A 57,671-nucleotide genomic window follows, 5' to 3' on the forward strand; every position below is an offset into this window, starting at 1 on the left:
GTCGTCATCTTCCCACCAATGAGCAAGTGTCGGCGCAGCTGCATCCTTACCAAGATAGAGAAGTACATTCGATCCTTCCTCGACTTGGGTATCTCCATGAGGAATCTGATCAAGAACCATCTCACCCTGGCCATCTGTTTGGACTTTAAAGCCAGCTCCATTTAACGCTTTTTCAGCCTCAGCTACGGTCATTCCCAAAACAGAAGGAACCGTCGCGGCTTTCTTCAGCGGCGGAAACTCCAAACCGGGCATCGGTTTTCCTGGTGTCAAAGGCGCTTGGGGATCCGGCTTCACTCCTAAATATTTCAAAGAATCAAGCATAACACTTTGAACGACCGGCGCAGCAACAGCCCCTCCAAAAAAGGGCACTCCGTCAATTACTGCCAGGATAGCCAAGCGTGGCTTATCTGCCGGAGCAAAAGCCACAAACGACGCAATGTATTCTCCTTGGATATAGGATCCATTGACGACTTTTTGAGCCGTTCCTGTCTTTCCCGCCACTCTGTATCCGGGAAGAAACGACCGGCGCCCCGTCCCATTCGTAACAACAGACTCTAGAATTTCCCTTTCTAATTTTGAGGTGTCTTCACTGATAACACGGCGGACCTCCTCCTTCTTGAAAGGAGTAACGACTCGTCCACTTGGACCAACAATCTCTTTTACCAGCTGTGGTTTCAAGAGCGTACCGCCGTTGGCCACAGCGGAAACTCCCGTCAAAAGCTGGATAGGCGTGACATTGTTTGTCTGCCCGATAGACATGGTTGCCAAATCTAAAGCTGTCGCTTTTTTCTTATTTGCTAAAATGCCCCGAGCCTCTCCGGACATCTCAATTCCTGTCTTTTGTCCAAATCCAAATTCGCGCAAGTATTTATAAAACGTGTCCATGCCCAAACGCTGTCCCATTTCAATAAAACCGGGATTGCAGGAATTCTCAGCGACCTGCACAAACGTTTGATCCCCATGCCCTCCGGCTTTCCAGCAGCGCACGTTCTTACCCAAAACGGTATATGCACCCTTGTCAAAAAAATGTTCCGTTGGTTTAATTTTCTTTTCCTGCAAGGCTGCAGCCAAGGTAATAATCTTAAAGGTTGATCCCGGTTCATAACCATTTTGAACGGCAATATTTCTCCTCGCGCTGGGATCGGCAGCCTGATAATGATTGGGGTCAAACCCAGGAGTGGAAGCTAAAGCAAGCATTTCTCCGGTATTAGGATCCATAACTAAAATCGAGGCACTTTTCGGTGATTGGCCGTTCATATTAGTACCTTGCCCGGCCATTAATTTTTTCAGTTCTCGTTCGGCAAAGGCCTGGATGTTGGCATCAATGGTTAAACGCACTGTATTCCCCTGCTTGGGCGCCAAATACTGATGCTCGGCTTGGGGCAGGGGGATGCCATTGGCTCCGAATTCCTGGAGTATACTCCCTGGAACTCCTTTCAGCTCCGAATCCCTGGTTAACTCTATTCCTTCAAGCCCCTGATTGTCAATCCCGGCAAATCCGATAATATGACAAGCTAAGGTTCCTTGGGGATAATACCGTTGACTGTCCTCTGTAGTCCCTATTCCGGGGAGCGCTAGCGCTCTGATTTGGGCCGCAACTTCAGGTTTAACCTGCTTTTGGATATATTCTAAAGCTGAACGCTTAGTTATTCGCGCCCCTATATCTGCTTCAGATTTTCCCAAGAGTTTAGACAAGGTTAGGGCTGTTTGCTTTGCTTTGCCTGACTGTCTTACCTCAGCAGGAATTGCATAAACTGTCTCAGTGCTGATGCTCATAGCTAAAACATTTCCATTTCGGTCCTCAATATTTCCTCGTTTAGGAGCTACCGGAACCCCCCGATAATGTGAATCATCCGCTTTCTTACGCAAATCAGCCCCTTGACTTAGCTGTACAAAACCCAAACGAATGATAAGGACAACTAAAAAGGCACAGACACAGAAAAAAAGAAAAGCGATTCGTTTACGCATGACAACTAAAGGACTCACGTGTCCTCACCCCTACCTTTCCAGGGATTCCTGCGTACCCAAAGCGCCCTTCTTCTTAACGTTGTGTGGAAGCAAAGAAACTCGTAAATAGCTTTGAAAATTGATGCAGTGGTGTAGGTTTAGCCTCGGCAGTTTGTGGGTTGGTAACTTTGGGCGGCGTAGTCCCCGTTTGATTTTTGACCGCAGAAATAGTACCCGCCATATACACTGTTCCCGCTGGCTTTTCCATGCCCATAGACAGCGCAACGCTCTCGATCCGACTCACTGACCGCAATTTATCAGCCTCTAACTGAAGAAGATCTTTCTGCTCCTTAAGCGAAGAAATATCCGTTTGTAAGGCTCTGATTTGTGCGCCTTTAACAACCGTCAGTTGAATCGTTTCCACTCCGACAGCTCCAGTCAATCCAACTACGAAGGCCAACATCAAAATACTTCTTCCATGATGAGACGACCTTTTTCTCTTTTTTATGATTCGTTGGCTTTGTCCGTCAGATCTTAAGTCTATCGGCTCTTGATACATCATCTTTTCCTGCGCCACTACCAAGGGTATTCCTCCTCCTTTTGCTTTAGACCCTTATATTTTTTCAGCAATCCGCAATTTTGCACTTCTGGCCCGCGGATTTGTTTCAATCTCTTCTTCAGTAGGAAAAATGGGTTTGCGCGTTAATACTCTGGCCACTGCCTTAGCCCCGCACCGGCAAAGCGGTAATTCCGGAGGACATGTGCAGCGCCCCAGCCAAGATTTCATTCGTTCTTTAACCATTCGGTCCTCAAGGGAGTGAAACGTAATTACGCCCAAACGGCCTCCTTGGTCCAAACACCTTAGGGCCTGATCCAAAACACGATCGAGAACTCCCAGCTCATCATTTACAGTGATGCGAATAGCCTGAAATGTTCGTTTTGCTGGATGGGGACCCTCTCGTCGAGCAGCCGCAGGAACAGCGGCTTTAATGACGTTTACTAAATCTCCCGTCGTCTCCAGCGGGCTCTCTTGGCGTTTCTGGACAATAAATTGGGCAATTCGCTTAGCCCATTTTTCCTCCCCATAATCCCATATGATCTTAGCCAAATCTTCTTCGCGCCAAGTGTTCACGATCTTTTTCGCTGTGAGTGGATTTTCCGAATCCATACGCATATCGAGAGGTGCGTCCTGCATATAACTGAACCCCCTCTCAGCTTCATCCAGCTGAGGAGAGGAGACTCCCAGATCAAAAATTATACCTTTGACAGGTCGGAGATCCAATTCCACCAGGGTCTTCTCCAAATTTTCGAAATTCTCTTTCACTAGCAAAACACGTTTATCTCCGCTAAAAAGTTTTTGAGCGTGATAAATCGCCTGCTCATCCTGGTCAAAACAAATTAATTTCCCCTTGGAGTCAAGTTTCTCTAGAACTCTCCGACTATGCCCAGCTCCGCCAAGGGTGCAGTCAACATAAATTCCTGACGGATCTGTAACCACTCTGTCGACGGTCTCTTGCAACAAAACCGTTACATGCTGAAAATCCAAATTAACCCGTTCCTTTCTATATACCAAGCTCTACCAAGGATTCAGCAGCACTAGCATAATCAGCTTCTGCCTGCCGACTATAGTCTGTCCAGAGTGCCTGGCTCCAAATTTCTACCCTGCTGGACACCCCGACAAGAATTAAATCCTTTTCCAATTGCGCATATTCGCGTAAATTAGCCGGCAATAGAATTCTGCCCTGCTTGTCCAATTCACATTCCGTTGCTCCCGAAAAAAAGAAACGGACAAAGGCGCGAACATTAGGTTGAGTAAACGGTAAAGCGCGAAGTTTCTCTTCCAACACATTCCACTCGGCGATGGGATAGACAAACAAACAATGATCCAAGCCTTTAGTGACAATAAACCGTTCTCCTAAGGCTTCGCGGAACTTTGCCGGTATAATCAGCCGGCCTTTCCCGTCAATTGTATGAATGTACTCCCCCATAAACATGTTGTTCGCCCCACTTTACCCCACTTCATCCCACTATTCTCCATTCAACAAGATTTTCCTGCTCTAAAATAAAAGTTTTCCAAAGAAAATTGAAAAATAGGAATAAAGTCCTTAGCTTCGGGGACACTTGGCCAACCCACACCGCTGAGGTATGCGTAAACTCGTTCAGCTACCACTCCCACATGTAAAAACAGGAGTCTTACGACTGATAAACAGACACGAAAATATTGTGAAAAAATGGCTGCAGCCATAAATAGCAGCAACCATTGTGTTAGTAAATAATTCTCTTAAATTATTGATTTTAGAGACAACGAGATAAAACTATAATCCCTTAAGTTTATCCCCAGATACAAAACAGCTATCTAAACCATATGCAATGGTTTTCCCATGATCCCATGAGCAGCCTCCATGATAGTTTCGGGAAGTGTCGGGTGGGCGTGAATTGTTCGGGCAATGTCTTCGGCCTGAAGTCCTTTTTCCACTGCGACCCCTAATTCCGCAATTAAGCTGCTGGCCTGTGGTCCCATAATACTTGCTCCTAAAACAACCCCTTTCTCATCCGCTAAAATCTTAACCATCCCAACGCTTTCGCCTAAGGCTAGGGCCTTGCCATTAGCCGAAAAGGGGAATTTACTGACCCGATAGTCAATACCGGAAGTCTTAAGCTCCTGTTCAGAGTATCCGACTGAAGCAATTTCCGGATGAGTAAAGATGGCACTGGGGATAGCCTTGTAACTCATAGAAACAGAACGCCCTGCTATGTGTTCTGCGGCAACAATTCCTTCAGCCGAAGCAACATGGGCTAACATAATTCCCCCGATCGCATCTCCGATCGCGTAAACATGGGAAAGATTTGTCTGCATTTGCGCATTGACTTTCAAGGCGCCTCTTTCTAATTCCAAACCAAGGTTAGCCGTGTCAATGCCTTGCAAATTAGGCTTGCGTCCCGTCGCCAAGAGGACGCGGTCGGCCGGAATCGCCTTAATTCCTTTAGCATCTTCGACCCGCACAATGAGGTTGTCACCCTCTTGACAGATCTCTTTGACAGCCGTCTTGGTAAAGATCTCCATTCCGCTGCGTTTAAGCAACGGATTCAAGCGCTTAGGAATTTCCTCATCAATTGTCGGCAAGAGAGTTGGGAGCATCTCCACAACCGTTACTTTTACACCGAAGGCCTGAAAAACTGAAGCAAATTCTAAACCAATGACTCCCCCGCCTATAACAACCAGACGCTTCGGCAACTCCGTTTCATTTAAAAGTTCATCACTTGTTCCCACACCGGGAAGAGCTGCACCTGGTATTGGAATACGAACCGGTACTGACCCCGTAGCCAGTATAATATTGTCTGCATCGATTGTTTCAAAGCCTGCGTCCGTCGTTACTTCGAGCTTTCCCGGTTCTTTAAACTCGCCCCAGCCTTTGATAACCCGAACATTGGCCGACTTGAGTAATTTCTCTATTCCTCCGACAAGGGTATTAACCACCTGATCCTTACGAGCCATTACTTTAGCATAATCTACTCCTTTTTCTCCTATGGACAGCCCAAATTCTTCAGCATGCTGGATTTCACGCCAGAGATCTGCACTTTTAACAAGAGCTTTGGTCGGAATACATCCTTTGTTTAAACAGGTTCCTCCCAAGCGCTCCCCTTCAATCAGCACAACAGATAAGCCTAGTTGAGCAGCCCTTAAAGCACTGACATATCCACCCGGCCCACCGCCAAGAATCCCAACCTGATAAGACACAGCTTCCACTCCTTCCACCATCTTTCTATAATATTTCGACTTTCTCCAACATTTTCCCTGCTAGTACTTCTATACTATTCGCTGTATGTATCTTATGTATACGATTAAGACTATTGCAAAATGATTTTACACTATCAATTTAACCAAACATTCTAATTTTTAGAATAACAAAAAAGGCCCCTAAAATGTAAAAAATAAAAATGCTCCTCCCTGTAATAAACAGTTTACCATGTTGACTGTCACACAGGGGGAGCATATAGAAATCAAAACGCACTCTATAGGGCTAATTTATTTGTTTATAGTTTATCGAAAGCTATTGCTGCGTCTCTTTGGGATTTATAACGATATTTTCTTTCAGGTGGCAAAAGAACTCTAGTAAGCAGAAGCTCCAGGGATAAATAAGATTTGACCGGGATAAATCAGGTCTGGGTTACGCAAATCATTGGCCAGTATAATCGCCTGCATCGTTGTTCCATAACGTTTAGCAATTTTGTATACAGTGTCACCTTTTTTAACAACATAAACTTCATGAGCTGGAGTTGGTTCCGGCATAGTGCTGTGCACCATTGGTTCCGGAGGACACGACATCGGGGGGCAAGGCATCGGACAACAAGGATCTGCATACATTCCTTGATGCATTCCTGCTTCCGGCATCCCCATCATTCCGGGCATAGCTTGAGCACCCATCATTCCAGGCATTGCCTGAGCGCCCATCATTCCAGGCATTGCTTGAGCACCCTGCATCCCTGCCATTCCTTGAGCATCCGGAGCCATACCTGACATTCCTGACATTCCACCCATACCAAGTGCAGGATTATAAGCAACGGAACGTAATTCCATATTAATTTCCTCCTTCAGTGTTCAGATCATTTAACCTTAAGCGGCTGTTTTTCCTTTTGGTTAATAACAATATATGGTTTAACAGTTATATTGTGTATGTACCATAAATTTCTTAATATTTTTCAGTTTTTAAGACCACCACTTCGATAAGTGGGGGTGGAGTTCACTTGCATATCTATTTTTCTCATTGATGAATGTCCCATTTTACGGACTGTATGTACCGTTTCCACAACATATAGCGAAAAAAGCTAACAGTAATTTATAATATTCACCTAGAATTCATTGCTTTCCAATTGACGATTTAAAGTTAGTCCAAGTTTTTAGCTATTTCTTTAAAGAAATCTTGTTTTAGCTAGTCTTAACACAAATGAAGCCAGCGACTGCACCATTACGTGGGGGAGAAAGCAAAAAAAGAGCCGACGAAAGTCAGCTCCCCCATGTTCCTATAGCGCTAAAAAACAGCGTATGTTCTCCCTCTGTTTTCTCGTTTTTCTTCACCTAAAAGCACTTTAACCTTTTCCCGTAATTGCCTCATTAAGCTGAGCAACTAATTTATTAGGATCCCGCCCATGAGTCAAGGCGGCTCCTTCCAGGCTTTCCGTAGCCGATGAAGGGCAGCCGAGGCAATGCATACCCAACTCTAAAAAAATCTGAACCGTTTGAGGATATAATTTCAATACTTGACCAACTGTCATCTCTTTTGTCAGCATTTCCCTGCTCTCCTTCCTACACTGTTTATCCAATCGCATTCTACAAATGGGAGTGGTTCCTCTTTACTGCTATCCTGAGCCTTTAATAACTTCCGATATCCACTAACAATTTATAAATATGTTCAGCTAACTCTTTACTTAATGTTCCTGTTCCGCAGCTGGGGGTAAGCATACTTTGCTGCCGCAGCAGAGACTCATCCACACCCCGTTTAACAAGTTCCCGAATATTGTCTTCCAGGCGTCTTCTAATAGTGTCACCATTTTCCTCCCAGGCATTATTATTTGTAGGCACAATCCCCCAGGACAGAATTCCCCCACGCTGCAAAAATTCATTGAGAGGCTCCCCTAAGACCATCATACTAGGCATATAGCTATAAGCATCAAAATTAAGAACTTTGATCGCGGAGTCAAAAATTAGTGTCCAATCCATTCCCGCACAAACATGAACCCCTGGAATTCCCCCCTGCCTGACAATTCCTCCGGCAATGATATTTAACTCCTCAATAAGCTGGGTTCTGTCGAGAGTCACGTGTGTCGAGGCACCAAAAGCATAGAGACCAGGATCATCAATAGTCATCAGCACCGGTAAGCCAAAGGATTGGAGTCGTTTCGTCTGCCACTCCGCATGCATCGCCAAGTTCTTGACCAGCATATCCTTTAAAGTTTCGTTATAATAACTGGCTTTTCTCTGATTATCCGTTATCTGCATTCCCAAAGTCAATGAACCGCTAAGCTGTCCCTTTAAGAGGACCGCATTGCGAGTTCCGTTTAATTCCAAGTCGCGGCAGAACAATTCAAAGCCTTTCCCGCCTGCGTCACTAAAACCGAATTTTTGCAAAGCCTCTTCATCACCGTCCAAGGCCTTCAAATATAGTTCGAAGAAAGCAGTCATCCGCTCAGTCCAGTCTTTCGCTTCAATCTGGAACTTTGGGGCATTAACATCCTCGATAACGCCTGTTTCCAACAATGCCTTAAGGTATTGGGCTACAAAGGAACTTTCAGCCCCCAGTCCAGGAAGCTGGGGCCAATGAGGCGCTCGCGGGATACTCGACCAGATTAACTCCAAAGCCTCTTCGCCCCTAGTGTGAGGGACACTGCCAACCCCCGAAGTCAAGAAATTCGGTTTAAACTGAACGTTATACATTGGCCTAACCCCTTTCCGGCTAATACTTAAAGAGAAAACTTAAAGGACAAGGATCTAAAATCCCAATTTTTCAGCAGATGCCACAAATAAATTCCATCTGCATAGTGAAAAGCTCCCCAGACCAGGATAAAGCCAACAAAAATCCCCGGTACCAGCAAAAATGGCAAGTAACGCCCCCCTATGCGATGGATATCATGGACACGAAGAGGAAACAGCAAACAACTAAACAGCAAGTAGCCGAGCAAAGGAACGTATACTGGAATTCCCCAGGACAACGCGGCCCAGCCAAGGGCAACTAAAACTGCAAAGTAATAACGTCGTTCAAGCCAATAAAGAACGCCTAAGACATGAGGAGCATTAGGCAAATGAGGAGCGGCAACACCAACCTGCAATAGCCTCATAAGAATGCCTAACATGCTTACCAATCCCCAGATCAGCCAAGGAGATTGCTCCTGCAATGACTCGATGCCCGGCCATAAATGGACAAACCAAGGACTGAAATTCGTCGGAATACGATATAAAGCTGAGGTGATCAGCCCGCCAATTAAGCCTTCCCGTACCAGAACAAGCAATCCGTTCCAGAGCCACGCATTGCGCAAACGCCTTCTCGGTTTAGCCGCTCCTAATTCTTTATAACGCCAAGTAACAGAACGGATATTCATCCAAGTTATAAAAATCATCAAGAACGCCCAGAATCCCGAAACTATCGGTTCTTTTGCCCAGACAGGACTGGGCAGAGATAATGATTCTGCCTTGACCTCTCCCCAAGATCCTTGAATCGTATTACCTTGCACCAGCAAAGATTGAGCATCAGGCAGCCCGGTTACCGAACCCGGCATGGTTCTAATGGCAAAAGCCAAATCAGGCTGAACCTTAGCTGCTGCTTGCTGCAAATAGGTCTGAGCTGCTGAATCAAAATCCAACCCCTTACCCACTGTCCAGGCCCAGAGCGAGGGGTGAATCATTTTTTCCGCAGAAATCTTAACCGCACCTTCAGTCTTAGCAAGCCGGCTGGAAGGAACCCCGGCAACGGGTAATTCTGCCCATATGCCCATCCCCGCCTGATCAGCCGTTTTCAGCCAGAGCTCATCAGGGTACTGACCTATGAAGTAGATAAGATTGATCCCTTTATTCTGTTCACCCTTAAGCCAAGACGCCAATTGTCCGGTATGACGGATCTTGTATTCCTCATCAGGGGTTAAGGCTTCGCCTTTAATGGCAAGCGCTTGATCATTCAAAAGCCATTTCCCGGACGAAAAAGCAATCGTCCTTAGTCCAAGAGGAATTGCTAAATCATCAATATCTCCGCGGTTGTTCGTTACTGTCAGATGCAGCTGATAGAGAAAAGGAGATTGGGGGGTCCAGCGCCGGGCATTCGGAACTGTAAACAGGAGATTAACCGCTTGATGATCAGCATTATTCTGGGGCTGAACCGTGATAGTCTGTTCGGCAACACCGGCTGATCCGTCAGAAATAACCCCATAAACCGTCCAAGGACCTTCAGGGGTAAAGTCATGGTGCCAAAGCTCTGTAGTAACTGCAACCTGGGCAGTCGTATTATTCCAGGTAACCTTAAGCTGCGGCTCTGTCAACGTCGTTTCAACAACGGCCTCTAAATTAACATCCCCGGTAATTCGTCCTAATTCCGGCCAGGATGACCCTAAAAACATGGTTCGCTGCTGAATACTTGAGGAAAGTGCAACGATTAAAATATTATCTTCTCCATAGCGAAATGCCTTGGGAGGTATCTCTACAACGTCTGCCCCGCCGCTTCCCTCAAAGTCTCCGATTTTATCAGGGCTTGTTGTCCCATTTAAGTAAACTGACACATGCCCCTGCACCCCGTTTAAGGTAAGGAGCATGGTTCTGGAGCTCCATTCTGCCGGCACACGAAACCGCTTCGCCCCTATGGAAAACATTTCACTTGAAGGTAATGTCATAGGACGTCCGGCAGTTAAAATAGATTGGTTAGTTTTCCCTTGAGAACGTTCTGATTCCGTTGTCCAGGCCTGTCGTAACGAAGAAAAGCGATCCCACGTCCCATCCAAAGCCTGCGTATAACGGCTTGAACTTATTACATTTTGGCCCACTTGGAGAGCCAGTCCTGCAGGATTGTGCCAGTTCCACCATAATGATCCGATTAATAAAACAAATGCTGCTAAAAAAACAATGATGCGTCGATTGAACATAATAGCTCCTTCAATATCCAGAAGATTTATACGCATTATATTCGTGCAAAACCTTAAAAACCCTTGCCTTTAAAAAAATAAACCCACTTGGCAGAGAGTGACTTTGTCACTGCTGCACAAGAGGGTTCATTGGTCATTCATAACAATCCTGATCAGTTTAGCACCTCATCCTGGCGGCATTCCGGACAGATACCATAGAATTCCAGACGATGGCCAAGAATTACAAAACCGGATTTTTCCTGCGCTTCCTGAGAAAGATCAATGAGGGGGCGATGAAAATCTACGACCTTACCACATTTTGAACAGACAATGTGATAATGATTATGAGGATTGCCGTCAAAACGGCTTGACATATCCCCGTAAGACAATTCTAAAAGATGTCCATGAACTTTAAGCATGTTCAATGTATTATAAATGGTCCCTAAACTCACGCCTGGAAACTTCGCTTTGACATGATGATAAATCTCATCGGCAGTGGGATGAGTCGTAGTACCAAGGAGAAATTCCAAAATTGCCTGTCTCTGAGGCGTAAAGCGGACACCTTTATCCTTTAATTGCTTAAGAATTTCTATCGCATCCAAAGAGAAAACCCCCTTTCCTTATAATTAAAATAATTTTTAATTAAATTTTAAACTAATGTAAGTTGTTTGTCAATGAAAAAGGAGAGTCATAACTCTCCTTTTTGTGATCCTTCAATCATGCCGTCAATTAAGCTGGATTTGGTGCTTCAACAGGACAAACACTAGCACAGGAACCGCAATCAATGCAGAGATCTGCATTAATGACGTATCGATCTTCGCCTTCGCTAATAGCGGAAACTGGGCATTCCCCTTCACAAGCACCACAACTGATACAATCGGTACTAATAACATATGCCATGATTAAACATCCCCTTTTTCTCCAACTTCAAAGTCAATATACCAAAGCTTAAGAAAAAAGGCAAGCATAAAAACGATGTTTCAGGGCATGATGTATAATTTAGTACCAGATTATAGATCGCGTTCCGGCCTATACGGCACCTGGTATAATCGGCGCATACAATATGAGCAATAAGGCAAGACACGATTACTCACATGATTTCTTCGAAAGAGTACGTGTTCTAAATCTTCATGTTCAAAACCGCAGGCTCTACATTTTTCCAACATTTTTCTTCCCTCACTTTGTGTAATTGAGAACAAATAGCTCATATATAGTATGCTCTGTTTGCTCTCAGAATAAACACTGCCAGCTTAGAATTGTTGCTTCAAAATTTGAGTCAAATGGCCCAAAGTGTAGCATTCATACATTTGACAGCTGGGAAGAAATGCTTGAACAAAAGGAGTCTCCTGCCAACGGCGTTTAGGAAGAGTATTCAGCCATAGAACTTCATGAACATGGCGCCGAATCTGTTCCAATAAAACCGCTGCCTTTTCTCCTTCTAAGGTTTGACCGTCACTGACTACGATTAAGAGTGTTTGTTTCGCAAGAGCTGCTGGAAAGGCTTGCTGCAAAGTCACCAGAGCATTGGCAAAATTTGTTCCTCCGCCCCATTCTTTTCCCGAAATTTTCAGGGCTTCCTTAACCATTTCCTCAAACGTTTGCTCTCTTTTTAATTGTCCCGACAAAGGAATGAGAGCTTCGCCAAAAGCAAAGGTTTTAATCCCTTTGACAGCTGCAGAAAGTCCATAAACAAATTGCCAAATAAACTCGGTATATTTGAGCATCGAACCCGAAATATCACAAAGCAAAACAATTTTAAGTCGTGCCCTGCGCCGAGAGCGGTAACTCCGTTCCATGAGCACTCCGCCATAACGCAGATTCTTACGCAGCGTTGCCCGCATTTCCACCCCACCGCGCCTGTGATCAGCACGATAACGTCGTGTAACCTGGGTGGCAAGACGCTGACTTAGACGACGGATTAGGCGTGTCACTTCCGGCCATTCTTCTGCGGATATTTTTTTTAAGTCCCGGCTTAAAACGTCTGCTTCACGTTCCCGTAAGGCCCGTTCAACTTCTGACAATACACCATCCGTTGAGCTCGGCGAAAGAATCGGATCGTCCTCATTCAACCGTTTGCGCCAATATTCCAAAGAACCGCGCAGAACCCGTTCAACCATAGGCTGATATGTATGATCAACGGGGATCCCGCTTTTTGTCCCTTGCGCTGACTTATCCAGGAAATCTTTTAAGCGCTGTTTATCGTTCTCAGGCAGACTTGCATAAACAGCCCTCTGTTCTTCCGTGATCTCCAACTCATTTCCCTGAAAACGCAAATCCTGTCTTGCCTGCTCCAACTGTTCCTGCCATTGGCTGGCTTTTTCCGCCGTTTCCTTCTGCCACACTTCTTTTTGCTTCATACTGGCAAAATAGGCCCGAAAGGCTTCTTGGAACGAGGGGATATAACGGACATCTTTAACAAGGGTTGCCTGCAACACTGCTTCAACCTTGCTCTTATCTGCCATCCCCAGTATCGTTAATCCTTGTGCAGCATCATAGATCTCCGAAGGACTGATCTTTAAGCCAACAGAACGTAATAATTGGGCAAATTCAACTAAATGGCGGTCTAATTCACTCACTCTCTCAGGTTTATTTTCCATGAGCACGCCTTTCCTCTTGTCCCAGTTTGCTCGCTTCAAAGAGAAGTTGCTCCGCCCCCATTTCCCGATAAAACAAGTCTACATCATCTTGACTTTTTAATAACAAAGTCAATGTCGCCTCTACCCAAGCAGGATCCAAGCCGCTTTTCCCCATAACCAGCAGGGCCTTGGCCCAATCCATCGTTTCCGAAACTGAAGGCACCTTATTTAACGAGAGCCTGCCCCGCAAAATATGAACTGCACGAGCCACCTCTAAAGCTAAACGTTCCGGCAAATCAGCAACCTTTTTACGCAAAATTCGGACTTCTTTGTTCACAGATGGAGGCTCAACATTAAGAAAAATACATCGCCGCTTTAGCCCATCGGAAAGATCCCTTTCCCCATTGGAAGTCAAAACGACTATCGGAGGTTCTTGGGCCCTGATTGTCCCCATTTCAGGGATGGTCACCTGAAATTCTCCTAATAATTCAAAGAGAAACGCCTCGAATTCGGTATCGGTCTTATCAATTTCATCCACTAACAAGACACTCTTTTCGGGATTGACAAGGGCTTGCAGTAATGGCCGCGGAAGCAGATAATCCGAAGAAAAAAGGTCTTCTTCCTTTAACTTTTCCTGACTCATTTGAATTTTCAAAAGCTGCCTTTGATAATTCCATTCATAAAGTGCCTTCGTTTCATCTAACCCCTCATAACACTGCAAACGAATCAAGGGCGCCCCAAAAACCTGGCTGAGAACTTTAGCAATCTCCGTCTTGCCAACTCCCGCTGGTCCGGAAATCAAAAGAGGCTTGCCTAACTCCGTCGCTAAAAAGGCCGTGAGAGCAATCCGATCATCCCTCTCTGTAATATAGCCAATTTCCTCCAAAGCATCTTCAAACTGATCAAGGGTCATCCGGTTCATAGTCCTCCCCCTTTCACATTTCCTAGAATTGTTCACAATTCAAATTATTATTTCAGTTCCCGCTCAATGTCCTGGAACAATTTTCTTCAAGCCACTGAACCTGGGACTTTGCACCACACTCTCATACACCTTCTCATACTCCGAAACTGCCCGCTCCACCGGAAATGTCTCTCTGGCCCAGCGGACTGCCTGTTCAGAAAATGTTTTGTAACGTGCTTCATCAGAGAGCAGCTCCACAACTGCTTCACTCATTCCTTCAAGGTCTCCGACCTCCTTCAGGAAGCCCGTTTTCCCATGCTGGACAACTTCCGGTAATCCACCGACTCTGCTGGCAACGACAGGAACTCCACAAGCCATTGCTTCCAGTGCTGTTAACCCGAAGCTTTCTTGTTCTGAAGGAAGCAGAAAGACATCAACCATCTGGAGAATCTCATGAACGCTTTCTTGCTTGCCTAAAAATTGGGCCTTGCCTTCTAAACCCAGTCTCACTACCTCCCGTTCAACCCGGCTCATCTCAGGCCCATCTCCTATCAGTAATAAACGACAATCTAGTCTCTTCTCAACCCGAGCGAAAATATCGACTACATCAACCACGCGTTTTACCTCTCGGAAGTTAGAAATATGGGCTAAAATCTTCTCACCTTGAGGAGCAAAATACCGTCTGCATCGTCGCGTTGAACTGCTTAAAGGACAATAAACTTTATGATCAATGAAATTGGGAATCACTTGAATTCCTTGATCTGTTTTCCCAAACGTCCTTTCTGTTTCCAGAGCAAGGGCTTGAGAAACAGATGTCAGACGGTCACTCACCTTTAAGGCTAAGCGTGTCAATTGAAAAAACTCTTCATAGGCTCCGACCAAAGTAACATCCGTTCCATGCAGGGTAGTTACTAAAGGCAGCGGTTTCGCCATCATCTGCACAGCTAAATAGGCACTGATGCTGTGAGGAATTGCATAATGAGCGTGGATAATATCCAGCCCCGCAAAATTGGCGACATCAACAATTTTATTAGCCAGCAGCAGGGTATAAGGTGCGGTTTTAAACAAAGGATAACTCACCTCGGTTACCTCATGAAAAAATAGCTGCTCATGATAGCGATGTAAGCGAAAAGGGCGAGACGAAGAGATAAAGTGGACTTCATGACCTCGCTCACCCAATGCATAGCCGAGCTCAGCAGCGACAACACCGCTTCCTCCATAACTCGGGTAACAAACCATTCCGATTTTCATTCTCAAGCACCCACTTCAAATCCGGCATAGCCTCTGTCAAGCCAGCCAAGAGGCCATTCAGGGATTCATATCCTCAAAGCCGATAGGCATAGCATCCTGAATGGCCTCTCCAATGATCTTCTGGATATCATTAACCATTCGTGACACTTCAAATTCAGCCTCCAAATACTCCCTCGCTGCTGGATTAATGCTCACTAGACTATATAAACGTTCAAGCTCTTGCTGTTTTTCCTCGCTGACTTCTTGTTCCAACATTTGCGCCTCACGTATCTCCCATTGTTTTAATTGAAATTCACGAACCATCTTATGATTATTAGCATCACTCATGACCTTTGCTTTTGATTTGTAAAACTGCTTGAATTCAGCGGATTCTTTAAGTGTACGGGCCAATTCGTGAGCCAAATCATGTGCCGCCATTTCTTACCCCCTCTTTCCCTCTTCATCTAATGATTGTCAATATTATATAAAAATTTGCGGTATGAAACAAATAGTAAGTTATTTAAAATGGCGAGCTATGAAAGACGAGTTTTGCCAGAAGCTCAAAAGCCTGCAAACGACTGTACGCCAAAAATTCCTGCCATTGTTCCCGGCTAATTACCCAAGGACAATGAACCGCTTTCCAGCTTGCAAACCCTAAGGGATTTCCGCCATACATTTTCTCCAAGCGACGCTGCGCAAGACTAATAATTCCCGGCGCATGACAATTAACTGTAATGGGTTCAAGGCAGAGAACAGGCTCTTCTTCATAGGTAACAAGCAAGGAAAACTTAGTAAGTTGTTGAATGCCCACGTTTTCTCGTTGAATCTCCTCTTCCAGCGGAAGGGGATCCGGCCGCAGAACTCCTCCGATTTTCTCCCAAAACACTCGTTCATCCAGGCTTTGGATAGAGGCACAAACTCCAACGGCGCCCATCTGACCAGCAAAGCGAACGACAAAACGCGCAAAATCGTAATCAACCGAATCTTTCAGCTCTAACCCATCTAAAAGCACCAAGCGTTCTGCCCTCCGCAAGGTCAGGGCTCCGACCCCTTCCTCTCCCATATGAACCACATTATATCCCAACGACCTGCTAATCTCCGGCTTCAACCCTGTTCCCTTTTCCGTCAGAAACGCCCCCAGAGCTAAGGCCCAATCTTCCAGGCCCTCTTCATTCCAATCCAACGAAGAATCAATTTCTATTTCCATCCAAGGCATGGACAAAACACCTCTCCTTTACAAAAACACTAACACTTGGATAGTGTTACACCGTTAGGGAGAGTCTATGCCACCCCAAAAGGGCAATTAGCGCAACCTTTCAAGCAGTGTCCAAGCACGAGCTTGAAAATCATAAAACAACAACCAAATTATCGCAAAATCTGAAGGAGGAACTTGGATTTTAGAAGCATATACTTCAAAATCGACCATGTGAAAAACCGGAGAAACTACTCGAATCAACAGTGCAAGAGGATCTTGATGGCTATACCCTTTTGCTTTCTCGCTCTTTTGCTGAAGAAGAACATTCAGACGCCGAATATATTCTTCAATATATTCGGGAGGGTGACATTGCGCATGGGATCTGCCAAAGACGGCTCTCGCCTCTTCAGAATCGTAAAAAAGGTGTGTTACTTCTACTCCCAAACGACGTCCATTCTGTTGATTTTCGATGACGATATCCGGTCTGTCGGCATGCTTAGTAATCTTATAGTCTTTTCCTTGCTGACTGTTTAAGATAGCTACCAAGGCCTGAGCAGCGCCTTCTTCCATTAACCATTTTTCGTTGAGTGGATAAGACAAGGCTCCTCCCCCCTATGCTAAGGTGTATCTAAGTTTTTCAAAGCCTCTGAACCCCACAACCTCTTGCACTCCAATCTGCCTTAGCAACATAATCGCTTCATCAATGTCTCGCCCGACAACCTCCGCGCTATGTGCATCCGAACCTAAGGTAACACTGATTCCCCGCCGTTTGATTTCTTCCAGAAGCCGCTTCTCCGGATAAAATTCTCGGACAGGTTTATATCTGCCATTGGTATTAATCTCCAAAACCATCCCCTTTTCGGCAACTGCCGTTAAAGCCTCATCGGCAAGGGTTAAAATATCCGTAGTAGGCCGGACTCCAAAAATTTTGATCAAATCAAAATGGCCGATTGTTGTGAATAACCCGCTTTGAGCTGCCTTGGTCACGAGGTTAAAATACTCACGATAAAGTTTATCTGCTTCTTGCTGATGATGCCTCGGCTCTTCTTCCGGAAAATCGAAAGCCCAACCCGCAATTTCATGCACAGACCCAATCACAAAATCGAAGGGATACTGATTCAAGAGGTTTTGAATTCTCTCTTCTTCCATCAGCCGATAGTCCGCTTCCAAACCAATTCTAACCTTTAGATTTGGATACTCCTCGGCTGCCTCTTGGATCAGGGGAAAATTCATTTGCTCCCAATAATAATCATGATCGGCAAATCCGATTTCCTTTAGCCCTTTGCGGGACGCCTCTTCTAAAAAGGCCCGAATGTTTTGCCGATTGGCCTCACGGTCTTCGTGCCCCAGAAGATGGACATGCAAATCCAACATCTCATTTTAACCCCTCTCGCTATAATTTCTGCACCCCGGTCCTTACCAAAAGATATGGATGCAGGCTCAAATCAGACCGCCCTAGCTTAGTTGTGGCTGCGGCCAAATCCTTAAAGAAATTTCCTGTTAATTTCACATCAACGCGTCCAACGATCTCTCCCTTAATAATTCGCAGACTATGGGGAGCGCTGAGAGAATACGATCCCGCCACAGCATCTTGAGTATGTAAGCCAAGAACCGATAAAATCAAAACTCCGTCCTCAATAGTACCCAGAATCTTATCCCAGGTTTCCTCAACAGTATGCTGTAAATATAGCCCTGCAGCCCCCTGGGGCAGTCCTGTCGGTTTCGAACCCCAACGAAGGGCATCTTTTACCCGCAGAAATGGCGTTTGCAGCTTTCCTTCATGAACCAAAGACGTTTGAAGAGCCGGCACTCCCTCAGAAGTAACCATGTAGGAGCCTAATTCAAGCGGCCGAAGAGGATCAATCGTCAGAGAGAACTGAGGATGAAAAACTTCTTTGTGCGTTTGGAAATTTTCCTTGGAAAAGGCTCCCTGCCCTTCAATGACTCGCTCCCCGGAGAAATTAGGGACGATAAACTGTCCCAAAAGTTCTTCAGTCATGGCAGGAGAAAAAATCACCTGAGTCTCAGGATTAACAGCAGGCGCCTCTCCGGCCAGGGCTTCATAGCGTTTCACCGTCTGAGTCCATAGCTTTTTTTGTTCTTCCGGACGAATAAGCCTCCGTTTGGCAAAACCGCCTCCCACTAAACTGTCAAAGGTAAACCAAGACACAAATTGAGATTGTTGATACGTCACCGCCAGCCCTGTAGACGTTCGCACATTGCGATATCCCCATGCGGCTTGGATGCTGCCTTGAACTTTGGTCTGATCCGGTTTTTCCTCGAGCCACTGCTTGGCTAGGTCAAATAAAACGTTATCGTCGCCCTCGATAATTTCTCGGACAGTTCTGTCTTCAACAGCCACGAGAGGCAACGCTTCGGGAGCAGGAATATAAGAAGCCTCAGGGTCAGTGTAGGCAGCTTGCTTCCACTGCTGCATTTTCTGCTCCCAAAACTCTGCCATACTCTGAGGCTGCAGTTGAACTATAGCCTCGCTGCAAGTTCCATCTGCCCAGACTAAGAAAACCTCTCCGCTTTCCTTCTGCCGATAGCTTGGAGGAGTATATACTCCTCCGGGAGAATTATCTTTTATCCCCAGAGAGACAACTTGTGATTCATTGACTAACAGGCGCCAAGCAGATAAGCGCAAAGTCTCGTCCTTCGGTGCCTGTTGATAACGATAAAAAAGCTCCTCTAATTGCGCAACGAGTTTCATCCCTGTGTTCCTCCCAAACTGACTTGTTGATCAGGGTCCATAAGCAAGTAGCGGTGACTTCCACCGCTTGAAGGAACCGCTTGACCGCCCTTACCGCATGTTCCAATCGCATCAAAACAGCCTTCACCCAAACCGCCCCGAATTGCTTCCAAAGCCGAAAGGATCTTGCCGCTGAAAATCGAAGGTTGGTAAATCGGCAAATCTGGATCAGCAACATCAATGATTCCATCGCATTGAAAGACAAAATCTCCTGTTTTAGGATTAACTTGCCCGCCCCGATATCCTAAGAGGAGAAGATTTTTCTGTCCCTCCAGAATCTCTCCATTGTTTACGAGGATTTCGCGAATTGACTTCACCTCATCCATTAAGGACAGAGATGGAGGCAAAGGAAGCGAGCGATCAACCAACAGTCGAATATTGCTCATGCGCGGCAAAGGAACATGGGTATAACTTTCTGCCCTCCCGGCTCCGGTAACCGGCATCCCGGCTTCAGATGCCGAAAAAACATCTCCAAGTCCGGCTTCCAAGACTCCATCTTTAACAATCGTCACCGTTTCCCGCAGAAGCCCGTTGGCTGAATAGGGCTGATAGGCCCAATCTCCCATAAGAGGTCCATCAATGATATGTACGCCGGGTCTTGCGACTCGCAAACCAATCCGCAGTTTTCCTTTTTCTCCAAGTACAGACTCGTTCATATGATCGGATTCCACCGCATGACCAAAAGCTTCGTGGGCCAAACCTTTAGCCAATCCATAGTCAATGATGAGGGGATAATGACCACTTGGCAGCTGAGGAGCGGTACATACGGCTTGAGCAAACTTAGCCCTATTTACCGCTTTCTCTTCCAGGCTGTGATCCTCTAATTCTGCATCGAGAATTGAAGCATCTATCCCGCTGCGATGAATAAGTGTGCTTTGTGCCTTTTCTTTGGCCCGAACAGTCCCTTGATGCATCAGTACCGCTCGGGGAACTGCAAACGATACCAGGGTGCCATCCGTTCTCCCAATGCACCAGATCTCTTCAGCTTGACGGTAACTGGTCTGCCAGACCGCTTGGGAAAAGGCTGTTTTCATCCTTGAGTGCAAGGTCATAACCATCCCCTCTAAATCAGCCAAAGGGACTTCTGCGAAAGTCTTTTGTGCCGGATTCACCTCTTCTGCTCTGACCTTTGACATATCCCAAATTTGACGGTTGAGCTTCGTCCCAAGTGCTTCATTTCTGCAGGCAAGCTGAATAGCCTTGGCCACCAGTTTACGCCCGATCTCTTTCTCTAAAACATCAGAACTGGCAAACCCTGTCGCCCCGCTCTCGGTAAAAGCCTGAACTCCAAAACCATGGTCTTCACCCGTTGAAACACGCTCAAAACGACCGTTGCTAAGACGCATGCTCCATTCCCGACGAGACTGAGCACGTACTATCACATACCCCTCAAAGGTTGAGGCTTCAGTCAAAACTGTCTGAACGAATGTTTTAAGCTCCTTTTGTTCCACAATTGCCCTCCTGTTTCCCTAGACTTATAGTGTTGACCTATTATTTCCCTTATTGATAGGGTTATTATACCATAGAGACAGCTAAAACTCGTCTTGTACCCTACCTGCAAGGCGCCTTCTCTATCACTAAAGATCATAAGAAAAATATCCCGGGGTCTGTATAAATAAGGACTCCTCGGGATACACTTTAATTAGTCTCACGTTTTTCTTTTTTAATCCCCACTCCTCTCTTTTACTTCACTTGCGACGAAGATCGTCGCAAGCTTTTTTTTATAAACATTTGACCATGATTTTACGTTCCTCGACGAAACCGGACTTTTCATACAAGTGCAGGGCCGGAATATTATGACTGCTGCAGGCCAGCCCCAGATAAGCGATATCATGCTGCCGACAATAGTCTTCTGCCGCCTTAAGCAACTTTTCGCCGATCTTTTGGCCACGCCATTCCGGAAGTACACCAAAATCCATGATCCATCCCTGATAAACACCTGTCAACTCTTCGCGGGAAGAAGGATGGAGCACCAAATACCCCAGCGACTGATTCCCGTCCGGCTCCGTCATTGGAGTATTGTCACTAAACTCCTCTGCCGTAGCTTCCGCTATAAAGACAATTGACCCTGTCTGTTGAATCCAGGTCCAAAAACCTTTAAGAACAGCTTCCCGATATTTGAGAGTTTCCTCCAGCGGCTGCTTGCGCCATGGTGAAGCACTATCCGGTATATTGATTTTCCCCAAAGAATAGATAAATGGCCAATCCCGAATACTCCCTTGACGAACTCGCATATCATCACCTCTTATGGTAAGGTATGCACGCGTCAAGGGAGTGTCACTTCAAGGCAAAAGTCACTCATTCCAAAGTAAAGCTGAATCAACATTATGTATATTAAACGGCGTCCAAAATCAAAGGCCAGACACCAAATTATTGAAGAACGTTCTTGCCGCAGTTCCTTTTCATATACTTTAATTAGCGGTAAACCATGGCAAACGGAAGATATTCATATCGTTCCGAAAGAAGGTGATTCCTTGTTCATACTTACTTTGATCATAGGACTGGGTCTCCTGCTCTGGGGAATGAAGGTCTTGAGACAGGGTCTGCAATCCTTTGCGGGACATCACCTGCGCAAATTTCTCCTTTGGATGACGATAACCCCCAGCCGTGGATTTTGCACCGGCGCGATCTCCACTGCCTTGCTTCAATCCAGCACTGCCTTAACGGTCATGGCCGTCTCTTTCGTCGATGCGGAACTGCTTCCCTTCGAAAATGCTCTGGCCTTAATTTTAGGCAGCAATATCGGGACAACGCTAACCACACAACTGCTCGCTTTCTCTGTAGAATCGTTTATTCCTTACCTTTTGATTCTTGGTGCTCTTGGTTATCTATTTATCTCTGGTCAAATTCGCTACCTTTTTTTATCTTTTTTCGGACTGAGTCTTCTCTTTTTTGCCTTGAACATGCTTCAGGCGGGCATGGCCCCTCTCGCCGACAAACCCTCTATTCAGCAATTTCTTCAGCAATTGGGAGATAACCATCTCAAAGGCGTTCTCGCCGGTACAATCCTTTCGGCCCTGCTTCATTCCTCCAGCGCCACAACAGGCATCGTCATGGTCTTGACGGAAGATGGCCGAATAACCCTCCCAACTGCCCTCGCCTTCATTTTCGGGGCCAATATAGGAACTTGTTTCACTGCTGTTTTAGCAGCCTTAGCCAGTTCAAGATCTGCTCAAAGAGTTGCTCTCTTTCACGTGCTGCTCAACATTTTTGGCGTTCTGCTCTTCTTGCCTTTTGTCAGTACCATAGCCAATGGCCTTGACCTTATGGGCGGAAGTCTCTCTCGCCAAGTTGCCAACGCTCATACTCTCTTCAATGTTCTTTCCTCTCTCCTAGCCTTACCGCTCTTGCCCAAAACCGCACAATTCCTGGCAAGGATTCTTCCGTAAAGTCATACGATAACCTATAATGTGCCCAGTGAACTCGTTCAGCTAAAGCTGAACATCGGGGATTCAGTGACGAAAGTGCCCCATGGACACTTTCGTCGAAAGCGCCCAGCCCCTAACAAATGTTGTGGAATCTGCCCCCAACCGAAAGTATGGGTGACCACCCCCACCTAAAGAAGTAAAAGTCCTACGACTGTAGAAGTAGGTGTCTTACGATCGGATAAATATCGATACTATTACTACAAAGCTCAACATTAAAAGGAACAAATACGATATGCATTACAATGAAAAACTCTGAGTATTCCCTGGGCTTTCCTTAGCGAAAGACTAATCCTCCCCCTCAGATGACTTTTCTCTCGCCCGAATTCCAAATAACGATTCGATTAAATCGCAAATCCCTGAGGCATCATCTAAACCAAAGGTAGGAATGCCGAGATCAAAGGTTAGATCACTGACAATGGCTATAAGCTCTTCCGGCCGGCAAAATAGTTTTTGGTGCACACCTGAGCGAAAAACTTCAATTTTCGGCTTGTTTCCCGATTTATAGCCTTCTGTAAAAATAACATCAACACCCTGGATTCTGGCAATTACCTCATCTAAGGGTTGATCTTCTGTCACCTTTTCTATGACAGCAATCTTTTGGGGTGAACTAATAGCCACAACATCCGCTCCGGCTTGGGCATGCCGCCAGGAGTCCTTACCCGGTTGATCAAGATCAAAGCCATGGACATCATGTTTCAGGGTTCCAACTCTCCAACCGCGCTGCTTTGCCTCACGAATAATTTTTTCCAGCAGCGTTGTCTTGCCGGAATTTGAGCCACTGCCGACAATTGATATAACAGGAATCCGAGTTTTCCCTTTTGTTCCGATCATATTAATTCTCCCAAGGTTCTATCCAATTTGCCCATAATAACTCTCCCGGACTCACCGGGCCATGATCTGCCGGCACATCGACCAACAGTTGACTGCCAACCATGGAACGCAGAACTCCTGAACCTTGGGCAGGCGCTAAATCCGCCCAAAGTTCCCCATCCTTGAATAGCGCTCGAGCCCGCAAAAAACGCCGTTGCTTTCCCCCCTTGGCAAAGCCATTAGCCATTTTAACGAAGCTTCTTTCCCCTTCGATTACTGAATAACCCGCAAGTTTGCGCAAAGCAGGACGAACCAAAAGTTCAAAGGTCACTACAGCGGCAGCAGGATTCCCGGAAAGTGAAAAAAATAGCTGCTGCCCCTTTCGGCCCGCCGCTAAAGGGGTCCCCGGCTTTAGGCGGAGCTTCCAGAAAAGCATTTCACAGCCAAATTGCTCAAGGGCATGGCGCATAATGTCATAATCCCCTACTGATGCGCCTCCCGTTGAAATAACGATGTCGGCATCAGCTACTTTTTCTAAGGCTGCCAATGTGTCTTCAATTTTGTCGGAAACAATCGGAACCGCTATAATCTCACAGCCGATATTTTGAATCATGCCGCGAAGCGTATAGCTGTTACTGTTATAGATTTTAGCAGGAAGTAGCGGCTGTCCGATAGCCATCAGCTCTGATCCTGTAGCAAGCAAACCAACACGCGGCCTACGGTATACCTTAACCTGATCCCAACCCATTGCAGCCAAAAGGCCCACGGCAGGCGGCGTCAAAAAGCAACCACGTTTGAGAAGCAAATCCCCATTTTTGATTTCTTCTCCTTGATAGACTATATTTTGGTTGGGCATGATCGGACGCAGAATGGTTACCTGATCCCCATCACGTTCCGTGTCTTCTTGACGCACTACACAATTTGCTCCGGGCGGGATCGGAGCGCCCGTATAAATCTTTGCCGCTTCGCCGGCCATAATTTCCCGCTCGGAAAAAGTTCCGGCAGGAATTTCACTCACGATCGCAAGATGCAGGGGATTATCTTCCAGCCCTGTTGAACGATAAGCATAACCATCCAGCGGAGAACGGTCAAAAGGAGGCATATCAATCTTCGCAGTCACATCCTGAGCCAATACTCTCTGAAACGCATTGGCAAGGGAAACGTTTTCCTCCCCGACAGGCCTTATCTCCTTAAGAACCAGTTCCTTAGCTTCTTCTAACTCAATCATAATTTTCATCTACTATTCATCTCGATTTTCCTCTCAAAACTCTATTTCATCATTTATCTTAGTGTATCGGCAATTCCAATCATTGTCAAAGAGACTAGATCAAGAGGGACGGTCCTTTTAACACAGCGTGTTAAAAGGACCGTCCCTCTTGCACATTTTTTGCGTTCTCCCCGTTTTGCGTTTTGCTCTAAAAAGGATTCGCCTTGAGTTTATCAACGTGTACGCGTCCATCCTCCCGATAAATCTCCAATTGTTTGCAGTCTTCTTCTATCTGAATAACTTCTCTTCCCGCTGTTATGATAACATTTTGATGACAATACGTCACAGAAAGTCTACTGTCAGATCCTATCTGAACATAGGTGGCACTAACTCCTGAACCCCCCAATTCATTAATCTTAACATCGCCTCCGGCAAAGATTTTCCCACCCCGGCATACACCTTCAATGGCGACATCTTCTTCAATATGAATTTCTGAGTTGTAGATTCCCTTTGAACACTTAAACGATCCGCCGCATTCAACGTTTGCCCCTTGTAGATAGCCTACTTCCAGGCTAAGTTTTTCCGGGATTTCGACGGACATATTTTCAACATATTGCGTCAAAGCTTCATCAACTCGTTGTAAGGCCTGCACTGATTGAACTTCAAGGGGCCCTAAACCAACCAAAAAGCGTTTTGCTGTTTGGATCGAAATAACTAAACCCTCGGATACCATTTCATCGTCTTTATGTTCCTGGATATATTTCTCGATTCGAGCACATAGTTTGGGAAGATTGGAATATTGCCTCTCCAGGATAAGTTTCAAACATTGTCCCGGTTTCAGGTTGTTGTTCCCTGAAGCTTTTAGCAAAACGGCTGTGTTAGCTAAACAGCTGTTCAGCTGATCCTGCAGATCAGACAACGATCGAAGCAGTTGCGAGCGAGCAACATATTTTTCCCCGATTAGGGTCTTGCCGCCCATAATGTTCCCATAAATCTTAGCGCCTTTTTCGGCCCTGATCTCGGCTCGGGAAACTGAACCTTTAATTTCTATTTTTCCCCCGGCCAAAATATGAAGCCCATCGTGAACATTTCCATTGACATAAACATCCCCGGGAAAATCAATACTTCCGCTTGCTAAATCAACATCCTGATTTTGCACATAGACGTTTTCTACCATGTACGTCTTTTCATCAACTCGTACCGGCTGCCCGGAACATGAGGCAATAACTTCAAGTCCATCCTCAGAAAGATGGACATTCTTTTTTAAGCGGAATTGAAAATCCTTGACCACGGCTGTTCCAATCTCTTTGCCAAACACATCTTTTCCTGGAGTTCCCGGCTTTCCCGGTATTTTACGGGCTAAAACGGTTCCCTCTTCAACTAACTTCACTTTGGAGGCGTAAAAATCAACCTTATTCTCGTCCGAAGCAATACTTTTCTGAGGCTCCCCTACAAAGTCCTCTAATCGAGCATGTTGAGGCGGAACCACTGGAGTAGCTTCAGCAACAATAACTTCACCAAAACCTTTCACGGACAATATTTCCGACCAACACTGAGGCCGACGTCCGTGAACAATCTGTAACTGTTCCAGATCTCGATTCAGCTTCGCCTCATCCCAAGCCTCGCTGCTCATAGGCAGGGCTTCCCAGTAGGCAAATTGGGCCAGATCTATAGTTTCAGAGGCTGGAAATTCCTCCGGAATAAGATAGTGTCCCGGAAGTTCATGCCTAACTTTAGCTGCGACGGCTAATCCCTGATTACGTATTTGCAATTCCCAGCTCAATTGACCCGTTTGCTGCACAGGGCAAAATTCCACTTGATCTCCAAAATTAACAAAAAAGGGCTTGCTCTGTGGACTGCCATTCCGTTGAACTTCTCCCGCCCGAGGAAAAGGGATAAAGCGTTTTACACCTTCGCCGAAGACAAACGTATATTTGTTATCCTCCCGCTTAACTTGGGTAGGGGTTAGAAGTAAATCCTCGGGAGTTTGCTCAATGACATCATTCCAAGACAAACGAACTTTCCATTTTTTTGAAAAAAATCTAGGTTTCTCCAGTACTTCAATTCCGATCTCTTCTTGTGGCAACTTAAGCTTAGTCGCCCACTCTACTCTAATTTCTTCGAGAGAATCACCATGAACGACTTCTTCCGGCATCTTAATCTCCCCGCTTATTGAAAAAATTACCTTTGAATTTACCATATCAGAAATTTATTGAAAACCACATAGGTCTTTAGTCCTAAAAGCCAATAATATTTTATAATTTAGGATAATCTTCTGAAATCAAGGAGTAGTTTGGCAAGCTTCAACATTAAAAATCTCATAATCTGAGGATTGAGTCCCATTCGGGTCCTGACTGTTCCCTGGGACTTTAGGCAATGGCTTACTAGGTGTCGGAATAACTGGTTTTAATAAGTCAACAGGCTCTTCGTCGATGACTCTGTCCGTCGTCAACCCTTGCTGCAAATTTGCAACAACTTTCTTAACATCCAGAGGATCAACCTGCCAATAACTAACCCCATCAACCTCTAAAAATGACCCCGGTAAGGTCTGGGAAATAACATTTGAACTATTAAAACTTACGGCCGTCTTAGCCACTGCCAAAATATCCTTGACGGATAAATTCGTCGACACGGCCTGCATTAATTCCGGAACAAGATAAGGCAGCTTTGGTAACGTACTTAATTGAACCATTTCTTTGACCACAGCCTTTAAGACAATCTGCTGTCGAGCCGTTCGGGAAATATCGGAAAGTGCATCATGCCGAAAACGAGCATACTCCAAAGCTTTCTCACCGTCCAGGCGCTGCAAACCTTTATGGAGATTAATATAGCCATCCTCCAGATCACCGGTTTCATAATACATATCCTTTTCCACATTAACTGGGACCCCGCCCAAGGTATCAATTATCTTCTTGAAGCCTTGGAAATTTGTCAGTATGTAACCTGAGATTGTCTCGCCGGTTAAATCTGCCACACTGTTTTGCAAGACTTCTAAATTTTTCAGCGAAGCAACAGCATTGATTTTTATATATCCATGCCCTGCGAGGAAAATCCTTGTATCTCGGGGAATAGACAATAGACTTATCCTCTGCGTTTTAGGGTCAATGCTTGCGACAATAAGAGAATCTGTATTAAATTTTCTTTCCTCCAGTCTCTGATCAGCACCGATGAGTAAAATATTGACCTGTTCGTCAAGGTTTTTGGCCGAATCATTAAAAGAATTTCCCTTGGAAATGGTTTTCCCGGAGCCACTGAATCCCTTATACCCCCAAAAACCAAGGGCCAGCACCCCACAGATCGTGATAGTTGTCAGCCTTGCGACCCATTTATTGATCATCTATAACAACTCCATCATAAAAAGCTCTTTCTTGAATTATAACCAAATTTTAGCATCTAAAAGCCCTGCCTTAACATTTATATTAAAAATGATGATTACTTTTTAGAGAAGCTCTTGAAAAATACAAATAGTCCGAAAGGATGCGTTTAACGCTTTTAAACCTTTCGGACCTTTTTCTTTTGCCAAAAATACTATAGCAAAATATTCTGTTCGCAAAAATCCCCTGTTAAAGGAAGTTCAGCAATACGATCAATAAAACCCTCACCAAACAGCGTAACAAAGTACAAAGGATTTAGGATCCGCTCCTGTCTCCCCTTATTAGGCGTAATCCCATCCTCAAGCACCCTCAAACCCTCGAGAACCGCACCATATTTCTTACGCTGAGCTTGCCAGAGCTTTTTCCTTAAGTATTCAATTTGGAGATTGACTTTCATTTCGTTCCGAATTATCCAATCATGAACATTAGCATGAATATCCTCAAGAGGCTCCAATTCTTTATAGCCTTTTTCGATAACAGACCTCAAATGCTGTATACGATGTTCAATATCCAGAGAATCCCGATCGCGAATACAACGTTCTTTGTAACCATCTAACCCCTGATAAACATCAGCCAACGTCAATCCTTCTTTGCTAAGCGTTTTCTGCCAGGAAGGTGTCACGATAACTGCCGACAACCGGGGAAATAAGATAGGCATAATAAACCCAAAGGATGAAAACACTTCTCCCAGCTGTGCCCAATAATTCAATTCTCCAGGTCCGGGAACATAGGCTAAGGTGGGGAATAAAAATTCCTGAACAATTGGCCGAGTCACAACGTTGGGAGAAAACATTCCAGGATCTTTCCTTAACAACATAGGCAAAACGTCATTATCCAAGATTTTGTCTTGGCCCCTTAAATAAAAACCGTGACCCTGATTTAAAATTGCTCGGCGTTCAGGATAGGCCAGAAATAAGTTCACTTCGCCTCCCAAGGGCTGAATCTGGGCTGAAAAACCAAGTTTTGTCCAAGCCTCAGTTCGCCGGAACAGAGCCTCCCGAACACCACAATGTAATTTGAGGATTTGTTCATACATTGGAGCCGCCAAACGTTTGAATTCCGGCAGCAAAGGATCAAACAAGATCAGGCCCCATTTTTGGAGCAGCCACTGTAACGTTAAGGCAAACCATTGAGCGAGATTTTCTGCTTGATTAAGGAAACGCCGGCAATGCTGGAGAACTAAGTCTCTAAATTCGCTATCAGGCAGCTGCAAAAGTTGCAGCTCAATAGCTTCCCAGGAGGGAACAGGCAGAATTCCCACTGATTTTCCTTCTCCGTCACCCTGGAGACTGCAGGGAAAAGGCTTCCCTTTATAATTTAGAAAGAAGGTTTTATGTATTTCTATCCAGTCATGATCCTCACTGGCAATCCAAAACACTGGTACTACAGGCCGTCCAAGCCTTTTCCGTTGTTCCTCGGCAAGGCGAATAATCGTCATCGCCTTATATAAGGTATACAAGGGTCCGGTCAAAATACCTGCTTGTTGACCGGTAATAACGACCAGGGTTTCATTGCGCCTCAGCTCGTCAATCATTTGCAGCGTTTCCTTGTTTGCCCCTAAGAAGCGGTGATAGGCTTTTAATGTATCAACAAGTTCTACTCTTGGATAATTCCTAGAATCCAGATACCTTGCTCGCTGCTCAAAGCTTTCTTGAAGCCGAGGGTTGCCGCTGGGGAAAAAAAAAGCTACTTGTTCAAAACAAGTAGCCAAGGCTTGCATCGGATCTCTCATAATTCATACCCCCGCTACCTTCCAATATACGGGGTATTTTATCATGGGCGCAGAAAAATCGCAATTTTTCCGGGCTGACCGGCGCAGATTCGTCCGATCACTGCGGCTGCCGGCGTTTGAGCAATAGTCAGCTGTTTTAACAAAGGTTCCAGATGATCTTGGGGAACTGCGATAAGAAGTCCGCCCGAAGTTATAGCATCACAGAGCACAACCTGCAATTCCTCGGGTACATCTGAAGTAAACTCTATCCAACCTTCCAGGTGACGCTGATTGGCTCTTGTCCCTCCGGGAATCGCCTGTTGCTCAATACATTGCCAAACACTCTCTAAAACCGGGACATCTTTAGCATATACTTCAGCACTTAAGCCGCTTGCCGAAAGCATCTCATGTAAATGTCCCAACAATCCGAAACCTGTTATATCCGTAACCGCGTGAACACCTGCTTCAACTGCAGCTTCAGCAGCTCCCTTGTTCAAAGCTGCCATGACCTGAATAACTTCTTGTTCTGCCTTGGCTGAAACAATACCACGCTTTATTCCTGTCGTAATAATTCCTACACCGAGAGGTTTCGTAAGAACTAAGTAATCTCCATCCTCAGCTTTAGCATTGGAAAGAACGTTATCTGGATGAACAACTCCGGTAACGGAAAGTCCATATTTCGGCTCAGAATCGTCAATGGAATGCCCTCCGACCAAAACCGCCCCCGACTCCCGGATTTTGTCACTGCCGCCCTGAAGAATTTGGGCTAATACGTCCATCTTTAATTTACTAATGGGAAACGAGACTAAGTTCATCGCCGTCAAAGGTTTGGCCCCCATGGCGTAAATGTCACTTAAAGCATTAGCCGCAGCAATTTGGCCAAAAGCATAGGGATCATCTACCACGGGAGTAAAAAAATCGACGCTCTGCACAAGAGCCTGTTCATCGTTAATTCGATATACTCCAGCGTCATCAGAAGTATCCAGGCCTACAATCAAATTAGCATCTTCTTGATTTGGAGGTAAGCAGCACAAAACTTGTGCCAGGTCCCCAGGACCTATCTTGCATCCTCAGCCTGCTTTTGTTGAGAACTGGGTCAAGCGGATTTTATCTTGACTATTGAGACCAAGTTCCATTCTAGTCACCACCAAAATTTAATATACGTTGTGGCTGTACATCACGTTGTAATTATCATTATAGCTTTATTACTCTCAACGTCAACCTAACACAGAGTGAACTTCTATTTCCAATCATCGATGCGTTGAGCTATATCCTCAATGTCTCCGTCGAGCAAAGTTCGTACATCGAAAAGTATCCAATCCTTCTGGATGCGGGTTAAAATCGCTGCTGGGCCCAAACGCAGGAACTTTTCCAGTTCGTTAACACTTCCTTGCTTGGGACGGACAGAACAAACCCATGTTGGAAGATTCACTGTGGGCCATGCCCCGCCTCCTACTTGCGATACATCCTCTCTAATTTCAACGGAAATAGTCTTACTCGGTTCCAAAACAGTTTTCAGTTCCTCTGCCTTGGCTTTCAACTCCGGGGAAGAATACGAGAGCATTCTCCAGACAGGAATTTCCCCGCCCTCTCCATTTAAGTACATACGGAGTGTTCCTTCTAAGGCAGCTAATGTCAACTTATCAATTCTGAGAGCTCTCGTCAATTGATTCGTTTTCAGACGATCAATAAAGCGACGTTTGCCGACGATAATTCCAGCCTGCGGACCACCTAACAATTTATCACCGCTGAACGTGACCAGGTCCAGTCCAGCCTTTACCGTTTGCTGAACCGTTGGTTCAGGAGGAAAACCCAAACTTATCCCATCAAAAAAACTCCCGCTCCCTAAATCCTCCATGACAGGAATACCCCGTTTTTCTCCAAGCTCCACTAACTCTGCTCCAGCAACGGCATGAGTAAAGCCTTCCAGGCGATAATTGCTGGTGTGAACCTTCAGGAGAAGCGCTGTTTCCGTGGAAATCGCATCTTCATAATCTCTGTACCAGGTCTTATTCGTGCTTCCAACCTCAACGAGTTTCGCCCCTCCGGCTTTTAAAACTTCAGGTATTCGAAAAGACCCTCCGACTTCAACTAATTCGCCGCGGGAAACAACGACTTCTTTGCCCAAGGCAAACGTATTCATCATCAGCAGTACAGCTGCAGCATTATTATTGACTACCATAGCCGCTTCTGCACCGGTAAGTTCACAAAGGAGCTGCTCAACAAGAGTATAGCGTGAGCCCCGTTCTCCGGTCTCAATATTCAATTCCAAATTACTATAGCGTTCAGCTTGAGCAGCCACGAAGCGGGCGATTTCCGGTGCAAGTAGTGCTCGGCCGCAATTTGTATGTAAGACAACGCCAGTGGCATTAATCACGCGGCGCAAATTTGTTTCAGGATTGACCAAGGCTTGATACAGTTCGTCTATCAGCCACGGCCATAGCTCCGCTTCAACATCCTCACCCCAATCCGATGTATTACTGTAGACATTTTCGCGCGCTTTTTGTAAAAGCTGTCGAACGCAATGTTTTATCCGGGGCAAGCTTCTCTTATTCGTCAAGAAGGGACCGAATTCCGCCTCTGCTTCCAGACGAGCCAGCACTTCATGAACTGCTGGAAGTGCTCTTAAACGCCGTTGTTTATCTTCCTCCATCGGTTACCACTCCTTACAGGCCGTTTTTTAAGCGACCGATTATACATTCTTAAGGCTTGCACACTTTTTAGGATTTCGACATCCAAATTAGCATATGATATAGTCACAAGCTTAATTGAGGAGGAATTTCATTGTCCAGCACAAAATTGACTCAGCTCTTACACCAGCCAGCTCAACAAGCTGTTATTATTTCATTTTCTGAACTTGCTCGTAGAAAAAACCGATTCCAGCCCTGCATCTTCTGTGGAGAAACCATGGAGGTTCAAAAGTTTAAAGGTAAAAACGTTTGCACCCGCTGTTTGCACCAGATACCGGCAATATTTTCTTTCGGCTGAGGCAAATCACCTTTGACTTATGTATGTCTTATCCTCGAAATCTTGGGAGCTGAGGGTAAGCTTAATATTAAAGATTATAATTAAGAGCCTTCCGTCACTTACGTGTCGTGAAGGCTCAATTTTCAGATAGCATTCATTATCTTATTGACAGTCCCAAGCCCCTGGTTTACACCGAAGCCTCAATGTTCAGTTTTACCTGAACGAATTTACTCGTTCTCCTTTGGCTCAGGCTTATTAAAGGAATTATTGAGTACCTGCACTGCCTTTTCGGGAATAATAACCGTCCCATGTTCACCTAAGAAAGCGCTCGCAATGGCTACAATCTCCCCGTATTCATCGAGAACAGCTTCGGCCAAGAGTCTCTTCTTCCCTGCTCCCATCCGACTTAAGATAAGGTAATATTCATCTTCAAACAGATAGAGGCTTGAACGCAATTGGTTAAATACAGGTAATCTTCCTACGGCAGAAACCACATCTTCGAAATCAGCAAAAACATAAACTAATTCCGTCACACGTCCCTTTACGGGTTTGCGTACAGCCTTTTCTTTGATCAACCCTTCCAGTTGTTCTTCTTGCTTCATAATGGTAATGACAAACTCATCATTGGTCGCCACAGTAGCCTGAATCCAAAAGGGTTGGTCTAAATTGAATTCAACTTCTTCTCTCGCTTGCGCAATAAGTTCCCAAAACAATTGTTCCGTTTTTGCTGATCGTTGAAACAAATCAGCCATCGTAATATCCCTGTCAGTAAGTTCTGTCAAGGAGATAAAGATGCGGATGGTATGCTCATTAACTTTTTGTACACGCATATACCCACTCTCCTTTCCGCATCAAGTTCATACCCTATCTTATTCTCATTATATCATATTAAGCCAGTACTTTTTCAGTTAAAACCATAGATATTGACGATCTTTATAGAACTTTAATAAATTCAAAAAATCAGTAACTAATCCCTAAAATTGTTTCCAGTCCTGAAAGTAGTCTTTCCTGGTTAAGGCTTAATCAACCCCCCTCTTGTTATCCAATTTTAAAGGAATTTTGACTTTAATGCAAACTTTTGAGAACTTCACAGCTCACAACATCTCTCCGCACGGGTAAATACGTTAATTTAACCTGGTCTTTAAGCTTAATCTGCTCATAAGCCTTATGATCAATATAAAAGGGCTGTTGTTTCTTGTTATCCCCAACTTCCAGAACATAAGCCCCTAATCTCGAGTCATATGCTTTACCCATAACTGAGCCTTGAATAACCCCTGGCTGCTTAAACCAGTCCGGCTGGGACAGTAATAACAATTCTGTATAAACACCTAAGAATCCTGCCCAAATCAGAACTTTCAACCCAAACACTATAAAGCCCAAGGCATCATGTTCAAAACGCCAGGTATACCTGAATTTCCAACCCAAACGCCCAAGGACAAGCCCCCAGATCAAAAAAAGCCCGATCAGACTAGGCCAGGTCGCACTCCAAAGATAGCGATAATAAGCTGCCATCATATACCCTCTTTAAAGTTTGTTAATCTAACCGTAAGCTCCCACTTTAAAATCAATACAAATTAACATTTTATCTAAGGCATTATCTTCTAATTTTAATACTTTGCTTTAAACCAAAAATAACCTCGCATAGAGGTTATTTTTGGTTATGATACAACAGAATTCATATCCAGAGTATAAGTATTACCCGAGCTGTCAATCACCTGGATCTCAATTTTTTTCCCTTTTAACGAGGTCAGTTTTGCACTGAAATTCCCATTTTTATCAGGTTTCACCGATTTTAGCAATTTCGGAGTTGCCGGCAGCGTATCGTAGATATTGACAACTGCATCAAGATTTACACTTCCGGCAATTACAGTAGTCGCAGCATTAATTCCGCTTAAACCGCCAGATCCATTGTCCACAAGCGGCGGGTTAAGCTGTAGTCCAAGTTTATTTATGGGATCCTCCACATTGATAAATGTGTCTATTGGGGTAGCCATTTGCCCGCCGGACACTGTCAGCTTATAACTGTGTTTCTTGTATTCTGAGCTTTTCCCATCAACGACTAAAGTGTAAGTTCCAGTAGGCAAATAAACATTAAAATTCCCGTAAGAATCAGTCGTAGTGCTCCAAGTCGTCGTGGAATTCGATATGTTCACGGCTACAGGTGCGGGTCTGTTTGACTGTTGGCTCAGATTGTCAGGCACAATACTGCCTCCGATTGAACCCGATTTTCCCTGAGTTATCCCTGCTTCTGTCGGAATAACCAGGGATACTTTCCTGACCGATGTTGATGACCCGTTGGTCGGTACTGTAATCTTTGATAATTTAACAGTTTCTGTCGTCAACATATTATTAACAGTACTTATATATTTGATGAAATAATCGCCGCTTTGCCCTATGGAAAAGGTGAATTTTCCGGTCGCGTAGTCATTGAAGGTAGGTGCCACAGTATTCCCGTTGGAATCGACCAGAGACAGAGAGCCAAAGCTATAACTTGGCAGAATCTGTTTAAGATCGTCCGTAACATCAACCTCAAGTGAAAGCCCGGCCAAAGAGTCTACACTAAAGGGAACAACGATCTGCTCCCCAAGCGGAGAACCGGCTTGAGCCAACACACCATTAGTTACATACAAAAAATAATCCTCACCCGACTTATAAGGACTCGAAGGCGTTACTATGACTGAGAGACCATCATTTGACACTTTCACCGTTGTCGAAAATTTCTTTTGTTTACTGTCCGTTACATACACGGTATTGCTATTGACACTCGAGCTCAAAAGAGGATTATTAAAAGAAACTTTCCAAATCTTGTTGACATCGTTAACAGTAACTGTCGGCCATATCTTAAAACCTAAGGCAGATGATGTAGGTGTGGTGGCCGCTAATACTGACGAAACAGGCAAAAGCAAGAAAACAATTGTCAAAAAACAAGCGATCCACCTAGTTCTTTTATTCACGCTACCATCCTTCCTATAAATTTTACGCTTCCCAATCTCTCTGATTCAACCCAGTCATAATTTTTTGCACATAGTTTTGAGTTTCTTTATAGGGTGGAATCCCCCGATACTTATCAACAGCGCCGGAACCGGCATTATAAGCCGCTAAAGTGAGGGGAATGTTCCCTTGATAATGATCCAGCAAGTTCTTCAAAAGATGGGTTCCGCCGTCCAAGTTTTGAATCGGATCATAGGCATTCTGGACACCATACGATGCAGCAGTACCGGGCATGAGCTGCATTAAACCCATAGCCCCTGCGGACGACGTAGCGTTGAAATTAAATCCCGATTCTGCTTTGACAACCTGTTTTATAAGGTTTGAATCAACTCCATATTTTTGGGCCATGGAATTAATGAGGTTATCCAGGGAACCAGGGCTTTTATTGACAGACTGAAGGTCAGAAGAATTCTGATAATCCTTCATTTGAGATCCGCCAGATCCAACCGTTCCACTTCCCATAGCGGCCTGGAGCAAGGCAGCAAAAAGCTGAGACCCGGAATTTCCGCTTCCTCCAGTATCATATAGTCCTTCATCCCCTTGCCCAGACTGCCAGGAAGCATTCATCTGCTGAACTTGAAAGAGAAGAAGCATTTGGGCAATATTCATTCCGATACCTCCTTTCCTGCTCTGACCCTAAAGCTTACCAAAAATTATGACTTTAATTGACTCAAGCTTTCAACCTCGCTGCTGCGAAGAATCTCCTCCGGAATAAGTTGAATGACAATCCTATCGGTGAGATTGGCAATACCACCAATGAAAGGGGCAGTCAATAATGGAGGCGGTGGTGCGATATTCTCCAAAATTCGAACCTCCCGGACTTGATCGACGGCAAAACCGACATTCTCGCCATGAACCTCGGTAATTAGAGCAAAGGTGTTGTGTCCCTCGTGCTCAGCATCTATGTCCGATTTATCCTTTGTTCCTCCGAAACTAAACCGCTCGTGCAGATCAATAATGGGGATGGCCTCGTCCCGCAGGTTGATCAAGCCACAAACATAGGAAGGAGCCTGCGGAATCGTCCGCAGCTCTCCCAAGCGGGTAATTTCACGAATAATATCGATGGGCATGGCATATTCTTCTTCATTTAATTTAAAAATAACCACCTGAACTGGCATGAATTCACCTTCTTAACTAAATCTTCCCGACGTCATTAACAGCCTTACTCAACATCTCATCTTGAGTCTGAATCACTTTTTGATTCGCTTCATAGGCTTTCATGACCGTCATCATTTGAACCATTTCTCCCGAAAGATCAACGTTCGATGCTTCGATAGAACCCTGAAGCACTTGAGGATTTGCCGAGCCTTGAACCGCCTGAGTGGAGCTGTAAAGTGACTGTCCTTCACGAGTTAAGGCTGTTTCCGGAATATCAACAATCCGCAGGCGATCAACCACTTGCCCTTTATCCTTAACAGTCCCATCGGCCGTAACGCTAAAATCGGGGCTAAGAGGACCGATAGAACCCTTTTGGCCCTGCACTGCATACCCATCAGGAGTCTCAAGCATTCCATTGGCATTGAGCTTAAAATGACCATCACGGGTATATCGTTCTCCTTGCGGCGTCTGAACCACAAAATATCCCGGCGAGGTTAAGGCTAAATCTGTCTTAAGGTCTGTCTTTTGCGGAGCACCCTGGGCATTCAACACAGAACCGCGGTCAACACTGACTCCTGTTACCATGGAACCGATTGGTGCAACCTCCGAACCCACGTTACCAGAGTCTATACGGTCTGTAAGAATGGAGTCAAAAGCCCGATTGCTGGCCAGCTCCTCTTTATACCCGGGTGTCCTTATATTTGCAATATTATCGCCAATAACTTCACTTTGGGTTTGGGTTGCCAGCATTCCCAAAGCCGACGTATATAATCCTCGAATCACTCGACTTCCCGCCTTATTGATCTAAATTTACTTTTGCTGAATAACCATCCGCAGCAATCCTAATTGAGAAGAGATAGTATGAGCGAGAGACTCATAATAAAGGCCGTTTTCGGCAACATTGGACATTTCCTTATCAATATCCACATTGTTGCCGTCATTTCGTAATGACGTGGATTGATCTAGAACAACTCCATTATTATCCGGCCCTAAGACACCAGAAAGGTGCTGGGGAAGAGTCTCTTTCATCGGCAATATTCCGCCGTCTTTCCCTAATGCTGTCCCCAACACCGTTTGAAAGTCTACATCAGAGCGTTTGAAATTTGGAGTATCAACATTGGCCACATTGTTGGACAATACCTGTTGCCGTAAACTGGATGCCTCAAGGCCTTTTTGCAAAACACTTAAGACCGGCCCATCTAACCAACCAGACATTTTTCTTACCTCCTAATGGTATTGGCGATACCCCACATCTGATCTCCGTCGGAGATTAAACGGGCATTCAATTGGTAGGCCCGCTGGGCCTGGATAAGATCCGTCATCGAGGTGGCCAAATCGACATTCGATTGTTCCAGAGACTGACCGCGAATCGTTCCTAAGGTGACGTTCCCCATGGTGCTCCCCGGCTGGCCAACCTGGGGTGCCCCGGAATTAACCGTTGCCGTATACAGATTATCGGCATTTTTAGATAACCCTTCAGGGTTTTGAAAGCCTACAAGAGAAATCTGCCCGAAGGTCGTCTCCTTGCCCGCCACATCGCCCGATACGTTTCCCTTAGCTGAAACCTTTAAGTTAATCGCTCCGGCAGGAATCTTGATGCTCGGTTGAAGCAGATTCCCTTGCATATCCGCAAACTGCCCCGAACCATCAACTTGAAAATTTCCTACCCGAGTATACGCTGTATTTCCATCCGCCGTTTTAACCTGAAAGAATCCCGCCCCATCAATACCCAAATCCAAGGGACGATCTGTGGGAGAAAGCGTACCTTGTTGGAAATTGGTCCCGATTCCATTTGTCAGAACCCCGGCTCCAACACCGGTAGTAATCGCCGTATTCCCGGTGAATTTGGGATTAGCCGTCTGCACCTGTGTCGACAAAGCCTCGGCGAAATCCGTTTGACTTTCTTTATAGCCCAATGTATTGACATTGGCAATATTATTTCCGATGGTATCAATCGCCAGTTGCTGCGCACGAATCCCCGCCGCACCAGTTCCTAATAGGCGCATGAAGCAGCCCTCCGTGTTCTATCGCTATGCTCATGTACTTTCTAAACATGGTAACTATAAGATGTCTATGAAATATTCCTTAATAAGTCAATGATTAACTACGTTTGAGGTCAATCAATTCTTGCAAAAGGGTGTCTGATACGGTAATAACCCGTGAATTGGCTTGGAATCCACGCTGAGCTGTGATCATATCGGTCATCTCCTGGGAAAGGTCAACGTTGGACATTTCCAGAGCGCCAGTCACTAACGAAGTTTTCGATGGGTAAGCGGATGAACCGCCTACTCCATAGGTAGTAGCTGTTCCGGTGTTATTTGTGGCAGTATAATAGCCATTTCCGATACTCTGCAGTCCAGCATCATTTGTAAATTGGACTATCCCTATACCGTTAGACAGCACCGAAGAAGGGGTGGTTCCATCCTTTGGAATCACTGTAATAGCCCCTGTCGAATCTATACTATAGGTATTTGCGTTCAGATCAATATTAATTGGCGTGCCGCTGGTATCCAGTACCATTGCACCAGTCGCCGGATCCACTAAGTTACCGCTGCCATCAAAAGTAAAGCTACCTGAACGAGTATATACCGTATCCCCTGCGTTTGTCTTTAAAGCAAAGAAACCCGACCCCTGGATCATCATATCTGTAGGGTTGCCTGTGGTCTGATTGCTCCCTTGAGTCATAACTTGATTAATGGCTCCAATTGAAGTACCTAAACCAACCTGTATCGGGTTTGTACCCCCAGTAGTGCTGGCGGTTGGCGTTGAAGCTCCTTGTATTGTCTGGCTTAAAGCCGTCGCAAAAGTCACAGTGCTCCTCTTAAAACCAGGTGTATTTACATTTGCAATATTATTCCCAATTACGTCCATCTTTGTCTGATGAGCTTTCAACCCAGAAATCGCCGAATAAAGCGATCGCATCATAGCTGTATTTCCTCCCTTATATGTTTCATGCACGTTTACCTAGATATTTTTAATGCTGTAGATTTAATGCCAAGTAAATGGTGAACTCGCTTACGCTAAAGCTGAAGCTGAACATCGGGGCTTCAGATACAATAATGTCCAGTGGACATTATTGCCGAGCCGCCTTTCCCAATAGAAATACTTAGCGGCGAAGGAGGACTCTACCCCACCTGAAGTTAACGCAGGACCCACCACCACTTATAGAAGTGGTGGTCTTCAAAACTGGATAAATCAGTATTACTTGTTAGGCGTACTGTTGGTTGGACTAGTTGCACCGGTAGTATTAGTTGTACCGCTGGTATTAGTTGAACTCGTTGTACTACCAGCGATCTGCTGATCCTGAACTTGTGTAATCATGCTCATTTCCAAATCCACCAGCGTTCCGTCGGACTTGCGAATCTGAAGTTTGGGGTCACCGTCAAGCCACTTCACCGCTTCGACGGTACCGGAAATTGGAGTTTTGCCATCTGTGTCCATCCCACTCACGGACTTGCCGATTAGGGCCGCTCCTTGGGCAAGCAATGATTGTTGGTTGTAAGCAGAAAAGTTTGTATTCAGTGTATCCATGCCAGTTGCAATATTGGTCATCTGCTCCAGGGCACTGAACTGAGCCATCTGAGCAATAGATTGAGTATCATCCATAGGATTCATAGGGTCTTGATTTTCCATCTGAGTTACAAGCAATTTGAGAAAGTCATCCTTTCCCAGGATAGAATTACTATTTGTATTGCTTGTATTTTTTGTATTACTTGCACTCGCTGCAGAATTTGTTCCATCGATTGTATTACTCAAGGATATACCTCCTTTTAAGCGGTAACATTAAGCTGGTTAGAACCATCCTCATCTAACGAAGGAATGTTTAGGATTGGTGCAAGTTCTTCGTCCTCAGCAGTGGTTGTACTCCGTTGTTGAGATTGAGTGGATTCTTGTCCCTGAGAATTCTGTTGACGATCTCCGCCCAAACTCATTTGCATCATGCCACAGTTAATTCCTTGATTTGCCAAGGCTTGACGCAAATCCGGCAATTGATTTTGCAGCAGCTGGCCTGTTGCGGCCTGAGAAGCCTGAACTTGAAGGTGAACCTGCCCATTCTCCCAGCGCAGGTCAATTTGGATCTTGCCCAAATCTGCCGGCTGAAGCTGAATGTCCAACTGTTTCAAAACCTGCGGCCTGTTCATAAGCTGCTCACTAACTGCCGCAGAGATCTGCTGATAAACTGGAATAGCGGCTGTCTTCCCGTCTGTGACGTTAGCCGCTGTAATATTATTGGTTAGCCCCATATTCAAAAGAGGATCTTGATTTTGATTTTGATTTTGCATAGCTTTTACTTCTGAAGGTTCATTGGATTTCGTGCTTGTTTCATTAATAAGTTCTTCATTAAGAATTCCCTTAGCCTTCGTCAGCAAGGATGCATCTTTGGAGCCTTCATCTCCATTACCGGCAAGCGAATTCAAAAAGGTTTGTAAGAAAGACTTTGCACTTGCTGCAGAGCTGTTCTTGTTAAACCCAGCGACCAAACCTTCAGTCTTAGACGACAAAACTGTATCTTCAGTACCCTTGTTTTCTTCACTAAGTAAATTGCTTAGAGCCGTCAACAAAGAAGTTTTTGAGTCCTGAACCGATTTGTTCTCGTTAGACCCCGTAACGGAGGAACTATCAAGCTTGGCGTATAAATCTGTCTTTTGCTTGCCTTTTTCTCCTTCATCCTGTAAGAAACCGAGAATACCTTGTAATAAAGTATTCAAATCCAAAGTCGAGGCGTTATCCTTACCAACCCCTAATGCCAGGCTGGCAGACGATTCTTGACTTACTTGTTGCCCGTTGACATCTTGTTGAGCGTTTTGAGCGATTTGAGCAGCTTGGGATTCTGCTCCGTCATCACCTGCAGCCATAAGCCATCCTTGGATGATTTTTGCGAACTCTTGGTTAGTCTTAGCATCACCATTTTTCAGGTTAATTCCTGAATTTGAGGCAGTACTTTTTCCTGAAATATCAGTAATCTTACCGGAAAGTTCTTTCAATAGATCAGCGATAACCTGTTTATATTTATCCAATTCCGAAATTGCGGGGTTAATCCCCTGAGATTTCACCATTGTCGTCCCTAACTGGGAAGAAACCTCATCTGAAGACTGAGAAAGAAGATTCATCAGAGCTAACTCCAGGTTCTTACTATCTAAGAGCGAACCCTTAGACATTGCTGAGTTAACCGTCAATGAATTCACCGTCTCCAGGCTTGCTTTGTTTCCGGAATTAGCCTCCTTGCCTGCCGGAAATTCGTTCTGCAGCCTCATCTGAGCAAGAAAAGGCAACGCCAAATTAGCATATCCCATCACACTTCCCTGTTCATTGGACGTGTTCTCTGAGATATGCTTGGAGTTTTGACTAGTCTGCTTTTTCTGTGCATCGTGACTTGCTCCAGAACTCTGCCCTTTCGTATCTGCGGCTGATTTGCTTTGAATCTGACCGTTAAGCATTTGTGCGAAAGCACTTGCTGCGTTGCCGGAACTGTCTGCCGCAGTTTTTCCCTTGGTGGTTGATGCATTTCCTGTCTTGCTGCCGCCCTTGGGAACTTCCGAAAGGACATCAATACTTGCCATGCCTGCCATCACCTCCTTCATAACTCTATTAGTTTTATCGACAAAGTTCCCCTAAAACATTAGAATGTTTAGAACAAATTTTTCTTTTGCCGGCTGAGTCTTCCCCGCAAGCGCATAATCGCTTGGGAATGGAGCTGGGATATCCTGGATTCTGACAACTTCAAGACAGCGGCAATTTCCTTTAGCGTAAGTTCTTCTTGATAATAAAGAGCAACGACTAACTTTTCTTTCTCAGGCAATTTTTCTACAGCCAGAGCAAGGATCTTTTTTTGTTCTTCTTTTTCAATCGCCTGGTAGGCCTCTTGAGCGTCATCATCAATCAGTAAATTAAGAGGCGAGCCGCTGCTTTCACCTTCACTATCAACTGTCGTTTCATCAAAGGACGTCAAGGTCAGCACCTGAGCTTGAGCCAAAACCCCTTCGATTTCTTCGACTTTAACATTCAGCATTTTAGCAACTTCTTCAGAAGTAGCTGCACGCCCCAGCTGACATTCCAGCTCTGCAAAACCGTCTTGAACTCGTTTTACCTTCTGTCTGGCAGAATGGGGGACCCAATCCATCGTTCGTAATCCATCGATCATAGCTCCTCGAATCCGAATAGAAGCATAGGTTTCGAATTTAAACCCGCGAGCAGCTTCGAAGCGATCAATGGCATCGAGCAGCCCGAAAACTCCATATCCTATGATATCATCTTCCTCAATATGGGGCGGGAGAGACATAGATAAACGTCCGGCAATACGTTTGACTAAAGGTAAATACCGTTCAATATACTCTTGTTTCAATTGTCCCCGTGAAACGGATTCATAAGCATTTGGTATCAAGTCTACTCACCTCCCCAACCCATTCGACGTATAATATCGGCTTGTTTCTTGCTGTCCGGTAAGCCTAAACTTAAATCTTTGTCTACCTGCCCGGGAACATCAGAACTTTGCATAAATGACGTAAGATCATCCTCTCCGACGGAAAAATCAACTAACCCGCCGCGTCCCGCTTCGTTCTTATCCGCTCCAGGCTGCGGCAAAGCAGTTTTCTCAAAAGCTCTTAAGGTTCCTATTAAGAGCAGAAACATTATTCCAAAGGAAACGCCCGCCCGCACAATGACATTAAATATCTCTACCCCATTAACCCAACTAAGTAAAGCAACAATCAGAGCAACTACAAGAGAAATGCGCATCAACCAGACCGTGAAATTCGGGTTGCTTTTCATGGTCGCTAAACCACCTTTTCCCCATGATTAATGGTTCGAATGCGTAGTTCCCCTGTCGCCACATTAAAATGAATCGTTCTGCCAAAACTTCCGCCGACATCAGAGACCAACAGCGGAATTCTATGTTTTTTCAGTTCTTGGTCTACTGCTTCAGCATTGCGGTCTCCGATCTTGAGAACAGGCGTTTTTCCCGGAAACGAAAACATCTGTGCGCCGCCGGCGATTTTAGCTTTGAGACGAGATTGACTTGCTCCCATATCTAAAATTTGCCTCAACATGAGCTCCAGAGCAGTGTCTGCGTACTTCATCGGGTTCCCGCCTTGACTTCCTATTGAAGTAGGCAGCATAATATGGGCCATTCCACCCAATTTTAGAGCTGGGTCATAGACACAAATTCCGATGCAAGACCCTAATCCGGCTGTCATTAAGAGATCCGGAGATTTCGCAGTTTTAAAATCAGCCATGCCGACAGTGATAATCCCACTCATAATCCCATTGCCCCTAACAATTTTTCCAAAGAACCTTCATCAGGCAGAAAGATGAATTGTCCTTCAATTTTTGGCAATCCGGAAAGCTGCGTATCAATAAACAACACAGTATCGTCCAGCGTCCCTTCCTCGAGAAAAATTGCGTCTAAAAGTGCCCCTATCATATCTATGGACAGCGCCGGCACTGATGCTTGAAGAGGGATACCTGAAAACTCTGTTAAAGCAATCAGGAAAGAGCTCACCAAGATGTTTCCAACCTCTTTCAAAGCCGACTGTGCCATCTCATCGCTGAAAAGATCCCTTTCTTCGCTGTTCCCGAAAAGAGCCTGAACGACAATCCCAGCACTTTCGACAGGGAAGAAAAAAACCGCTTTCCCGGGAGCCGCCCCTTCAACTTTGACATAAATGACCGCCTGAGGTGTGTCCAATTGTCCCACGATCGCCGTAATCTGTTCAAAAGGAACTGCCCAAACTTCTGGTACAGACATATCAATCCGTCGTTGTAAGAGGGTGGATAAAGCCGTAGCAGCATGGCCGGAGCCAATATTTCCGATTTCACGCAGGGCATCCAGTTGGCACTGTGTCACTTCCATAGTTCTATATCAACCCTTTCTTTCGCATTTCTCTTTGGCGTTCAAAAACACAGCGAATGATATGGTCTCTTTCTCGTTCTGTAAGATCACTAAACTCGACAGTAACATCATAACGCTTCGTTTCTTCGATCTTCGCTGTCCGGCAAACACGGCCTGACGTCCGAATTTCTCCGTTAGGAAGACCTAAAAGAACATAAAGAAGTGCTTTATTCTCCACCGTTTCATCGGTAATAAAGCGTACACCCCCGCCGCTTAAGTCAACCATCGTACCTCTGAAAAGATCACTTAGTCCCTCATCGGTCACAGTTCTAAAGGAAATAGAAAAGGAGGCAGGGACTCGGACAAAATTACGACGCTGAACCTTTTTAATGGCATCAGGAAACTTCAAGACAAAAAGCGGTATGGGAACTGCAATTCGCTGCATAATCTCCCCCTCGAACTCATAAGCCGACAAATTATCCCAAAAAGTAATAATAACCTTTGTCCCTTCACGCAGGGGCACAACTTCGCCTTTTTCGTAAGGTGCACCTACTGTGAGGATTTTTTCTCCTACTTCCTCAATGCGGGATCGATATTTTCCACTATATTCTCCATCGAGCACGATAAGATCTATAGCAAGACCGTGTGAAAGCTTCTCACTATATGACAAAATCATTCCCCCCCTTTAACTTATTGACTTGGCCTTACGAATGGGAACGAAGCAATTTGCTTAAAAAGCCCTTGATTCCCTCAACTTGACGAGGCGGATAATTGTTTGCCCCAACAATCGTGCTGGAAATCCACTGTATGCAGCGATAAGCTGAGCTTTCAGGATAGCCGATTCCCAAGGGAACCTGCTGCATAACGGCACGGCCCATCAAAGGATCATCATAAACCCAGCCCCAGGAATCAATCGATTCCTTTAGAAATCTGCTGGCTGCAGTTTCCAAGCGCGTAAAGGTTGCCTGTGCTTCACCTTCTGTTCGTACCCTGTTGGCAACGACGTGCGTAGGTACCTTTATCGTTTCTTTATTCAAGGTTTTAAGTACACCATAAGCATCAATCAAAGCCGTAGGTTCCGGCGTTGTCAGGAGTATAATCTCATCTGCTCCCCGCAGAAAGTTGGTTACCGTGTGTCCAATCCCTGCCCCCGTATCAATTAGCAGCACATCAGCTAAGCCCTCCAGCCGTCCAAGATTCGTTAGTACATTAGCAATCTTGTCTTTTTCCATGTTGGCAAGATCTTGGACTCCGGCACCGCCCGGAATGATCATAATTCCCTGAGGACCAGTAAGGAGAATCTGCTCAATGGATTTTTCTCCGGCCAGTAAATGTTCAATAGTATACTTGGCGGTAAGACCAAAGGAAATATCAACATTAGCAAGGCCCAAATCCCCGTCAAGAATAATGACGCGTTTTCCATATTCAGCTAAGGCCAAAGCAAGGTTAACTGTGAAATTAGTTTTCCCTGCCCCACCTTTGCCGCTCGTCACAGCAAGAACTCTCATTTTCGTTTGTTCGTGTTTTTCTTTCGAGACTAACTTACGCAAGGCGCTAGCTTGATCATTCACAGCGCTTCCCCTCTCCAAACACAAAGCGTACCAACCGATTTGAGTTAGCAGCAACAATATCATCCGGGACATTTTGACCGTTTGTTAAATAGGCTGTCGGGAGTTTTGCCTGATCCAAGAAATTCAAGATTACCCCAGGGCTCTCAGTCTCATCGAGCTTTGTAAAGATAAAATGGGTCGACAAGTCTTTAAAACGTTGATAGATCTTTAACTGATCCGCAAGCTGTGTCGTCGCACTCATCACAAGCATTGTGTAATCAGGGTTGGCCTTTTTCAAAAATGCCCTCAATTCCGACATATGCAAATCATGATGAGGGCTTCGGCCTGCAGTGTCTATAAAAATTAAATCTTTATCCTGATGACGGCTCATGGCCACCTGAAGTTCGGAGGGTGTCATTACGACATCTACGGGCACTCCAATAATCTCGCCAAAAGTTTTGATTTGCTCGACAGCAGCAACACGATACGTATCTGCCGTGATCAAGGCTACGTTTCGCTTATCAACAATACTAAAACCCGCCGCCAGTTTACCAATCGTTGTTGTTTTGCCAACGCCTGTCGGACCAATGAGAGCAATAACCTGCGGCTTCTCTCTATCTGTCTGGATCGGACCCGTTGGTCCGCAGATTTGTATCATTTCTGCTTCAATCTGCGCATAAACTTGGTCGTCGTCCTCCCACTTATCTTCCGGCAGAATTTGTTGGACATGCCCGATCAGGCACTTAATCAGAGGTTCACTAACTCCTCGGTTCTGGAGACGATCTGCCCATTTTTGCAGAACTGAGGGCCAGACCTTTTTTTCACTTCCCAGGATCTCAATGTTCTGATTTAATTTTTCCAACAATAAATGCATGGACTTTAAATCATTTTGCAAAATTTCCTGGTGGCCTGGAGGATCTAAAACGGGAGGAACTTTGCTTGCTCTTTCCTCCTCGCGTTTAAATTCATATCTCGGAGTGTTAAGGCCAAGTGCCGGTTTTTCCTCGATAGCCGCCGTAATTTCAACCTTCATCGTGCCAAAAAGACCGAGAAAGCCTCCTTCGCGAAATTCACGGGTCTGAAGAATAACGGCTTCTGATCCAAGTTCTCTTTTAACTTTCCCCATGGTTTCGGCAACGTTATCACCTACAAACCGCCTAACTCGCACGATCCATCCCCACCATTCCTATTGCTTGAACTTGTATACCTTGGACCAATTCGTTATATGAAAGCACGATGAGATGTGGAAGCTGCCGCTCTGTCACTCGTTTGATGTTAATTCTGACGAGCGGAGCACAAACTAACACAGGTGTCAGCCCTTTAAGCACAAACTTTTCCACCTCTCGCGAAAGATTTTGAACAAAGACTTGTAATAGCTTCGGATCCAGAGCTAAGAAAGAGCCATAATCAGACGGTTGAATACTGTCTAGAATTTGCTGCTCGCTTGTCGGATCCAACGTCAAGACAGACAACGTTTTATCCTTGCCGACCAGGGGCTGCGTAATCTGACGCGCTAATCCCTGTCTGACATGTTCTGTCAGACGGTCAATATCTTTCGTGGTTTGAGCTTGATCGGCTAAGGTTTCTAAGATCGATACCATATCTCGGATGGAGACTCTTTCTCGCAGCAAGTTCGCTAAGACTTTCTGAACTTGTCCCAGACTGAGTATGTCTGGCATGAGCTCTTCGACCACGGCAGGAGCTTGTTCCTTGGCATGATCGATAAGCGTTTTTACATCCTGGCGATTGAGAATCTCCCAGGCATTCGTCTTGATAATTTCCGTAAGATGGGTGGCTAAAACTGTCGGAGCATCGACAACCATCCAGCCCTTAAGCTCTGCCTGTTCGCGGTACATAGCATTGATCCATTTCGCTTCAAGTCCAAAGGCCGGATCTCTGGTCGGCGTTCCCGGAATAGCATCGTCATCCATGCCGCTGCTCATGGCCATATAATGATCAGCCTGGATCTCACCGGCTGCAATTTCCGCTCCCCTAATCTTAATGACATATTGATTAGGCTGTAAGTTCATATTGTCGCGAACCCGAATCACCGGAACGATAAACCCAAGCTCACTGGCTATTTGCCGGCGAATGAGCACGATTCTGTCCAGCAAATCTCCGCCTCTCTGCACATCGACTAAGGCTACCAGGGCATAGCCAAGTTCCAGTTCCATATGGTCAACATGCAAAAGGTTCAAGACATTTTCCGGTTTTTTGCTCTCAGCAATCTCTGATTCCCGAGCAGCAACCGTTTCCTTAACAACAGAAACCTTGGATTTTTTTCGGATCGCCAAGCCGGCAAAAATTAAAAATGCTGCTACTATAAACATAGGGATCGGCGGTAAACCCAAGAGAGCTAAAGTTATTAAAACTCCGGCCGTAATAAAAAGCGTCGTCGGATTTTGGAACAACTGTTTGCTCAAATCCTGGCCTAAGCTGTTGTCTGAAGCTGCCCGAGTCACTACAAGGCCTGTCGCTGTGGAGATTAACAGCGCCGGTATCTGGGAAACCAAGCCGTCGCCGATGGTTAAAATCGTATATTTGTTCAGGGCATCAAGCAAAGGCAGGCCTTGCATGGCCACACCAATAATAAAACCTCCCAGAATATTGACAACCATAATAATAATTGCGGCGATAGCATCCCCTTTAATGAACTTTGTGGAGCCATCCATAGCTCCATAAAAGTCAGCTTCCCGCTGTATACCTTTCCGCCGTTCACGAGCCTGCAGTTCGTTAATCATCCCGGCATTAAGGTCTGCATCAATGGACATCTGCTTTCCAGGCATAGCATCCAAGGTAAAACGAGCAGCCACCTCTGAAACACGTTCAGCCCCTTTGGTGATAACTATAAATTGCACAATCACCAGGATAAAGAAGACGACAAAACCGACAACTGCGTTGCCGCGAATGACGAATTGTCCAAACTGCTGGATGACTTGTCCGGCATAACCGTCGAGAAGGACAAGGCGTGTCGTCGAGATATTTAAGGACAGCCGAAACAAGGTCATGGTCAATAAAAGGGAAGGGAGAGCCGAGAACTCTAAGGGTTCCTTGGCAAAAAAGGCAATCATTAAAGTTAAGACTGATCCCGTAATATTGAGAGTAATTAATAGATCCAATAAGGCTGCCGGCAGAGGGATAACCATCATGACCACGATGCCTACCATCCCGATTGCTGCTATAACGTCCGTATTATTTAATAACCGGCGTTTCATCGATACGGCCAAATAAGGTTCCTCCTTTAGTCATCCTCATGCTCGTTTCCTTTTTTTCAAACGATAAACAAAAGCCAGAACTTCGGCAACAGCCTTGTAAAGTTCTTCCGGAATCCCCTGCCCAATCTCCACTTGAGCGTAGAGAGCACGAGCCAGGGGCCTATTTTCCATGATTACAAGGCCATATTCTTTAGCCAATTCCCGCATCCGCAAAGCGATTTCATCTTGCCCTTTGGCAACAACGTAGGGTGCGCTTTGCTCTTTCAAATCATAGCGAAGAGCAACTGCATAGTGTGTGGGGTTGGTGATGACGACATCAGCCTTTTTCATATCCTGCATCATCCGGCTCAAAGCTAAAGCACGCTGTTTTCTTTTGATTTCCCTCTTGATCTCTGGATTACCCTCAGTTTGCTTGAATTCTTGTTTCAATTCTTCATGAGACATCCGTAATTGTTTTTCATGATCCCAGCGCTGATAAAAATAGTCCAAAATCGCCAAGCCGAAAAAGGAAATTGAGATTTTCCAGCCTAGTTCCAACAAAGCCTGGCCTAAAAAAACCGCCCCCTGCCCCACGTCCAGTTGCTGAAGGGCAGGATAGATCTGAAGTCTGTCACGAACGCTTGCATATAAGAAATACCCGATCAGAATCACTTTTGTCATTGATTTCGCTAATTCCACCCAAGCCTTGACGCCAAACATTCGTTTTGCGCCACCGATGGGACTTAAGCGGGAAATCTGCGGTTGCAAGGGTTCAAAGGTGAAAAGAATTCCAACTTGAAGATAATTGGCTGCTAAAGCAACCAAAAAGCCAGCGGCTAAAATTGGCCCCACGATTTGAATCCCGATCCACAAAAGGTTAACCATAAGGTTGGCAACAGAACTCTCAGTCCATTCGGAAGAAAGGTTCAATACATAGGGAAATAGTCCCGCCATACGCTGCAGCATAACCGGAAGCCAGAACTTGAGGACCGCCACAGCGGTTAAAAGCATAAAGGAAGAAATGATTTCCTGACTCTTAAAAATCTGACCTTTATGACGCGCTTCGCTGCGCCGTTTGGCTGTAGCCGGATGTTTTTTCTCACTCACTGCTTCCACCCCTGATATAAATTCAAGAGCCAGGTCATATCGATATTGAAGAGATGAGAAACAGCTTCACCAAAAAAAGGTACGGTCAGTAATAAAATAATAAGTCCAAAGATGACCTTTACGGGAAAAACAACGGAAAAAATATTAAATTGGGGCACGGTTCTCATCAAAAGGCCCACCCCGATATCTGAAACAACAAGGGCCCCAAACACAGGCAAAGCGATTTGAGCGGATAAAGAGAAAACATGAGCAACAAGACCGGCGAAATAGAGATAATCAACAGGCAGTTTTGACGGGTTAAGAGGAATGTAAGCATAACTCTTGACCATAGCCGCAATCAAATAATGATGAGCATTCGTCGCTAATAAAAGCATCGTAGCCAGGATCATTTGAAAGTTGCCCGTCAGAGGGCTTTGTGCCCCATATACGGGGTCAATGGCAGAAGCCATCGAAAAACCCATCTGAAAATCTATAAGCTGCCCTGCACCCTGGAAAATGGCAGTTAGTAAAGAAACAACATAGCCAATGACCAGTCCCACAAAAATTTCCTTCATAACGACTGCAATGTAAGGTAATAGTTCACTGGGAATTGTCGGATGGGTGGCAAAGATCAAAGGATAGACAATCACTGTAAAACAACCCGCCAAACTGAGCCTGATAAGTGTCGGGACACCTCTGGCGCCAAACACAGGAGCCAAGATTATCATTCCGGCCCAACGGGAAAGAATCAGTAAAAATAAGGAGAGGTTCCATTGGAGAATTTGCGCTAGACTCAATTTCTTCCCTCCTGTGTCAAGACGCTATTTTAAAGGTTCTATAAATTCCCAAATGAAGCCAGCTGATTCAGCAAGTTTGTGGTAAAGGCCGTGATGACAGACAACATCCAAGGACCCAGTATAAGAAGAATGGCAACTACAGCAATTACTTTAGGAATGAAGGAAAGGGTTTGTTCCTGGATTTGAGTCATAGACTGAAAGATGCTGACCAATAGGCCTACAATCAGGCTGGCGCCAAGAACAGGCCCGCCCACGAGAATCACTGTTCCAAGAGCTTCTTTGGCTAAATATAGCACTGTATTCTGACTCACATCACGTTCTCCTTTTCCTTATTTGAAACTGGTTACCAGGGACTGCACTACTAAATGCCAGCCATCCACGAGAACAAACAGGAGTATTTTAAAGGGCAAAGAGATCATCATCGGGGGCAGCATCATCATGCCGATAGACATGAGAGTACTTGAAACGATCATATCGATAACCATAAAGGGAATAAAAATCGCAAATCCCATCTGAAAGGCTGTCTTTAATTCGCTGATAACAAAAGCAGGAATGAGAACATACGTCGGAATATCGCGATACGTTTTGGGACGCTCCATTTTAGCCAGTCCTACGAAAAGTTCCAGGTCCTTTTCCCGAGTCTGCTTAAACATAAAACCTCTTAAGGGCTCCTCAGCTTTGGTTAAGGCTTCAGTTTGGGTGATCTGATTTTTCATATAAGGCTGAATGGCATTCGTATTAATCTGATTCCAGGTTGGAGCCATCACAAAAAAGGACAGGAATAAAGCCAATCCTACTAAGACCTGGTTGGGAGGGAGCTGCTGGGTCCCCAGAGCATTGCGGACAAAGGACAACACGATTATGATGCGTGTAAATGAGGTCATCAGCATGAGAATTGACGGTGCCAGCGTCAAGACCGTCAAGGCCATCAATAATTGCAGAGATGTCCCCATTTGCTGTGAGGTAGACGTTCCGAGATCCAAGGTAACTCCAGCCGCAAAAACATTCTGGGGATTCGCCAACATTCCCATACCCAAAGCTAAGCCTAAAGGAATTCCCCGCCTTAACAGTTTCTGAGACCTGCTTGAAGAATGCATTATTTTTCGTCCTCCTCAAGCAAACGATCTAATTCTTCCGGAAAAATCTCCTTCCGGCGGAGATGTCTTCTTCGCCAAAGTTTGGCCAAATTCATAATCCAACCCTCAACTTTTTCAACAGGGCGTGAAGCTATCTCATCCAAAATTTCTGCAGCAACCTCAGGATCATTAATCTCACTCAGCTTAAGGAGATGATGATCTGACCCCCCCAAGACCTGTAACTGACCTGCAATTTCGACTAAGTATAAGCTTTGTTGTCCACTTAAGACCTGGCGGTCAAGAACCCTAGCCCAAGGAGCATTGAGGCTTCGAATCTTCGCCTGGTTGAGACGGCGAATGATCCAAAGTGATACGAGCAAGATTAAAAGGAAAACCACAAACGTTCCTATAAGCCCCCACCATGAGGAGCCGGCTTGTGCTACAGGCGTAATGCTGCCACTTGAAGGAAACGATTTGTCTTGATTGAACATGACTATTTCAACGCCTTTGTGACAGCCTCAATAACACGATCAGCTTGAAAGGGTTTGACGACAAAATCTTTAGCCCCGGACTGAATTGCTTCGATAACCATAGACTGTTGGCCCATAGCGCTGCACATAATGATCTTCGCCTTCGGATCCCGCTTAACGATTTCTTTAACAGCCTGAAGTCCATCCATTTCCGGCATTGTAATGTCCATAATCGTTAAATCCGGTTGCAGTTCCATATACTTTTCCACGGCAATAGCCCCATTTTCTGCCTCGCCGGCTACGGTAACCCCATTCTTGGTCAAAATATCCTTCAACATCATACGCATAAAAGCAGCATCATCAACGATCATTACAGAACTCACACAATTTTCCTCCTTAATATTAAACTTTTAACAGTTTACATAATTATAATTTTAAATCTTGTTTTAAGATTAAACATTTCCCACGGTATGCTGTAACGGCATATCATAACACTCCAGCCTAAGAGTTCAGTGAAATCCTTTCCGTTGGCTGAACAATATCGGTAATACGAATACCAAAAGTTTCATTGACGACAACCACTTCACATTTAGCGATCAGCTTGCCATTGACAATCATATCTACTGCTTCCCCAGCCAAGCGATCAAGTTCGACGACTGACCCCGGACCCATTTCCAGAATCTCCTTAATCGTTTTTTTCGTCCGACCCAATTCCACGCTGATTTGCAGCGGCACATCGAGAATCAAATTAAGATTTTCAGGCTGCTTCGACATAAAACCCTGCTGTAAAGGTGCAAACTGAACCGGTTGAACAGGGGTCTGGCTTCTAGTTTGAGGATTAGTTTGCCCCCCCCCATAAGGCGGGTAGCCCCCCGGCGGATATGCAGCTTCATAAGAGGGTGGTGATGGCGGTGACTGTGGTGACGACGGGGGAGCTTGGGCGAATTCCTGGTTGAGCATGCTCTGCTGGGGAGGGGCTGGTTGTGAGGCCGCTGCAGCCGCAGCATCACCGTTCATGGCAGCCATTAACTTGTTAACCATCCCTTGAGCAACACTCAGAGGAATTACTTGAATTAACGTACTGTCGATAACATCTTCAACGATCATCCGGAAGGAAATCCGCACAAGAGGTTCATCAGGAATTAAGGTATCATGAATGACATCCTTATCTGCCGACAAATCATTCAGTACTAAGTCAGGCGGAGTAATGTCGACGGTCGCTTTAAACATTGTCGACATGGAGGTGGCTGCAGATCCCATCATCTGATTCATAGCCTCTGAAATCCCGCTGATTTGCAGGTCTGATAAACCGGGGGTTGGATTTTTTCCGTCTCCGCCCATCATTAAGTCTACAATTACTGAACCATCTTGCTGAGAGAGAATCAAAAGGTTGGAACCCTCGATCCCCTCTTTATACTTGACATTGCAAATCACAGAGGGAACAGGATAATCTTTCATAATCTGTTCCGAAGTTGTAATATCAACTTTCGGTGTTGTAATATCAACCTTTTTTCCTAAGAGCAACGATAACGTTGTCGCTGCCGTACCCATGGAAATGTTGGCAATTTCGCCCAGAGTATCCTTTTCCATGTCGTTTAAAGTATCTTCAGGCGGCTTTGGAGCAGAATCCGAATCGAGATCTAAAGTCCCCTGCAATAACGCGTTAATCTCTTCTTGAGAGAGAATCTCATTCCCCATCTTCTTCCCTTCCTTCCTCTACGACTTCAGTAATCTGAACGGCGAGATGGTCTCCGTTTAGTCCTGGATTAGACTTGAATTTCATGTACTTTCCAACATAGATTGGAAGCGTCTCCGCTACAGCCTGCCGGAGTGGGATTACGTCCCCTACCGCTAGTTCCAGGAGATCCCGCACCAGAATCTCGGAGTGGCCCAAAAATGCCACAACATCCACCTTGGCCCATTCAATTTTTTTGCGAATAGCAGCAATTTGTTCCGGAGAGCTGACTTTAGCCTTCGTGGAGAAGAGGAAGTAGGTACTTAACTTTTCCAAGATAGGTTCAAGTACCAAATAGGGTAAACACACTTCAATCATCCCTACTGTATCGCCCACAGTAACTTCAATAGTAACTAAAACAACCATTTCGTTAGGAGCAACGATTTGCACAAACTGCGGATTGGGCTCCATGGCAATGAATTGCGGTTTCAATTCATAAACTTCAGCCCAAGCCTCCTCGGTTAGATTGATCATATGGGTAAGGCGGTGTTCGACAAGAGTCTTCTCAATTTCTGTTAAATCTCTGTTTTTTTCGACTCCCTGGCCTTGCCCTCCCAGGATTCGATCCACAATGGTGAAAGCAAGTGAAGGACTTACTTCCATCAAAACAGTTCCCTCCAACGGTTCTAAGGTAAAAATCCCCATAACTGTCGGGCTCGGTAAAGACCGTATAAATTCATCATAAGTGATTTGTTCAATGGAAAGAACTTTACTTTCAATGGGCGAATGCAAGTTTCCGGAAAGGTAGTTCGTCAGTGCGCGACAATAATTTTCATGAATGTTTTGGAGGGAATGAATCTGATCCTTTGAAAACTTATTCGGACGCTTAAAATCGTACACTCGAACCTTTTTCGTATTATCAGTTGACCGCATCTCTTCAGCGCTCAATTGTCCATCTGACAGTGCACTCAACAAAGCATCAATTTCGCTTTGGGATAAGACGTCTCCCATCGAATTCCCCCTCTCAAAAAAGAATCGTTGTATTTATTTACTGCTGATAAACAATTTTCTCAAATAAAACATCGGTAATTTCATCATTAGCAACCCCATTGAGTTTCTTCAATAACTCCGCTTTTAACTTCGTTAAATTTTCAGGAGTTTGCACATCGGCAAGAGGTCTATTCAATAATACCGAGTTGACTTTATCATTTAAAATCGCCGTTTTGGCCTTTAGGTCTGTCAATGCTTTAGCGTCCACAACTTCCAGCGTAATAGTTGTTCTAAGAATGGCACCGCCTTGCAAATTAATTAACAGCTCACCGAGAGATAGCAGCGGCCCGTCTTGTTTTGGTTGACTTACCTTGGCAGTACTTTGAGTTTTAAAGATCGTTTTCTGTGCTAGGATTGTCCCGCCTACACCGATTCCTGACCCCAAGAGAACGGCTATAATGATGAAAATCAGAGTTTTTCGATTCATTAACTTGATCACTCCTCAATCATTGGAAACTGTTGACAATTACGTCGAAATTCAATGATACGTTCAATCAGAACCTTGATACTCTCAGATACCACGAATTTATTTCCACCCGTCAACGTAATAACCGTATCCGGAGTTTCTTCCATCGTTTCTATCAAGTCGCAATTTAAGGCAAAAACTTTGCCGTTTAAGCGCGTGACATAAATCATAGCTTCATCCTTCCGTTAGCACTGTAGAGAATGCTTTTTCTGCTGCCAGTGAAGAATCTGGCCTGTTTCATCGAGGATTTTTTGTTCCTTCTGCAACTCTTCCTGTAGAAATGCCTTAAGTTGTTTCTCTTTCAAGCGCCGAAATTTCTCTGTTTCACGATGCGCCTCGATCAAAATAAGTCTGGTCTTCTCCACGATCTCTTCCTGTTCTAATTTCTCTGCTTCTCGGTTTTTAAGCCGGCGCCGCTGTTCAAAAACGTAGTTCTGCCAAATAGCCAGGTCTTCCGGTGAGTGCATTCCCGCACTCTTCTGACCTTCTAAGGCCTTATTAAAGATGTCTCGCTGAGCTGCCAAAGCATCGACACAAGCTTGCCAGCACCGCATCTCTCGCGCAAACTCCCGCTTAGCCATGTCTAGAAGTTGATCGGCAAGGCGTTGACTTGCCTCAAAACGAAAATGGAATCGGGCCACTTCCTTCACCCTTTCAACCAATGTTTTGCCAATGATCACCTTCTCCTAGGCTTCATAGCTCTTAATCTTGGGCATAAATTTTCTCGAGGTGCTGAAGCATATCATTAAAACCGCACGTTTCGCTGACATCTTGTCGGGTAAAGCCTTGAATTCGATCTATATGCGCCACAGCAGCATCTATCTTAGCATTGCTCCCTGAAGTGTACGCTCCAATATCAATTAAATCCTTAGCATCACGGTAAACAGCCAAATGTTCCCGCAATTTTGAGGCTAACTCCTTATGGACGGGGCTGGCCACATCATTCATAACCCGGCTAACCGATTGTAAAATATCAATGGCAGGATAATGATTTTGCATCGCCATTTCCCGTGTTAATACGATATGTCCGTCAAGAATTCCGCGCACAGAATCGGCAATAGGCTCATTATGATCGTCTCCGTCAACCAGCACTGTATAAATTCCCGTAATACTCCCCTTCTCCGCCATCCCTGATCGTTCTAATAATTTAGGCAGGAGTGCAAAGACTGAGGGGGGATATCCCCGAGTCGCAGGGGGTTCACCGACAGTAAGCCCCACTTCCCGCTGAGCCATAGCAAAGCGAGTTACTGAATCCATCATTAAGAGTACGTCCTTGCCTCGATCACGAAAATATTCAGCAACTGCTGTAGCAGTAAACGCAGCCTTTAAACGGACTAAAGCCGGTTGATCCGACGTTGCCACGATAATTACAGATCGCGCCAGACCTTCAGGTCCTAAATCTTTTTCGATAAAATCCCGCAGTTCTCGGCCACGTTCTCCTACCAGAGCAATGACATTAACATCGGCTGCAGTATTCCTTGCCATCATGCCCAGCAAGGTACTTTTGCCTACGCCGGAACCTGCAAAAATTCCCATCCGCTGACCGCGGCCAATAGTGAGCAGCCCATCAATGGCTCTGACGCCGACACTAAGTATATCAGTAATCCGCGGACGCAAGAGAGCGTTTGGCGGCTTATTCTGCAAAGGATACGGGGTTTCAGTCTTGAGCGGGCGACCATCAATGGGCTGCC

Annotated in this window: 61 protein-coding genes (2 of these 61 only partly in view); 2 read left to right on the plus strand and 59 right to left on the minus strand. The window is 45.3% G+C overall.

The annotated features are described in order from the left end of the window. The 21 genes from B5771_RS11895 to B5771_RS12000 all read right to left on the minus strand — a co-directional run. Positions 1–1,986, minus strand: the 5' portion of a protein-coding gene (locus B5771_RS11895) for a penicillin-binding transpeptidase domain-containing protein (RefSeq protein ID WP_088187688.1). It extends 69 nt beyond the left edge of the window; the window shows 1,986 of its 2,055 coding nt (coding positions 1–1,986); the start codon lies at positions 1,984–1,986; its stop codon lies beyond the left edge, outside the window. A 55-nt stretch (positions 1,987–2,041) separates the two neighbouring features. Then, positions 2,042–2,530 (minus strand): septum formation initiator, encoded by a 489-nt coding sequence (locus tag B5771_RS11900; RefSeq protein ID WP_088187689.1) that lies wholly within the window; start codon positions 2,528–2,530, stop codon positions 2,042–2,044. 30 nt (positions 2,531–2,560) lie between these two features. Continuing rightward, positions 2,561–3,493 carry a 16S rRNA (cytosine(1402)-N(4))-methyltransferase RsmH gene (gene rsmH / locus B5771_RS11905; RefSeq protein ID WP_088187690.1) on the minus strand — a complete coding sequence of 311 codons (933 nt, stop codon included), beginning with the start codon at positions 3,491–3,493 and terminating at the stop codon, positions 2,561–2,563. 16 nt (positions 3,494–3,509) lie between these two features. Then, positions 3,510–3,941, minus strand: a complete 432-nt coding sequence (gene mraZ, locus B5771_RS11910; protein ID WP_172408257.1) for a division/cell wall cluster transcriptional repressor MraZ — start codon at positions 3,939–3,941, stop codon at positions 3,510–3,512. A 362-nt stretch (positions 3,942–4,303) separates the two neighbouring features. Further along, a complete protein-coding gene (lpdA, locus tag B5771_RS11920; RefSeq protein WP_242966819.1) occupies positions 4,304–5,686 on the minus strand; it encodes a dihydrolipoyl dehydrogenase in 1,383 nt (460 codons plus the stop codon). A 372-nt stretch (positions 5,687–6,058) separates the two neighbouring features. Then, positions 6,059–6,526, minus strand: a complete 468-nt coding sequence (locus B5771_RS11925; RefSeq protein WP_088187693.1) for a LysM peptidoglycan-binding domain-containing protein — start codon at positions 6,524–6,526, stop codon at positions 6,059–6,061. Between the two features lie 509 nt (positions 6,527–7,035). After that, positions 7,036–7,236 carry a DUF1858 domain-containing protein gene (locus tag B5771_RS11930; RefSeq protein WP_047810792.1) on the minus strand — a complete coding sequence of 67 codons (201 nt, stop codon included), beginning with the start codon at positions 7,234–7,236 and terminating at the stop codon, positions 7,036–7,038. An 82-nt stretch (positions 7,237–7,318) separates the two neighbouring features. Next, positions 7,319–8,380, minus strand: coding sequence for a methionine synthase (locus B5771_RS11935; protein WP_088187694.1), 1,062 nt, complete (start codon positions 8,378–8,380; stop codon positions 7,319–7,321). 26 nt (positions 8,381–8,406) lie between these two features. Further along, positions 8,407–10,569, minus strand: coding sequence for a glycosyl hydrolase (locus B5771_RS11940; protein WP_088187695.1), 2,163 nt, complete (start codon positions 10,567–10,569; stop codon positions 8,407–8,409). A gap of 152 nt (positions 10,570–10,721) precedes the next feature. Then, positions 10,722–11,150, minus strand: coding sequence for a transcriptional repressor (locus B5771_RS11945; RefSeq protein WP_047810795.1), 429 nt, complete (start codon positions 11,148–11,150; stop codon positions 10,722–10,724). A 127-nt stretch (positions 11,151–11,277) separates the two neighbouring features. Next, entirely contained in the window at positions 11,278–11,448 is a 171-nt protein-coding gene (locus B5771_RS11950) for a 4Fe-4S binding protein (protein ID WP_047810796.1), read from the minus strand. A gap of 350 nt (positions 11,449–11,798) precedes the next feature. Continuing rightward, on the minus strand, positions 11,799–13,145 hold the full coding sequence (locus tag B5771_RS11955; protein WP_088187696.1) for a VWA domain-containing protein: 1,347 nt from the start codon (positions 13,143–13,145) through the stop codon (positions 11,799–11,801). Continuing rightward, on the minus strand, positions 13,135–14,037 hold the full coding sequence (locus B5771_RS11960; protein WP_088187837.1) for a MoxR family ATPase: 903 nt from the start codon (positions 14,035–14,037) through the stop codon (positions 13,135–13,137). Before B5771_RS11960 ends, B5771_RS11955 begins: the two co-directional genes overlap by 11 nt. A 72-nt stretch (positions 14,038–14,109) precedes the next feature. Then, on the minus strand, positions 14,110–15,276 hold the full coding sequence (gene bshA / locus B5771_RS11965) for an N-acetyl-alpha-D-glucosaminyl L-malate synthase BshA (protein WP_088187697.1): 1,167 nt from the start codon (positions 15,274–15,276) through the stop codon (positions 14,110–14,112). Positions 15,277–15,333: 57 nt separating this feature from the next. Further along, positions 15,334–15,693, minus strand: a complete 360-nt coding sequence (locus B5771_RS11970) for a YlbF family regulator (RefSeq protein ID WP_047810800.1) — start codon at positions 15,691–15,693, stop codon at positions 15,334–15,336. 82 nt (positions 15,694–15,775) lie between these two features. Beyond that, a complete protein-coding gene (locus tag B5771_RS11975; protein ID WP_088187698.1) occupies positions 15,776–16,471 on the minus strand; it encodes a hypothetical protein in 696 nt (231 codons plus the stop codon). A gap of 87 nt (positions 16,472–16,558) precedes the next feature. Then, entirely contained in the window at positions 16,559–17,050 is a 492-nt protein-coding gene (locus tag B5771_RS11980) for a hypothetical protein (protein WP_088187699.1), read from the minus strand. Positions 17,051–17,062: 12 nt separating this feature from the next. Further along, positions 17,063–17,824, minus strand: a complete 762-nt coding sequence (locus B5771_RS11985) for a histidinol-phosphatase (protein WP_088187700.1) — start codon at positions 17,822–17,824, stop codon at positions 17,063–17,065. A gap of 19 nt (positions 17,825–17,843) precedes the next feature. Next, entirely contained in the window at positions 17,844–19,163 is a 1,320-nt protein-coding gene (locus B5771_RS11990; protein WP_088187701.1) for a metallopeptidase TldD-related protein, read from the minus strand. Continuing rightward, positions 19,160–20,653, minus strand: a complete 1,494-nt coding sequence (locus tag B5771_RS11995) for a TldD/PmbA family protein (protein WP_088187702.1) — start codon at positions 20,651–20,653, stop codon at positions 19,160–19,162. The genes B5771_RS11990 and B5771_RS11995 overlap by 4 nt, the downstream gene beginning before the upstream one ends. Before the next feature lie 270 nt (positions 20,654–20,923). Continuing rightward, a complete protein-coding gene (locus tag B5771_RS12000) occupies positions 20,924–21,436 on the minus strand; it encodes a GNAT family N-acetyltransferase (protein ID WP_088187703.1) in 513 nt (170 codons plus the stop codon). 240 nt (positions 21,437–21,676) lie between these two features. Between B5771_RS12000 and B5771_RS12005 the strand changes: the two genes are divergently transcribed. Next, a complete protein-coding gene (locus B5771_RS12005) occupies positions 21,677–22,591 on the plus strand; it encodes a Na/Pi symporter (protein WP_282433341.1) in 915 nt (304 codons plus the stop codon). Positions 22,592–22,915: 324 nt separating this feature from the next. Here B5771_RS12005 and mobB read toward each other — a convergent pair whose 3' ends face one another. The 7 genes from mobB to selA all read right to left on the minus strand — a co-directional run bounded on the left by mobB (position 22,916) and on the right by selA (position 32,385). Further along, on the minus strand, positions 22,916–23,461 hold the full coding sequence (gene mobB, locus B5771_RS12010) for a molybdopterin-guanine dinucleotide biosynthesis protein B (RefSeq protein ID WP_088187705.1): 546 nt from the start codon (positions 23,459–23,461) through the stop codon (positions 22,916–22,918). A gap of 1 nt (position 23,462) precedes the next feature. Further along, complete coding sequence (gene glp, locus B5771_RS12015) at positions 23,463–24,677, minus strand: gephyrin-like molybdotransferase Glp (protein ID WP_088187706.1); 1,215 nt, start codon at positions 24,675–24,677, stop codon at positions 23,463–23,465. Between the two features lie 178 nt (positions 24,678–24,855). Beyond that, positions 24,856–26,802, minus strand: a complete 1,947-nt coding sequence (locus B5771_RS12020) for a FapA family protein (RefSeq protein ID WP_088187707.1) — start codon at positions 26,800–26,802, stop codon at positions 24,856–24,858. Positions 26,803–26,928: 126 nt separating this feature from the next. Further along, positions 26,929–27,984 carry an LCP family protein gene (locus tag B5771_RS12025; protein ID WP_088187708.1) on the minus strand — a complete coding sequence of 352 codons (1,056 nt, stop codon included), beginning with the start codon at positions 27,982–27,984 and terminating at the stop codon, positions 26,929–26,931. Between the two features lie 191 nt (positions 27,985–28,175). Further along, the gene (gene bshC / locus B5771_RS12030; protein ID WP_088187709.1) at positions 28,176–29,753 is read right to left on the minus strand and encodes a bacillithiol biosynthesis cysteine-adding enzyme BshC; all 1,578 of its coding nucleotides are present in this window, start codon (positions 29,751–29,753) and stop codon (positions 28,176–28,178) included. 41 nt (positions 29,754–29,794) lie between these two features. Beyond that, entirely contained in the window at positions 29,795–30,868 is a 1,074-nt protein-coding gene (gene selD / locus B5771_RS12035) for a selenide, water dikinase SelD (RefSeq protein WP_088187710.1), read from the minus strand. Positions 30,869–30,972: 104 nt separating this feature from the next. Further along, positions 30,973–32,385, minus strand: a complete 1,413-nt coding sequence (gene selA / locus B5771_RS12040; protein ID WP_088187711.1) for an L-seryl-tRNA(Sec) selenium transferase — start codon at positions 32,383–32,385, stop codon at positions 30,973–30,975. Between the two features lie 131 nt (positions 32,386–32,516). On the opposite strand from selA, the gene B5771_RS12045 reads away from it, so the two are divergent. Further along, positions 32,517–32,720 carry a hypothetical protein gene (locus tag B5771_RS12045; protein ID WP_088187712.1) on the plus strand — a complete coding sequence of 68 codons (204 nt, stop codon included), beginning with the start codon at positions 32,517–32,519 and terminating at the stop codon, positions 32,718–32,720. Positions 32,721–32,926: 206 nt separating this feature from the next. Here B5771_RS12045 and B5771_RS12050 read toward each other — a convergent pair whose 3' ends face one another. From B5771_RS12050 to fliI, 31 genes are all read right to left on the minus strand, one after another. Then, positions 32,927–33,529: an adaptor protein MecA gene (locus B5771_RS12050; RefSeq protein ID WP_088187713.1), complete on the minus strand. Its 603-nt coding sequence runs from the start codon at positions 33,527–33,529 to the stop codon at positions 32,927–32,929. Positions 33,530–33,764: 235 nt separating this feature from the next. After that, positions 33,765–34,211, minus strand: coding sequence for a hypothetical protein (locus B5771_RS12055; protein ID WP_088187714.1), 447 nt, complete (start codon positions 34,209–34,211; stop codon positions 33,765–33,767). A gap of 146 nt (positions 34,212–34,357) precedes the next feature. Beyond that, complete coding sequence (locus B5771_RS12060; protein ID WP_088187715.1) at positions 34,358–35,653, minus strand: Ig-like domain-containing protein; 1,296 nt, start codon at positions 35,651–35,653, stop codon at positions 34,358–34,360. Positions 35,654–35,675: 22 nt separating this feature from the next. Beyond that, a complete protein-coding gene (locus tag B5771_RS12065; RefSeq protein WP_088187716.1) occupies positions 35,676–36,299 on the minus strand; it encodes a lytic transglycosylase domain-containing protein in 624 nt (207 codons plus the stop codon). Positions 36,300–36,343: 44 nt separating this feature from the next. Next, positions 36,344–36,808, minus strand: a complete 465-nt coding sequence (locus B5771_RS12070) for a chemotaxis protein CheW (RefSeq protein WP_088187717.1) — start codon at positions 36,806–36,808, stop codon at positions 36,344–36,346. 16 nt (positions 36,809–36,824) lie between these two features. Beyond that, on the minus strand, positions 36,825–37,571 hold the full coding sequence (locus tag B5771_RS12075; protein ID WP_088187718.1) for a flagellar hook-basal body protein: 747 nt from the start codon (positions 37,569–37,571) through the stop codon (positions 36,825–36,827). Between the two features lie 27 nt (positions 37,572–37,598). Then, a complete protein-coding gene (gene flgB / locus B5771_RS12080) occupies positions 37,599–38,003 on the minus strand; it encodes a flagellar basal body rod protein FlgB (RefSeq protein WP_088187719.1) in 405 nt (134 codons plus the stop codon). Positions 38,004–38,008: 5 nt separating this feature from the next. Next, positions 38,009–38,794, minus strand: coding sequence for a flagellar hook-basal body complex protein (locus tag B5771_RS12085; protein ID WP_088187720.1), 786 nt, complete (start codon positions 38,792–38,794; stop codon positions 38,009–38,011). 94 nt (positions 38,795–38,888) lie between these two features. Continuing rightward, positions 38,889–39,713, minus strand: a complete 825-nt coding sequence (locus B5771_RS12090) for a flagellar hook-basal body complex protein (protein ID WP_088187721.1) — start codon at positions 39,711–39,713, stop codon at positions 38,889–38,891. 276 nt (positions 39,714–39,989) lie between these two features. After that, positions 39,990–40,544 (minus strand): flagellar hook capping FlgD N-terminal domain-containing protein, encoded by a 555-nt coding sequence (locus B5771_RS12095; RefSeq protein WP_088187722.1) that lies wholly within the window; start codon positions 40,542–40,544, stop codon positions 39,990–39,992. 14 nt (positions 40,545–40,558) lie between these two features. Further along, positions 40,559–42,349, minus strand: a complete 1,791-nt coding sequence (locus B5771_RS12100) for a flagellar hook-length control protein FliK (RefSeq protein WP_172408258.1) — start codon at positions 42,347–42,349, stop codon at positions 40,559–40,561. Positions 42,350–42,417: 68 nt separating this feature from the next. Continuing rightward, a complete protein-coding gene (locus B5771_RS12105; RefSeq protein ID WP_088187724.1) occupies positions 42,418–43,170 on the minus strand; it encodes a FliA/WhiG family RNA polymerase sigma factor in 753 nt (250 codons plus the stop codon). Between the two features lie 2 nt (positions 43,171–43,172). Continuing rightward, positions 43,173–43,556, minus strand: a complete 384-nt coding sequence (locus B5771_RS12110; RefSeq protein ID WP_088187725.1) for a hypothetical protein — start codon at positions 43,554–43,556, stop codon at positions 43,173–43,175. 5 nt (positions 43,557–43,561) lie between these two features. Further along, the gene (locus B5771_RS12115) at positions 43,562–44,044 is read right to left on the minus strand and encodes a chemotaxis protein CheD (protein WP_088187726.1); all 483 of its coding nucleotides are present in this window, start codon (positions 44,042–44,044) and stop codon (positions 43,562–43,564) included. After that, positions 44,041–44,637, minus strand: coding sequence for a chemotaxis protein CheC (locus B5771_RS12120; protein WP_088187727.1), 597 nt, complete (start codon positions 44,635–44,637; stop codon positions 44,041–44,043). The genes B5771_RS12115 and B5771_RS12120 overlap by 4 nt, the downstream gene beginning before the upstream one ends. 4 nt (positions 44,638–44,641) lie before the next feature. Continuing rightward, positions 44,642–45,286, minus strand: a complete 645-nt coding sequence (locus B5771_RS12125; RefSeq protein ID WP_088187728.1) for a flagellar brake domain-containing protein — start codon at positions 45,284–45,286, stop codon at positions 44,642–44,644. Between the two features lie 34 nt (positions 45,287–45,320). Beyond that, positions 45,321–46,187 (minus strand): MinD/ParA family protein, encoded by an 867-nt coding sequence (locus B5771_RS12130; protein ID WP_088187729.1) that lies wholly within the window; start codon positions 46,185–46,187, stop codon positions 45,321–45,323. Further along, complete coding sequence (gene flhF / locus B5771_RS12135) at positions 46,180–47,334, minus strand: flagellar biosynthesis protein FlhF (RefSeq protein ID WP_088187730.1); 1,155 nt, start codon at positions 47,332–47,334, stop codon at positions 46,180–46,182. Before flhF ends, B5771_RS12130 begins: the two co-directional genes overlap by 8 nt. Then, entirely contained in the window at positions 47,324–49,393 is a 2,070-nt protein-coding gene (gene flhA / locus B5771_RS12140; protein ID WP_088187731.1) for a flagellar biosynthesis protein FlhA, read from the minus strand. Before flhA ends, flhF begins: the two co-directional genes overlap by 11 nt. A 24-nt stretch (positions 49,394–49,417) precedes the next feature. Next, positions 49,418–50,467 (minus strand): flagellar biosynthesis protein FlhB, encoded by a 1,050-nt coding sequence (flhB, locus tag B5771_RS12145; protein ID WP_088187732.1) that lies wholly within the window; start codon positions 50,465–50,467, stop codon positions 49,418–49,420. Continuing rightward, complete coding sequence (fliR, locus tag B5771_RS12150; protein ID WP_088187733.1) at positions 50,464–51,243, minus strand: flagellar biosynthetic protein FliR; 780 nt, start codon at positions 51,241–51,243, stop codon at positions 50,464–50,466. Before fliR ends, flhB begins: the two co-directional genes overlap by 4 nt. A 38-nt stretch (positions 51,244–51,281) precedes the next feature. Then, complete coding sequence (fliQ, locus tag B5771_RS12155) at positions 51,282–51,554, minus strand: flagellar biosynthesis protein FliQ (RefSeq protein ID WP_047810834.1); 273 nt, start codon at positions 51,552–51,554, stop codon at positions 51,282–51,284. An 18-nt stretch (positions 51,555–51,572) separates the two neighbouring features. After that, positions 51,573–52,340, minus strand: coding sequence for a flagellar type III secretion system pore protein FliP (gene fliP, locus B5771_RS12160; RefSeq protein WP_088187734.1), 768 nt, complete (start codon positions 52,338–52,340; stop codon positions 51,573–51,575). Beyond that, positions 52,340–52,810: a flagellar biosynthetic protein FliO gene (locus tag B5771_RS12165; protein ID WP_088187735.1), complete on the minus strand. Its 471-nt coding sequence runs from the start codon at positions 52,808–52,810 to the stop codon at positions 52,340–52,342. The genes fliP and B5771_RS12165 overlap by 1 nt, the downstream gene beginning before the upstream one ends. A gap of 2 nt (positions 52,811–52,812) precedes the next feature. Continuing rightward, on the minus strand, positions 52,813–53,160 hold the full coding sequence (locus tag B5771_RS12170) for a response regulator (protein WP_047810937.1): 348 nt from the start codon (positions 53,158–53,160) through the stop codon (positions 52,813–52,815). A 130-nt stretch (positions 53,161–53,290) separates the two neighbouring features. Continuing rightward, positions 53,291–54,487, minus strand: coding sequence for a flagellar motor switch phosphatase FliY (gene fliY, locus B5771_RS12175; protein WP_088187736.1), 1,197 nt, complete (start codon positions 54,485–54,487; stop codon positions 53,291–53,293). Beyond that, entirely contained in the window at positions 54,477–55,475 is a 999-nt protein-coding gene (fliM, locus tag B5771_RS12180) for a flagellar motor switch protein FliM (protein WP_088187737.1), read from the minus strand. Before fliM ends, fliY begins: the two co-directional genes overlap by 11 nt. A 37-nt stretch (positions 55,476–55,512) precedes the next feature. Then, positions 55,513–55,941: a flagellar basal body-associated FliL family protein gene (locus tag B5771_RS12185; RefSeq protein WP_088187738.1), complete on the minus strand. Its 429-nt coding sequence runs from the start codon at positions 55,939–55,941 to the stop codon at positions 55,513–55,515. Between the two features lie 8 nt (positions 55,942–55,949). Continuing rightward, positions 55,950–56,150 carry a flagellar FlbD family protein gene (locus B5771_RS12190; RefSeq protein ID WP_047810839.1) on the minus strand — a complete coding sequence of 67 codons (201 nt, stop codon included), beginning with the start codon at positions 56,148–56,150 and terminating at the stop codon, positions 55,950–55,952. A gap of 15 nt (positions 56,151–56,165) precedes the next feature. After that, a complete protein-coding gene (locus B5771_RS12195) occupies positions 56,166–56,660 on the minus strand; it encodes a flagellar FliJ family protein (protein WP_242966820.1) in 495 nt (164 codons plus the stop codon). Positions 56,661–56,682: 22 nt separating this feature from the next. Beyond that, positions 56,683–57,671, minus strand: partial view of a flagellar protein export ATPase FliI gene (fliI, locus tag B5771_RS12200; protein ID WP_088187739.1) — the 3' portion only. Its footprint extends 319 nt past the window's final position; 989 of the gene's 1,308 nt are visible here — the last part of the coding sequence; its start codon lies off the right edge, out of view — the gene reads right to left on this strand; the stop codon is at positions 56,683–56,685.

The organism is Desulfosporosinus sp. FKA (assembly GCF_002196785.1).
GTDB lineage: Bacteria > Bacillota > Desulfitobacteriia > Desulfitobacteriales > Desulfitobacteriaceae > Desulfosporosinus > Desulfosporosinus acididurans.

Coding starts and splice junctions, on each gene's coding strand:
- mraZ (WP_172408257.1), bottom strand. CDS start 3,941: ATGTTTATGGGGGAGTACATTCATACAATTGACGGGAAAGGCCGGCTG.
- B5771_RS11925 (WP_088187693.1), bottom strand. CDS start 6,526: ATGGAATTACGTTCCGTTGCTTATAATCCTGCACTTGGTATGGGTGGA.
- B5771_RS11930 (WP_047810792.1), bottom strand. CDS start 7,236: ATGCTGACAAAAGAGATGACAGTTGGTCAAGTATTGAAATTATATCCT.
- B5771_RS11935 (WP_088187694.1), bottom strand. CDS start 8,380: ATGTATAACGTTCAGTTTAAACCGAATTTCTTGACTTCGGGGGTTGGC.
- B5771_RS11940 (WP_088187695.1), bottom strand. CDS start 10,569: ATGTTCAATCGACGCATCATTGTTTTTTTAGCAGCATTTGTTTTATTA.
- B5771_RS11950 (WP_047810796.1), bottom strand. CDS start 11,448: ATGGCATATGTTATTAGTACCGATTGTATCAGTTGTGGTGCTTGTGAA.
- B5771_RS11955 (WP_088187696.1), bottom strand. CDS start 13,145: ATGGAAAATAAACCTGAGAGAGTGAGTGAATTAGACCGCCATTTAGTT.
- B5771_RS11960 (WP_088187837.1), bottom strand. CDS start 14,037: ATGACCCTTGATCAGTTTGAAGATGCTTTGGAGGAAATTGGCTATATT.
- bshA (WP_088187697.1), bottom strand. CDS start 15,276: ATGAAAATCGGAATGGTTTGTTACCCGAGTTATGGAGGAAGCGGTGTT.
- B5771_RS11970 (WP_047810800.1), bottom strand. CDS start 15,693: ATGGCGGCACATGATTTGGCTCACGAATTGGCCCGTACACTTAAAGAA.
- B5771_RS11975 (WP_088187698.1), bottom strand. CDS start 16,471: ATGCCTTGGATGGAAATAGAAATTGATTCTTCGTTGGATTGGAATGAA.
- B5771_RS11985 (WP_088187700.1), bottom strand. CDS start 17,824: ATGTTGGATTTGCATGTCCATCTTCTGGGGCACGAAGACCGTGAGGCC.
- B5771_RS11990 (WP_088187701.1), bottom strand. CDS start 19,163: ATGAAACTCGTTGCGCAATTAGAGGAGCTTTTTTATCGTTATCAACAG.
- B5771_RS12000 (WP_088187703.1), bottom strand. CDS start 21,436: ATGCGAGTTCGTCAAGGGAGTATTCGGGATTGGCCATTTATCTATTCT.
- mobB (WP_088187705.1), bottom strand. CDS start 23,461: ATGATCGGAACAAAAGGGAAAACTCGGATTCCTGTTATATCAATTGTC.
- glp (WP_088187706.1), bottom strand. CDS start 24,677: ATGAAAATTATGATTGAGTTAGAAGAAGCTAAGGAACTGGTTCTTAAG.
- B5771_RS12020 (WP_088187707.1), bottom strand. CDS start 26,802: ATGCCGGAAGAAGTCGTTCATGGTGATTCTCTCGAAGAAATTAGAGTA.
- B5771_RS12025 (WP_088187708.1), bottom strand. CDS start 27,984: ATGATCAATAAATGGGTCGCAAGGCTGACAACTATCACGATCTGTGGG.
- bshC (WP_088187709.1), bottom strand. CDS start 29,753: ATGAGAGATCCGATGCAAGCCTTGGCTACTTGTTTTGAACAAGTAGCT.
- selA (WP_088187711.1), bottom strand. CDS start 32,385: ATGGAGGAAGATAAACAACGGCGTTTAAGAGCACTTCCAGCAGTTCAT.
- B5771_RS12050 (WP_088187713.1), bottom strand. CDS start 33,529: ATGCGTGTACAAAAAGTTAATGAGCATACCATCCGCATCTTTATCTCC.
- B5771_RS12055 (WP_088187714.1), bottom strand. CDS start 34,211: ATGGCAGCTTATTATCGCTATCTTTGGAGTGCGACCTGGCCTAGTCTG.
- B5771_RS12065 (WP_088187716.1), bottom strand. CDS start 36,299: ATGAATATTGCCCAAATGCTTCTTCTCTTTCAAGTTCAGCAGATGAAT.
- B5771_RS12070 (WP_088187717.1), bottom strand. CDS start 36,808: ATGCCAGTTCAGGTGGTTATTTTTAAATTAAATGAAGAAGAATATGCC.
- flgB (WP_088187719.1), bottom strand. CDS start 38,003: ATGTCTGGTTGGTTAGATGGGCCGGTCTTAAGTGTTTTGCAAAAAGGC.
- B5771_RS12085 (WP_088187720.1), bottom strand. CDS start 38,794: ATGCGCCTATTAGGAACTGGTGCGGCGGGGATTCGTGCGCAGCAACTG.
- B5771_RS12090 (WP_088187721.1), bottom strand. CDS start 39,713: ATGATGCGATCGCTTTATTCGGCGATTTCTGGGTTGAAAGCTCATCAG.
- B5771_RS12100 (WP_172408258.1), bottom strand. CDS start 42,349: ATGGCAAGTATTGATGTCCTTTCGGAAGTTCCCAAGGGCGGCAGCAAG.
- B5771_RS12110 (WP_088187725.1), bottom strand. CDS start 43,556: ATGAAAAGCAACCCGAATTTCACGGTCTGGTTGATGCGCATTTCTCTT.
- B5771_RS12115 (WP_088187726.1), bottom strand. CDS start 44,044: ATGAGTGGGATTATCACTGTCGGCATGGCTGATTTTAAAACTGCGAAA.
- B5771_RS12120 (WP_088187727.1), bottom strand. CDS start 44,637: ATGGAAGTGACACAGTGCCAACTGGATGCCCTGCGTGAAATCGGAAAT.
- fliP (WP_088187734.1), bottom strand. CDS start 52,340: ATGCATTCTTCAAGCAGGTCTCAGAAACTGTTAAGGCGGGGAATTCCT.
- B5771_RS12165 (WP_088187735.1), bottom strand. CDS start 52,810: ATGTTCAATCAAGACAAATCGTTTCCTTCAAGTGGCAGCATTACGCCT.
- B5771_RS12170 (WP_047810937.1), bottom strand. CDS start 53,160: ATGATCGTTGATGATGCTGCTTTTATGCGTATGATGTTGAAGGATATT.
- fliY (WP_088187736.1), bottom strand. CDS start 54,487: ATGGGGAATGAGATTCTCTCTCAAGAAGAGATTAACGCGTTATTGCAG.
- fliM (WP_088187737.1), bottom strand. CDS start 55,475: ATGGGAGACGTCTTATCCCAAAGCGAAATTGATGCTTTGTTGAGTGCA.
- B5771_RS12185 (WP_088187738.1), bottom strand. CDS start 55,941: ATGAATCGAAAAACTCTGATTTTCATCATTATAGCCGTTCTCTTGGGG.
- B5771_RS12190 (WP_047810839.1), bottom strand. CDS start 56,150: ATGATTTATGTCACGCGCTTAAACGGCAAAGTTTTTGCCTTAAATTGC.